This window comes from Methylophaga lonarensis MPL (assembly GCF_000349205.1).
Classification (GTDB): domain Bacteria; phylum Pseudomonadota; class Gammaproteobacteria; order Nitrosococcales; family Methylophagaceae; genus Methylophaga; species Methylophaga lonarensis.
This window is the reverse complement of the sequence record NZ_APHR01000039.1, coordinates 1-51,638: the sequence shown is the minus strand read 5'-3', so window position 1 is coordinate 51,638 and position 51,638 is coordinate 1. Positions and strand designations below refer to the sequence as shown.

The 51,638-nt window shown below is 47.4% G+C and carries 40 protein-coding genes, 1 other RNA gene and 1 pseudogene; 17 read left to right on the top strand and 25 right to left on the bottom strand.

The features are described from left to right. From MPL1_RS13470 to MPL1_RS07840, 4 genes are all read left to right on the top strand, one after another. A partial coding sequence (locus MPL1_RS13470; RefSeq protein WP_200858793.1) for a 7TM diverse intracellular signaling domain-containing protein occupies window positions 1–496 on the top strand: 496 nt, incomplete at its 5' end. 17 nt (window positions 497–513) lie between these two features. Continuing rightward, a complete protein-coding gene (locus tag MPL1_RS14300) occupies window positions 514–639 on the top strand; it encodes a hypothetical protein (RefSeq protein WP_268743760.1) in 126 nt (41 codons plus the stop codon). Between the two features lie 17 nt (window positions 640–656). Continuing rightward, window positions 657–1,340, top strand: coding sequence for a GGDEF domain-containing protein (locus tag MPL1_RS13275; RefSeq protein WP_327036643.1), 684 nt, complete (start codon window positions 657–659; stop codon window positions 1,338–1,340). Between the two features lie 107 nt (window positions 1,341–1,447). After that, window positions 1,448–1,762 (top strand): HPF/RaiA family ribosome-associated protein, encoded by a 315-nt coding sequence (locus MPL1_RS07840; RefSeq protein ID WP_009726593.1) that lies wholly within the window; start codon window positions 1,448–1,450, stop codon window positions 1,760–1,762. A gap of 55 nt (window positions 1,763–1,817) precedes the next feature. On the opposite strand, the gene MPL1_RS07835 is transcribed toward MPL1_RS07840, so the two are convergent. The 12 genes from MPL1_RS07835 to MPL1_RS07780 form a co-directional block, all read right to left on the bottom strand. Next, window positions 1,818–2,345 (bottom strand): hypothetical protein, encoded by a 528-nt coding sequence (locus MPL1_RS07835; RefSeq protein WP_009726592.1) that lies wholly within the window; start codon window positions 2,343–2,345, stop codon window positions 1,818–1,820. A 68-nt stretch (window positions 2,346–2,413) separates the two neighbouring features. Then, window positions 2,414–3,616 carry an OprO/OprP family phosphate-selective porin gene (locus MPL1_RS07830; RefSeq protein WP_040576998.1) on the bottom strand — a complete coding sequence of 401 codons (1,203 nt, stop codon included), beginning with the start codon at window positions 3,614–3,616 and terminating at the stop codon, window positions 2,414–2,416. A 303-nt stretch (window positions 3,617–3,919) separates the two neighbouring features. Beyond that, the gene (locus MPL1_RS07825; RefSeq protein WP_009726590.1) at window positions 3,920–5,644 is read right to left on the bottom strand and encodes an RNA-directed DNA polymerase; all 1,725 of its coding nucleotides are present in this window, start codon (window positions 5,642–5,644) and stop codon (window positions 3,920–3,922) included. Window positions 5,645–5,647: 3 nt separating this feature from the next. Further along, window positions 5,648–6,592, bottom strand: coding sequence for a hypothetical protein (locus MPL1_RS07820; protein WP_009726589.1), 945 nt, complete (start codon window positions 6,590–6,592; stop codon window positions 5,648–5,650). A 2-nt stretch (window positions 6,593–6,594) separates the two neighbouring features. After that, window positions 6,595–9,657: a type I restriction endonuclease subunit R gene (locus MPL1_RS07815; protein ID WP_009726588.1), complete on the bottom strand. Its 3,063-nt coding sequence runs from the start codon at window positions 9,655–9,657 to the stop codon at window positions 6,595–6,597. A gap of 10 nt (window positions 9,658–9,667) precedes the next feature. Beyond that, window positions 9,668–10,825, bottom strand: a complete 1,158-nt coding sequence (locus tag MPL1_RS13705; protein ID WP_009726587.1) for a restriction endonuclease subunit S — start codon at window positions 10,823–10,825, stop codon at window positions 9,668–9,670. A 3-nt stretch (window positions 10,826–10,828) separates the two neighbouring features. Next, window positions 10,829–12,376, bottom strand: coding sequence for a type I restriction-modification system subunit M (locus MPL1_RS07805; RefSeq protein ID WP_009726586.1), 1,548 nt, complete (start codon window positions 12,374–12,376; stop codon window positions 10,829–10,831). Continuing rightward, window positions 12,363–12,662: a hypothetical protein gene (locus tag MPL1_RS07800; RefSeq protein ID WP_009726585.1), complete on the bottom strand. Its 300-nt coding sequence runs from the start codon at window positions 12,660–12,662 to the stop codon at window positions 12,363–12,365. The genes MPL1_RS07805 and MPL1_RS07800 overlap by 14 nt, the downstream gene beginning before the upstream one ends. 22 nt (window positions 12,663–12,684) lie before the next feature. Further along, on the bottom strand, window positions 12,685–13,443 hold the full coding sequence (locus tag MPL1_RS13265; RefSeq protein WP_009726584.1) for a hypothetical protein: 759 nt from the start codon (window positions 13,441–13,443) through the stop codon (window positions 12,685–12,687). Next, the gene (locus MPL1_RS07790) at window positions 13,440–14,942 is read right to left on the bottom strand and encodes a type I restriction-modification system subunit M (protein ID WP_009726583.1); all 1,503 of its coding nucleotides are present in this window, start codon (window positions 14,940–14,942) and stop codon (window positions 13,440–13,442) included. Before MPL1_RS07790 ends, MPL1_RS13265 begins: the two co-directional genes overlap by 4 nt. Beyond that, on the bottom strand, window positions 14,914–16,110 hold the full coding sequence (locus MPL1_RS07785) for a Fic family protein (protein ID WP_009726582.1): 1,197 nt from the start codon (window positions 16,108–16,110) through the stop codon (window positions 14,914–14,916). Before MPL1_RS07785 ends, MPL1_RS07790 begins: the two co-directional genes overlap by 29 nt. Before the next feature lie 87 nt (window positions 16,111–16,197). After that, window positions 16,198–17,097: an AraC family transcriptional regulator gene (locus MPL1_RS07780; protein ID WP_009726581.1), complete on the bottom strand. Its 900-nt coding sequence runs from the start codon at window positions 17,095–17,097 to the stop codon at window positions 16,198–16,200. 176 nt (window positions 17,098–17,273) lie between these two features. Here MPL1_RS07780 and MPL1_RS07775 point away from each other — a divergent pair, with 176 nt between their 5' ends. The 4 genes from MPL1_RS07775 (at window position 17,274) to msrA (ending at window position 19,608) form a co-directional block, all read left to right on the top strand. Then, on the top strand, window positions 17,274–18,017 hold the full coding sequence (locus MPL1_RS07775; protein ID WP_009726580.1) for an SDR family oxidoreductase: 744 nt from the start codon (window positions 17,274–17,276) through the stop codon (window positions 18,015–18,017). Window positions 18,018–18,029: 12 nt separating this feature from the next. Further along, complete coding sequence (locus MPL1_RS07770) at window positions 18,030–18,500, top strand: nuclear transport factor 2 family protein (RefSeq protein ID WP_009726579.1); 471 nt, start codon at window positions 18,030–18,032, stop codon at window positions 18,498–18,500. Between the two features lie 145 nt (window positions 18,501–18,645). Continuing rightward, window positions 18,646–19,089, top strand: a complete 444-nt coding sequence (gene msrB / locus MPL1_RS13855; RefSeq protein WP_009726578.1) for a peptide-methionine (R)-S-oxide reductase MsrB — start codon at window positions 18,646–18,648, stop codon at window positions 19,087–19,089. Window positions 19,090–19,104: 15 nt separating this feature from the next. Continuing rightward, complete coding sequence (msrA, locus tag MPL1_RS13850; protein WP_009726577.1) at window positions 19,105–19,608, top strand: peptide-methionine (S)-S-oxide reductase MsrA; 504 nt, start codon at window positions 19,105–19,107, stop codon at window positions 19,606–19,608. A 13-nt stretch (window positions 19,609–19,621) separates the two neighbouring features. On the opposite strand, the gene MPL1_RS07755 is transcribed toward msrA, so the two are convergent. Next, window positions 19,622–20,353, bottom strand: a complete 732-nt coding sequence (locus tag MPL1_RS07755; protein ID WP_009726576.1) for a response regulator transcription factor — start codon at window positions 20,351–20,353, stop codon at window positions 19,622–19,624. After that, window positions 20,346–22,433 (bottom strand): ABC transporter substrate-binding protein, encoded by a 2,088-nt coding sequence (locus MPL1_RS13260; protein WP_161604014.1) that lies wholly within the window; start codon window positions 22,431–22,433, stop codon window positions 20,346–20,348. The genes MPL1_RS07755 and MPL1_RS13260 overlap by 8 nt, the downstream gene beginning before the upstream one ends. A gap of 572 nt (window positions 22,434–23,005) precedes the next feature. On the opposite strand from MPL1_RS13260, the gene MPL1_RS07745 reads away from it, so the two are divergent. After that, entirely contained in the window at window positions 23,006–28,735 is a 5,730-nt protein-coding gene (locus tag MPL1_RS07745) for a hypothetical protein (protein WP_235045554.1), read from the top strand. Further along, the gene (locus tag MPL1_RS07740; protein ID WP_009726573.1) at window positions 28,732–32,823 is read left to right on the top strand and encodes an OmpA family protein; all 4,092 of its coding nucleotides are present in this window, start codon (window positions 28,732–28,734) and stop codon (window positions 32,821–32,823) included. Before MPL1_RS07745 ends, MPL1_RS07740 begins: the two co-directional genes overlap by 4 nt. Before the next feature lie 43 nt (window positions 32,824–32,866). Here the strand turns inward: MPL1_RS07740 and MPL1_RS07735 are convergent, their stop codons facing one another. Continuing rightward, window positions 32,867–34,732, bottom strand: coding sequence for a 3'-5' exonuclease (locus MPL1_RS07735; protein ID WP_040576996.1), 1,866 nt, complete (start codon window positions 34,730–34,732; stop codon window positions 32,867–32,869). A 205-nt stretch (window positions 34,733–34,937) separates the two neighbouring features. Between MPL1_RS07735 and MPL1_RS07730 the strand changes: the two genes are divergently transcribed. Together MPL1_RS07730 and MPL1_RS07725 are read left to right on the top strand one after the other, a co-directional pair. Further along, on the top strand, window positions 34,938–35,444 hold the full coding sequence (locus MPL1_RS07730) for a hypothetical protein (protein WP_009726571.1): 507 nt from the start codon (window positions 34,938–34,940) through the stop codon (window positions 35,442–35,444). A 96-nt stretch (window positions 35,445–35,540) separates the two neighbouring features. Further along, complete coding sequence (locus MPL1_RS07725) at window positions 35,541–35,771, top strand: DUF2798 domain-containing protein (protein ID WP_009726570.1); 231 nt, start codon at window positions 35,541–35,543, stop codon at window positions 35,769–35,771. Between the two features lie 140 nt (window positions 35,772–35,911). On the opposite strand, the gene MPL1_RS07720 is transcribed toward MPL1_RS07725, so the two are convergent. The 7 genes from MPL1_RS07720 to MPL1_RS07690 form a co-directional block, all read right to left on the bottom strand. After that, the gene (locus tag MPL1_RS07720; protein ID WP_009726569.1) at window positions 35,912–37,984 is read right to left on the bottom strand and encodes an AIPR family protein; all 2,073 of its coding nucleotides are present in this window, start codon (window positions 37,982–37,984) and stop codon (window positions 35,912–35,914) included. Continuing rightward, window positions 37,985–38,965, bottom strand: coding sequence for a PD-(D/E)XK motif protein (locus MPL1_RS07715; protein WP_235045553.1), 981 nt, complete (start codon window positions 38,963–38,965; stop codon window positions 37,985–37,987). Next, a complete protein-coding gene (locus tag MPL1_RS07710) occupies window positions 38,949–41,615 on the bottom strand; it encodes a Z1 domain-containing protein (RefSeq protein ID WP_009726567.1) in 2,667 nt (888 codons plus the stop codon). Before MPL1_RS07710 ends, MPL1_RS07715 begins: the two co-directional genes overlap by 17 nt. Next, entirely contained in the window at window positions 41,612–43,087 is a 1,476-nt protein-coding gene (locus MPL1_RS07705; protein ID WP_009726566.1) for an ATP-binding protein, read from the bottom strand. Before MPL1_RS07705 ends, MPL1_RS07710 begins: the two co-directional genes overlap by 4 nt. Then, window positions 43,087–43,506: a very short patch repair endonuclease gene (locus tag MPL1_RS07700; RefSeq protein ID WP_009726565.1), complete on the bottom strand. Its 420-nt coding sequence runs from the start codon at window positions 43,504–43,506 to the stop codon at window positions 43,087–43,089. The genes MPL1_RS07705 and MPL1_RS07700 overlap by 1 nt, the downstream gene beginning before the upstream one ends. After that, a complete protein-coding gene (locus MPL1_RS07695) occupies window positions 43,506–45,041 on the bottom strand; it encodes a DNA cytosine methyltransferase (protein ID WP_009726564.1) in 1,536 nt (511 codons plus the stop codon). The genes MPL1_RS07700 and MPL1_RS07695 overlap by 1 nt, the downstream gene beginning before the upstream one ends. A gap of 95 nt (window positions 45,042–45,136) precedes the next feature. Then, window positions 45,137–45,550: a winged helix-turn-helix transcriptional regulator gene (locus MPL1_RS07690; protein WP_009726563.1), complete on the bottom strand. Its 414-nt coding sequence runs from the start codon at window positions 45,548–45,550 to the stop codon at window positions 45,137–45,139. Window positions 45,551–45,640: 90 nt separating this feature from the next. On the opposite strand from MPL1_RS07690, the gene MPL1_RS07685 reads away from it, so the two are divergent. Then, window positions 45,641–46,501, top strand: coding sequence for an SDR family oxidoreductase (locus MPL1_RS07685; protein ID WP_009726562.1), 861 nt, complete (start codon window positions 45,641–45,643; stop codon window positions 46,499–46,501). 924 nt (window positions 46,502–47,425) lie between these two features. On the opposite strand, the gene ssrA is transcribed toward MPL1_RS07685, so the two are convergent. Together ssrA and smpB are read right to left on the bottom strand one after the other, a co-directional pair. Beyond that, window positions 47,426–47,763, bottom strand: a transfer-messenger RNA (tmRNA) gene (ssrA, locus tag MPL1_RS13450). A gap of 76 nt (window positions 47,764–47,839) precedes the next feature. Then, a pseudogene (gene smpB / locus MPL1_RS07675) lies at window positions 47,840–48,315 on the bottom strand (SsrA-binding protein SmpB). Here smpB and MPL1_RS13775 point away from each other — a divergent pair. Genes MPL1_RS13775 through MPL1_RS07660 form a run of 4 tightly spaced genes read left to right on the top strand, consistent with a single transcriptional unit; the run spans window position 48,250 to window position 50,538 of the window. Beyond that, complete coding sequence (locus tag MPL1_RS13775; protein ID WP_162471145.1) at window positions 48,250–48,408, top strand: hypothetical protein; 159 nt, start codon at window positions 48,250–48,252, stop codon at window positions 48,406–48,408. The pseudogene smpB and the gene MPL1_RS13775 overlap by 66 nt on opposite strands. Further along, window positions 48,408–49,775: a sodium-dependent transporter gene (locus tag MPL1_RS07670; RefSeq protein ID WP_040576999.1), complete on the top strand. Its 1,368-nt coding sequence runs from the start codon at window positions 48,408–48,410 to the stop codon at window positions 49,773–49,775. Before MPL1_RS13775 ends, MPL1_RS07670 begins: the two co-directional genes overlap by 1 nt. 24 nt (window positions 49,776–49,799) lie before the next feature. Further along, complete coding sequence (locus MPL1_RS07665) at window positions 49,800–50,234, top strand: type II toxin-antitoxin system RatA family toxin (RefSeq protein WP_040576995.1); 435 nt, start codon at window positions 49,800–49,802, stop codon at window positions 50,232–50,234. Further along, window positions 50,227–50,538, top strand: coding sequence for an RnfH family protein (locus MPL1_RS07660; protein WP_009726557.1), 312 nt, complete (start codon window positions 50,227–50,229; stop codon window positions 50,536–50,538). Before MPL1_RS07665 ends, MPL1_RS07660 begins: the two co-directional genes overlap by 8 nt. On the opposite strand, the gene MPL1_RS07655 is transcribed toward MPL1_RS07660, so the two are convergent. Beyond that, complete coding sequence (locus MPL1_RS07655; protein ID WP_009726556.1) at window positions 50,535–51,326, bottom strand: ferritin-like domain-containing protein; 792 nt, start codon at window positions 51,324–51,326, stop codon at window positions 50,535–50,537. The genes MPL1_RS07660 and MPL1_RS07655 overlap by 4 nt on opposite strands. Window positions 51,327–51,638 lie beyond the last annotated feature (312 nt).

Below are 51,638 nucleotides of genomic sequence, written 5' to 3'. Positions count from 1 at the left end.
TCAGACCATCATTCTGGATGATCACAAACCCTTTTCAGAGCGACCCATCGCCTACAGAAAACCTGCCTTTAGTTTCACCACAGAGCCTCATGACCAGACAATCGTCTACATCCGAACCGGAATGTGGGTAGCCGATTCCAATACCTTGCGCTTCCTGTTGTCCTCAAAACAGCAGTTTGAAGAGCAGCGAATAGATGAACAATTTGCCTTTGGCTTGTATTACGGCGCCAGTATCGCCCTGATTGTGCTTAGCCTGTTACTTTGGCTGTCACTCAAAACCCCGTTATTTCTTGTCTATGGCTTGTATCTGGTCAGTAATACAATGCTGTGGTTCAGTCTCAACGGCTTTGCTTTTCAGCATTTCTGGCCTAACTCCCCGCAGTGCACAACAACAGCTTTCATATCATCTTCATGCTGTTTGTCCTGTTTGCTATCGAGTTCAGCAAACATTTCTTTGATATTCGCAAAGAGACACCCAGGCTGTGGCGCTATCTGACTGCGTTTCAGTTGATCATGCTGATAGGCATTGGCGCCAGATTGGCTGGCCACTACCCTGCTGTCCTGTATTTAGCCTTTGCCTCCATCGCCGCGACAGCAGCCTTACCCATATTGGCTGGTATTTTTATCGCCGAGGTTTAATTTATGCTCGTTGGTATGTGCTGGCCTGGAGCGTATTTGTGGCAGGTCTGTTGCTGAGTTTGCTGTCGGCCAGTACCAGTGTATTTAACTGGGGCATGAACCCGCTGTTACTGACGCAAATGGCCAGCCTGTTGGAGTCATTTACATTGCTGCTGGCACTGTCGGAAAAAGTCAGGATTTTGCAGTATCGCTACGAACAGGCAGAACGAGAGTCACAACATGATGCACTCACCGGCATTGGCAATCGCCGCTTGCTGGAACGCTGGTTCAAGCGTTGGTCAAACTCCGATGATTCACGTCAAAGACTCTGGGTTATTTTGATTGATATCGACAACTTCAAGGAGGTCAATGATATCCACGGACATCGGGCTGGCGATCAGGTGTTGCAACAACTTGCCGATATGATGACCCAACTCAGCCGACCTCAAGATATTTTGGTGCGTTACGGCGGTGAGGAATTTCTGTTACTGGCAGAGTCACCTGAACCAAAATATGTTGTGGCCTTGGCCGAAAGACTAAGACAACGCTTTGCCCGAACGCCACACACTCTCAATGACATTCAAATACCTCACACCATCAGTTTGGGCATCAGTGAGCTGCAACCCGACGAAGACAAGCCTCTGGAACAAGCCTTGATGCGTGCTGATAAAGCACTGTACCAGGCAAAAGACGCGGGTAAGAACCGGGTGGTTATGAATTGAAAACAGGCTATTTTGTGGACTTAACTTGAAACGCAGCATTTGCACCCTCATAGATAATATCGAGGGTAAAAACCGTCATAACGACAACAACGACACGAGGAGAATTCATGCAAATCCAAACCAACACTGACAGTCATATCGAAGGCCATGACGCACTGGCACACCACGTTGAAACCACTGTCAAAGAGGGTCTGCGCCACTTCGCATCACATGTGACCCGTGTAGAGGTTCACCTGAGCGACGAAAACGGTGCCAAGAAAAGTGATGATGATAAACGCTGCCTGATGGAAGCGCGGCTGGAAGGCTTGCAACCAGTGGCCGTCAGCCATAATGCCAATACCATTCACGAAGCCATTGCCGGCGCCAGCAAGAAATTACAGGCAAAACTGAGCAGCACGCTCGGCAAACTCAACAACCGATAATCCACCTAATCCGGCCATATTGCCAATTGAGAACAGCCACGCAAACGGGCTGTTCTCATGCCGGGGCAAAATCAACCGCTGAATAATAATTCTGAAAAACAATCTCGATTCGTAAACGATCACCGCTGTTTAACAGCGCTTCTGGATGCTGTAATTGCTGAATCCAGGCTTCAGACTTCTCAGTATCTGTTCGGCAACAGACATCGCCTACCGGCCAGTGAAAGTAGAGTTCTTTAGCCTTTTTCTCTGCCAGTATTGCTGCTTCAGATGATTCCGGTATCGGCAACCACGAACTGAATAATTCCAGTCCACCTTGTTGCTCGGGATCATTAGCCATGTATTCAAGCGAGACATCCCAGCCACGCACCAGACCCGATTGTTCATCTCCGGATTCGATAGAAAAGCCATACATGGCAAGTGTACCGTCCGATAATTCGGGCAAGCCACGAAGTTTTTGCTGCACTGCACGAATCGCTGCAATATCAGATTCTGTCAGTTTTGGCAGATCCTGCATCCAGTCGCCGAGTGCGATGGCTGCATCAAGTAAGCCCTGTTGCGCGGGTTCAAGAAGAATATGTGTCATGCAGGGCCCTCCGAAAGAGCTTTATCCAGCACTTATTCTACGTTGTCCCGCCGTGCTCTGCTGAGAAGCTAGAAAGAAAGTTGCAAACGCGCCTGATAGACATAGGGCGAAGCGTTTTTATGCGTGCCAGTGAGTTTGATTACCCGAACATATTCGCCCAGTAAGGTAATGTGATCGTTAACATACCAGGTCACACTGGCACCGAGGTTTTGCTGTGAACCGCCACGAACAAACTCATCATTCAAATTCAGGCTGCTCCAACGTACAGCCGCTCGGACAGCGCCAAAGCCACCTTGACCATTAGCCACACCATTACGGGGATTGATCCGACCAAAAGTGCCTTTTTCCAGATGATATGGCTGATCTTCACCCGTCAAAATCCACGACAGGTCAATATGCCAGCCATTAAAGTTCACCGATTCGCCACTGTCGGCCCGTGTGGCACGAGCATTGCGCACCATGGCATGAATATATTCAGACTGAACCGCAAACGGTCCACGGGCATAAGCCGCTTCAGCACCAAAATAAGTAAAGTTACCGGCCAGGAAACTGCCAGTATCTACCAGCCGCACATCCGAGTTCCGGGTTTCCATGCGCTGCCTGAAACGCACCTCATCACTGCTGTCGGTTTTGCGATAGGCGACAGAACCCCCAAAATGCAGGATATCGCCATCTTTGCTGCGTGGCGCAAAGGTTTTTCTGGCCGATACGCCATAACGCGTATTCAACGTACTATCTTCAAAGCCACCGGTAAACACGCCTATTGCCGCTGTGCCACGCTCATCGTGATAATGAACTTCAGCACCTTTAGCACGCGGCGGCGCCAGTGTGCTGGCCAGTGACCGCTCCATAAAAGTCAGATCACGCACACTGGTTAACCGTTCCATGCTGAACGGCTCCTTGAAATGGCCAATGGTGTAACGCATGCCCTGCCCGTCCCGGTACTGCAACACCGTATCGCGAATACCTTCCAGGCCATCACGAGCAAAGTCGTAAGTATGGGAAAATGACCAATGATCACCATAACGTACACGAAAGCCCAATCGCGCCCGACGGACATTATCTCCATGGTCAAACTCAGTGCCTTTATCGTTGTAAAAATAGCCACGGTCCAACTGCAAACGACCCGCCACGCGGAAATCCCACGCAGGTTTTGCCACATTCGTTTCGACAGATTCTTCCGCTACTGCACTGCTGCTAAACATCGATAAGACCAGCATGGATGCCGTCGCCAATGCCGCTTTGCCCCCTGCAGACCGGGAAATTTTCATATAGGAAAAATTCATAGTTCGCAGGATAGCTAAACATACTTAAACAAAACTTAACAAGCGGGAACTTCTGAGCAGATGCACAAACATCAATGCCTGGCTGGATTCCTGAGAGTTGGTTGCTGAAGTGAAATAATATTCACCACCTTTCCGAAGCAGCGCTAGGGATACTCGCATCGTCGAAGGGCAGTAAACATGTTTTGTCAGATCTTTATTCTATTGCTTTTCACACAAAACCAACTTTTTATCAAAAACCAAACCTCATTTGAGGGTTAGTTCGGATTTCAGCGGAAAAATCAGCCAGATTTAACAATGACTTGAGTTTTGTAATTGATTAATAACATCTAGAGCCAAGTCTTCATCCACATCAAAAGCTTGTTTTAACATCGATTCATGTCTCGGAGCAGTATTTCCATGCAGACAGCTAATTTCTTTTATAAACGTGTCATCATCAGTCATTAAGCCACTTAATTCTTGGCCAAGGGCAAACTGTCTTAACTTAGACGATGTGTTCGGTACCTCAAAATCAATACCATTCAGTGCTAACACGGCAAGTGATAACTCAACAATCTCATCGTAATGCTCAATGTTAAAGCTCACTGGTTCTGGTGATGAATTTAAGACTTGGCAGGCAGCCTGCGTCGCGTTCGCGCCCATTTTTAGAACTTCCGAAACATCCCTTGAAGCAACGCAATCCATTATCGTGCACAAAAAGCTCAGCTCTGGAAATGTTCTCAATCTATCAGAAACTTCCGACAATTCGACCCTAGATGCAAGAAGCACTAACCTTCCTGCAATAAATCTCAATTTAGGGATGAGCCTCTTGTTAGCATAGACATCAGATCTGTTATGCATATGAAGCAATTTATCTATCTGATTCATTAACTCAGTTCGGGTATTGTAGGCAAGGATCGCTAAATGTTCGGGCGTAATCCTCTTGATATTTTTGTAAGACCATGTCCTGTATCTTTTCAACCAACGACTAAAGCTCAATAAAGTCGTTACCTCCTTAGCTGCTATGGAATAGTCAATTAGAGGAATTCGAATATCTTTTTGTCGGAAATGTTGCTGAAGAACCTGGAAAGCGTGTTCTGAGGGGTTTTTAATCAAGTATCTTTTTGTATCAGCAATAAGTGAAATCCATTGGTTACTGATATCAGTCTCAAAGTCTTTTTCACCATCTAGCCAGGCCTCGGAATCAACTTTGAAGTCTTTCGCTCCGTCATGAAGTAGTAATTCATATTTATTTAACTTCTGCTGGAGCGACTCTCGCCATTGATCAACATCGGCTTCTGCACCAACCAAAACAATATCGTCTACATACCTCCAATAATGTCCTTCTGTTAAGTCGTGCATGAAAGAATCAACTTCATCAAGTAATAAGTTTGCGATGATATGACTAAAGACAGGCCCAGTCAGCAGCCCTTTGCCTGAGCCATCTTTCAAGCATTTATCATGATGTTTTCTTAGAAATGCCTCACCAAGCTCTACATGCTCCCTTCTCAACCCTGCATGAGCAGCCGCTCTACTCCACACGGATTGGGCATCATGACTATTGATGCTGGGATAGAAACGTTTGATATCGGTGTAAAGAACGACACCATCAGTTTTTACTCTACATGCCTCAGCAATATCTCTCTGCCGATCTTTCAGCCCGTTGAAATACGGAATAAAAACACCCGAAGTATCATTATGATCCGATAATCTGTAACTATATACATAAGGCTTGGGCTGGAAATTCGTATGTTTTGATAGCTCAGTTATCAAAACAATTTCTGCCAGTGCTTCATTTGGCGAAGGCAAATATACATCACGATGCGTATATTCTCCGCTCGGCTCCCGCTCCTTAAAGTGAAACGTTCTGATGTATGGAGAATTTATATTATCGGTAGCAAGTTTTGTGGCGACTTCCTCAAACCATCTTTGGCTTCTTGCAGATTTGTTATCCAGATAGTAACGTAATCCTAAGTAGGGAAGCACATCCCGCTTTCGATATTGATTCAGCGCTTTTAAAGCGATTGTGCTATCCATGAATCAATCCTTCACCGGCAACTGCAGACGCTTTACACTCAAACCGATCTTAAATTTATGATTTTTTAGAGGATGCTTACACTCTGCATCCGTAATCGCATAATCTGTACTAAGCTTTACATCGTCACTTTTAAAAAGTTTTATTAACTTGGTATTGAACCAGCCCACAAGTCTTGCAAAAAAATTCGCTACATTATTTTTTTGGGGTTCTATCCATATTGCAGTGCTGAACTTCCCTCGGCTATGGATAAAAAGTTGTTCGAATTGTGGCTCTGCTAATTTCCACTTATTCTCTTTTTCTAGAAAGTCTGTGAAATTTGTTAGCAATAGCAATCTAGAATCACAACCTTGATTAAGGATATTTAAACGCTCTATCAAGTCAGCAGTACTGATCTTATCCGTCACATCCCAATGATGAGTTTCATATTCAATTTCAATCGCCTGTTCGTTAGCGAGGGAAACTAGCTGCTTTAACTGTGTTGAACAATATCCCAGTGCATACTCGGAAATATCAGCAGCAACAATATTCAGCTTTAAGGGAAGTCGTGGAAGAACACCATGCTTTCTCAACTCGATAAGTATTGTAATAATGCTAACCGCCCCTGCGCCAGAACCACACGGGATATCAACGAGCAAGACCCTGTTACCAGCAAAGGTTTTAGCATAAGCATCTGATACTTCACTCAGATGGTTTTTGGGATCCAAACAGGTCATCACAACACGGCCACATGAGCCGGTATACCGCCAAGCAAGATGTTTATCAGTGTCTTCTTTATTCATGCCCCCTGTGAAACCTTCAGGAGACTTTTCAATAGCCAAATCCTCTAGTCCTTCAGAGGCTAATAGCTTTTTCCATGAGTCAGTTAAAGATTTTGATAAAAATAGAGTTTTCTCAGGCTCAGACCAGAGTGATGAAGGTATATCCTTTACCTGAATGAGTCTGTCCATTATCAATAATGCTCTTCAACATATGCATAGGCTTTATCAAACAATTCTTTGTCTTTGCCAAGCCCAAATTGAACAAGCGTAACAACCAAGGCTCTCTGAATTTCTCGTGGGCCACTGTTGGAGGTTTGCCATCCATCAAACCGTGTGGCCTTAACAATCTTGTCGATTTGTTCGACTACATTCTGAATAACTATTGGTGTACTGCTGGGCCTTGTTTCCAAAAACAACTTGGTGAGCGCTTGAACGTTATCTTCTTCGGTCACCGGGTGATCACCGGTTTCACGCTCAACCTTAACGCTATCTTTGGCAACATCCAACAAACCTTTCAACCAATCAATGGCTTTGATTACACCCGCTTCATATTCTTCACGGAGCTTTTCCAATCGCTCCCCTAATGCAACAAATCGAGGGTCATCATGCCCTCTTAAACGCCCCATCAAATCAACTTCGAGTCTACGGGCACGTTGCGCTTGTTCTTTATCCGTGAGCGTAAAGATGGCGTTTTCATCCATAACCAACTCATCAATATCATCACGAATACGATTTATATCCGTATGTTCATGAATCATCTTGATGGTCTCAGGCCCTAAGGCTGCCCATACTAAGGCGCCAGTCTGGCCAACAGGCCGAACAGACTCATAGATTTGAGCCAACCATCGATAGTCGACTCTGAATGGTGTTAAAAATTGATCAGGGTTAATCGCCGTCCAAAGTTTTGCTAAAACACCAAAAGCAGCAGCAAACTCATCGCGTTTTTTGTTATCCGGTAGGCATTCTTGAGCAGCCAATACACCATCAAGACCCTCTAACGAACGATCCACACCAGGGAAAAAGTCCAGACACTTCTGCAACTGCAAAGGCAAAAGCTCTTTAAATGCCTCAATACCTTCGACCACTCCTTCAATCTCATCTGGGTTATAAGCAAGTGCAGTGCGTAAATTCTCAAACACACCAAGATAATCAATAATCAACCCCATCTCTTTTTGCTGGCCATTGTGCTCATACAATCGATTAGTTCGGCACATGGCTTGAAGCAGTGTGTGATCTCGCAGGGGTTTGTCTAAATACATGCAATAACAGATAGGCGCATCAAAGCCCGTGAGCAACTTGGCAGTGACAATCAGCAATTGCAGTGGCTGACTAGGATCTTTATAGCCTTCGATCAGATCTTTTTGTTTGTGTGCATCACCATCAATCAACTGCCATCGCTCAAAATCAGCTTGTTCAATATGCAGCTCTAATTCATTTTTCCACTTACGCCAGTCTTTGTTGACCTTGTCTTTTTTATTTCCATCCGTCACTTTGATAGGCGCCTGGTCAACATTCATGACCACTTCAACAGCATCTTTTCCTAATTTTCCAGCCAACAAGTAATACATCTGTACGCAGGCATCTCGGTCGTATACTACGACCATGCCTTTCATACCTTTTGGCTTCACATGACTAATGAAATGTTCAGCAATATCATTACTAATCGCGGCCATGCGCTTAGGCGCTTTTAGCATTACGGCCAGTTTACCCGCTCGTTTTGATAAAGCGGCTTTCTCCTCTTCATCAAGATTGTTCTCACGAACAAGCCGTTCAAACTCTTCATCTATTGCAGCCCTATCAACCCGAAGTTCTGCTAGGCGTGGTTCAAACTTAACTGGGTTAGTAGCGCCATCACGAATCGATTGTTTGTAGTTATATCGATTCATGTAACGGCCGGGGTCGTCTTCGGCACCGAACAATTTGAAAGTGTTGCGTTCTAGTCCTGATACAGGTGTTCCGGTCAAACCAAAAAAGAAAGCATTCGGTAATGCCCAACGCATTTTGTCGCCTAACGAACCCTCCTGAGTACGATGCGCTTCATCAACCAGCACAATGATATTGTCTCGGTCATTGAGTCCTTTAGAATTACTATCATCAATCTCAAGGTCTCTGAACTTAAATACTGTCGTAATCAAAATGCCGCGGCTATCTTGCTCGATGTATTGCCCCAGCTTTTTACAGCTTTGTACTTTTATCAGATTTTTAACATCTGCCCCACCAAAGGTTTCGTTGATTTGCGTATCAAGATCTTTACGATCAACCACCACCAATACTGTTGGGTTTTTAAGTGTGTTATCCGTGCGCAGCATTCTGGCAGCATAAAGCATCAATAAGGATTTACCCGACCCTTGGAAATGCCATATCAGACCTTTCCGTGGATAGCCTTTTTTGACGCGCTCAACGATTTGTTTAGCTGCTTCAAACTGTGGATAACGTGGGAGAATTTTAGTGCGTTTTGGTGGGGTGTTTTTGCCGGTTTTTACGGTGGAAAATAATGCGAAAGCTTCCAGAAGTTGCAATAAAGTTTGTGGATTTAACAAGCCTTCACAACTATTCAAAACCGATGCCAAACCCGGTAAGACTTCCTCGCGCTGCTCAGTATGATGCCATGGGCCCCAGTCTTTTACCTGGGCATTGATGGCACCATAGGCAAAGGTTTTTCCTTCGCTGGAAAAACACAGCAGATTCGGCACGAAAAAGGGTTCAACATTTTTCCAGTAGTGCTTTTTACCGCCCATAAAATCGGCCGCACCATCTTGCCAGGTCACACTCGGGCGAGTCGCGGTTTTCACTTCGCCCACCACCAGTGGAATACCGTTCACATAGAGCACAATATCAAAATAGACTTCGGTGGCCGCGATGTAGTGCACCTGTTGTGACACCACAAAGTGGTTGTTGTCGATATTGTCGAAATCAATCAGGTTGATGGTGATATGGTCGCCATTCTCACCAAAGGGTAAGGTTTTTTCGGCCATTAACCATTCATGGAAGTTCTCATTGGCTTTTACCAAGCCGGTATGACGCGCTTCCAGCACCACACCACGCAGCTTATAAATCACTTCATCAGCGTAATCCGGCTGCTTAGCAATATCGGGGTTTAACGAACACAACGCATCTTTAAGCCATTCATCAACGAAGATATCCTGCGCTTGCTTGGGCAGGTTCTCACCGTGGCAGTAGGTCCACTTTACGCCGCTTAAACCCTTTAAGCGGTCAATCATTCCATTCTCTGTGACGGTTTGTTCGTTAAACATTATCTATATCTCATCGTTCTGCTTCGGCTGCCAAAATCGATCTGTTTAATTGACGCAGCTGCTCGATCTTATGGTTAAATGTTTCAACTGATGCATGACTTCTTGCTAGCAAGTCACCTACCTGCCTTTGCTGATTGAGTTCAAGGCGTGGAATTTTCATAGACTTTATTTTTTTTAAAGTAAGTCGAGTTATCGCATTGCCGGCCATTTGCGATGAAATATCTCTTTGTGTAATTTTTGACATAAGCCAGTAGTAAATGTAGTTACGGTCAGCTTTATCCGGGTCAACTCTCAAAAATGCGACACTAGATAGCAAGCTAATTTCACAATCGAGTTCATTGAGGCACACGTTTCCGGTATTAGCCCCATCTTTTGTAAGTAAGATATCGTCTTTTTTTACATCACACCTGGCGTATATTTTTTTGTGCTCTTCTGTGGAAATGTATTCTCTTTCCAAAAACTCCATTTTTCCCATACGTATATTTTTTGATGTTACATATTGGTAGTCACCAGACGATCCGATGCCTTTAGGCGAGAAATGTGTTCCATCTTGAATCTTTAAGCACAAGCTATCCAGGGTCTCAAACCTTTCAGCGACGCTATAACTCTGTATGCCTAGCACATCATGTAATAAATTCGCGCTCTCCAAAGCCTCTTCTGATAGCTGAATCGTCGATGCTATCTTCTTCAGAATGGATACATAAGATTTTTGCTTAGCTGGTGGCGGGATAAGGAACTCTTGCTGAGCAAGGATTTTCCATTTGATAGTGGGTGACAATGACCCCTCAGAAATTGCCACGGCTCTGTTCATAAATGCATCAGACTGCATAAAAAACGGCAAGAATTCAGGCAATACCTTTTTGGGGTTCGCCTCAAGCACCATGGCATGCGCCGAACAAATACAATCCCAGTCTGCCACGGCCACTTTACGCTGATAGGCTCGGCGTTTACCAAAAATGATTTGCCCTTTCTTCACCAACAGTTTTTGGCCTGCCACATCACCGGGAACACCATGACGTTTGATTTTCAAGCTGTCTGGGTCCAAATGTTCCAGCCCGACATAAATTTCAAGGTCGGTTTCACTGGGCTCGACACGCTTGGAAATATGTTTGGCGATATCGCCAAACTTCACCATTTGCCAGCCTTCGGGTAATTGTTGTTCTGTCATTTACTACTCCACCTTGCTTTCAACTTCGGTCGCTCCCTGCGTCCTGCCTTCCGCGACACTAATACTTCCTTGTATGTCGTATCCCAGCTCAGCAAGGCTTTTGAATAATTTATTGGTCTGCTTTTTCAATTGCACCCGGCTAACCTTCCATGCTTCGATGGCATGTTCGATGTCGTGCACTTCGCCATTGTTTTGGGCCTGCACATAGAGCGGAATCGACAGGTTGTAGAGGTTCTCTTTGATGGTGTCGATATCCACCAAAGCGGTAATGTCGCTTTGCTGCTCTGGTGCAAAGTAAGCTTCACAAAGCACTGCCAAATCCTCATCCGACAAGCGGCTGTGGGCGCGTTCTCGAGTAACGTGCTCCACACCATTAATAAACAACACCTTGTTTTTGCGCTCAGCAGGTTTATTGCAATTCAACACCACCACGCAGGATTCCATCGGTGAGTTGTAAAACAGGTTTGGCCCCAGGCCAATCACCGCTTCAATAATGTCCGACTCAATCACTTGCTTACGAATGCTTTGCTCGGAATCACGGAACAACACGCCGTGTGGCCAGAGCATAGCGGCGCGGCCGGTGTCAGGTTTCAGGCTTTTGATGATATGGGTATAAAACGCATAGTCGGCACAGCCTTGCGGTGGCACACCGTAAAGATTGCGGCCGTAAGGGTCGGCAGCAAACTTATCGCGGTTCCACTTTTTGATGGAATAAGGCGGGTTGGCAAAAATCACATCAAACTGCTTGAGCTGGTCTTTTTCAATAAACTTGGGTTCAGCCAGGGTATCACCGCGTAGCACATCAAATTCTTCAATGTCGTGCAGAAACATATTCATACGGGCGATGGCTGAGGTGAGTAGGTTGACCTCTTGCCCATACAGATGAACGCTACGCCATTCCTCTCCTCGTGAACGCAAATCCATGACCGCGTTGAGCAACATACCGCCGGTGCCGCAGGTTGGGTCATAGGCGGTTTCGCCCGGTTTTAAACCCATGATACGGGTCATTAAATGCACCACAGTACGGTTGGTATAAAACTCAGCAGCGGTATGACCTGAGTCGTCAGCAAATTTTTTGATCAGGTACTCGTAGGCTTCACCCAGGTCATCTTGAGCGACTGATTGAATGCCCAGTGGGATTTTACTGAAGTGTTCAATCAAGTCTGCCAGCAGGTGATCTGGCAAACGCTCTTTGTTGGTCCACTGGGCATCACCAAACACGCCATGTAAACGCGGGTTGTTGGCTTCGATGAGGCGCAGCGCATTTTGAATGGCTTCACCGATGTTTTTGCTGGTGTGGCGCACCTTTTCCCAATGTGCCTTTTGTGGGATATCAAAACGGTGGAACATGGGCATGGCGGCGTATTCAGCATCACCCTCATGGATTTCGAGTGCCTCAACATATTCTTCCAGATACACATCTGACAAACGCTTGTAAAACAGCAAGGGAAAGATGAACTGCTTATAGTCCGAGGCATCGATTTGCCCACGAAGAAGTTCAGCCGCGCCCCAGAGTAAGTCTTCTAATTTCTTTTTATTAAGCGTGCTCATCGGGTCTCATTTCTTGGGGATTTTCTGATTCAGTCAACACAAATTCGATAACGCTTATGCCATCACCTTCAAACTCATTATCGTTTGTTTCTATTTCATTGTTGTTTGGAGGTAAATCATCTGATCCTTCCACATTCATGAAATGCCTAAATGTCGAGTCAGAAGTCATTAACGCAGTTATCTCAGTAACATTAACACCTCTAGCAGCTTTTCCAGTTGAACCTTTCGCTGTTGCCATTAATCTAGTCGTTTTTTCTGCTGTCACTCTAAGCAAATCATTAATCATCAACGACCAACCCTTAACATCATCAATAAAAAGAAAAAAAAGCTTTTGCAACTGTAGGTGAGCACTCTATAGCTGTCTCATGTAATTCGTTCAAATAGGTATATTCAGAATTTTCAAGCAACTCGAAAGATTTGCCTTTTTCTGACAGTACAAAATCATGAAGCTCTTTCACAAAACATTCGTAAGAACTCAGCTTATCTGTAGGGTAAGCAGTTAGTGCATTCGCATGAACCACGCGTGAGTGAATCCAATGAGGCCAACCACCAGAGGGATTTAATGGTTTTGAGAAAAGTAGATATTTTGCAGCGGGGTAGAGATCGAAGCCAGTGATGCAACGCGTCTTACCGTTGAGAGAGGGGCTTGAACGAACGTATTCAAATACTGGCCAGTCTCGATACAACTCATGTTGGTCATCGTTACCGGTATCTATGACTGGAAGCTTCGTGATAATTTTTGCCTGGAGTAACAAGGCTTTCCTCGTGATCTCTCCAGATAGTTTTTTTACGGTACTTATGAGTAACAAATCTCCAAGTTCGATACTGTTTTTTTTCATTCCGTCAAAATGTACTTTGGGAGTTTGATGGATAAAAACGCCTCCGACAGACACGTCATAAGAACCTATTTTCTTAACGAGCTTGCACTGACTTGGTATATTTTCAGTTAGTCTTGCAACAATATCAGGCTCATCCTTTCCAGAGGCAATTGCGTCATTTACTGCTTTGATGAGCGCCATTGTTAATTGATTTGATTCTGCGTCGCTAATACTGCACATCAAACTCATGTCTCAAATCCTTCCTTGATTAATAACTCTTCGAGCTCTTGTTCAGCTTTTTCCAAAGCCACTAATTTCTCTTGAAAATCTTTTAATGCTGCTTCGACAGTGATGGTTTCTTCTTCAAGTGGCTTCTGCACATATCGAGCAATATTGAGATTGAAGTCGTTTTCTTTTATCTCATTGATGCCAACCCATCGAGCAACACCTTCAATTTCATGCGATTGCTGGGGCCCATGTTCAAGTTGGTCGTGATAGATTTTGTAGATGTCATCGGCTTGGGATTCAGAAAGCGTATTTTGGGCACGGCCTTTGGTGAATATCTCTTCAGCATTAATGATCAATACATGATCTTTATGGTCTATCGGCCGCTGCTTTTTGAGTATTAAAATACAAGCAGGAATACCTGTTCCATAGAATAGATTTGGTGCAACACCGATGATCGCGTCGATATGGTTGCCTTCAAGCAGTTTAGTGCGGATTTTTCCTTCAGCACCACCTCTGAACAACACTCCATGAGGTAAAACTACAGCCATGCGTCCCTCTTCATTCAAAGAGGCATACATATGCTGAACCCAGGCAAAATCACCGTTAGTTTTTGGTGGCATTCCAAATTGATTTCGGCTGTATGGTGCAGCCTGCCAAACACCATATCCCCACTCTTTTAGGCTAAAAGGTGGGTTAGCGATTACACAGTCGAATGTTTCTAGTTGATCATTTTTTAGGAATTTGGGCTGGCGAAGTGTATCACCACGGACGATATCGAAATCTTCCTGACCATGCAGGAACAGGTTCATTCGGGCAATTGCTTCTGTCGTTAAGTTTCGCTCTTGCCCTTTAAGCTTTAGCAATCGGGGATCACCACCATTTTCCCTAACGTGGTGAACAGTTTCCAACAACATGCCGCCAGTTCCACATGCTGGGTCATAGACACTCTCACCCGCTTTCGGGTCAAGAATGTTCACCATCAAATGAACAATTGTACGAGGGGTATAGAACTCTCCCGCTTTTTTATTCGCTTTATCTGCAAAGCGCTTGATCAAATATTCGTATGCTCGGCCCATGTCATCAGTACGTACATTTGCCACACCTAAATTCACTTTATTGAAGTGATTTAATAGCGTTGATAACAATTCATCTGACAGCCTTTCTTTATTGGTCCATGATGCATCACCGAAGATGCCAAGTAAGTGAGAATTTGAAAGCTCAATGCAACGAAACGCATCTTTTAAGGCCTGACCAATATCCTTTGTTTGTCCAAATACATGGCTCCAATGGCAGCCCTTTGGAATCTGGATTCGGTGAAACATCGGTCCATGGGCCAGCTCCTTATCGTTTACCTGCTTTAAGGCCTGCTGATATTCGTCGTCATAAACATCACAGATTCGCTTATAGAAAAGTATTGGGAAAATATAGGTTTTGTAATCAGCCGCATCTATCGGCCCAGTAATAATGTGGGCTGCCTGCCACAAATGTGCTTCAAGGTCTTTTAAGTTGATTAATGTCATTATTATTTTTTAACCACTGGTTATTTTGCTTACACATGCCCTGGTTGCTGTCACTTTTATCCAAAGCAACCGTGTATCGGGTGCTGCGGCCACCGCCAGGCAGTTTGATTAAACAGCCATTTTCGACTAGTTCCGTTAAATCTCTTGTTGCAGTCGCTTTACTGACTTTGGCAAGTGATTGATATTTCGCAGCATTGATACCGTGTTCGAATGCTTCGCCAGATGTGTCCAGCAAACGATTCAAAACTTTTATCTGACGCTCATTGAGCACCTTAGCCGCATGATGTTGCCAGAAACGTGACTTGGTTAAGACCCGGTCAACACGCTGTAATGCTTGTTCCAAGGCTGCTTGCAAACTATTCAGAAACCAGGCGAGCCACAAGGTAATATCCAGCCCACCCTTTTGCGTTTGTTCCAGGTGTTTATAGTAGGCATCACGCTCAGTCATGATGGCGGCACTTAAGGAGTAAAAACGAACAGATTGTCGTTCTGCTTGTGCCAAGGCTCGATCAGTCACTGCCCGAGCCACACGGCCGTTACCATCATCAAATGGGTGTAGCGTTATCAGCCATAGATGTGCAATGCCCGCTCTAATTAAGGTGTCAAGCGTGGTAGGAGGCTCATTGAACCAAGTGATAAAACGTTCCAATTCAGCTTCCAGCTGCTCACGTGGTGGGGCTTCAAAGTGCACTTTGGGTCGATCCAGACGACCCGAGATAACCTGCATTGGCTGTTCACCTCGTAGCGTGCCAATGTTGATTGCAGATAGTACGCCAGGCCCGACAGGAAAAAGCATGGCTTGCCATTGGCAGAGTTGTGCCTGAGACATTGGTGCATCGGGATGATGTGTCGCTTCAACCAATAATGCAACGATTGATTCGGATTCTGGCGTTGTTCTATTCGGAAAGCCTGCATTCTCCAGACCAAGCTGGCGAGCGACAGAGGAACGCACGGATCCCACATCCAAATGTTCGCCTTCAATCTCGCTGGTACGAATGGCGTTCTGGATAAGCGCATCCATTTCAACTTGCAAATCGGCCTGAGCCGGTGCAGTTTCTGTCTGGCCGATCAGTCGTCCCTGCAACAGACGCACTTTGTCTAGTTTGGGTTTGAGTGCTACCTCATCCCAGGAAAACTGAGGCCAATCGAGTTGTTCCCAGATATACATGAGCCGAATAGGACACCTTATCAAATCATAATATGAGCCGATTATGCGTTATATTCGGCTCAAAGACCAGTTTTAAGGATTCAGTGTTCAGGCAATAGCCGGATTACTCAGTATCAGGCTAACGTCTCGTTTGGGCGGAAGTCCAAACATACGTGCATATTCACGACTGAATTGAGAGGGGCTTTCATAACCGACACGGTAGGCCGTGGCGGCGGCATCCTGTGTTTCGGCCAACATGATTTTTCGCGCTTCCATCAGTCTGAGTCGTTTTTGATATTGCAGCGGACTCATGGCGGTGACGGCTTTGAAGTGACTATGAAATGAAGAAACACTCATGCCTACCTGGTTTGCCAGATCTTCAATTTTGATGGGTTTGTTGTAGTCGGCTTTTAATATTTGAATCGCCGCTGAGATGCGTTGCATATGGCTGCCTGATTGCGTCATTTGGGCAATGACCTGTCCATATTGTCCATTGAGTAATCGATAATAAATTTCCCGTTTAATCATCGGCGCCAACAGCGGGATATCTTTCGGTGCTTCCAATAAGCGGACAAGCCTTAATACCCCGTCATTCAGTGCAGCATCCATATTGCCGACAAAAATACCGCGTTGACTGGTCAGGTTGTTGTTAACGGAAAACCCGGTCTGGACGATTAATTCAGCCAGTTGATGTAAATCCAGTTCAATTTGCAGACAAAGGTATGGCTTGTCCTGGCTGGCTTCGATGACTTGCCCTATCACCGGTAAATCGACGGATGCCAGCAGATATTCTGAAGGTTGGTATTGATAGATTTCATCGTGCAGCAATGCCCGCTTTTTGCCCTGAACGATAACGCACAATGAAGGCGTATAAACACTAGGCAGGCGATCATTTATTTCGCCCAGCTTTATACAATTCAGACCATCAATCGCTGTGCTGTGAATGCCATTCCCCAAAGAGAATTTATCAACTAAACCGGCAAGTTCTTGAAGTTGATTCTGACTCATTTTCTATTTATCCCAATAGCTTAACTGTCATCAATTATAGGCGGAGAGCAAACTGAAAACACAGCGGATTGTAGAAAAAGGCAATTTTCTTGTAGCTCTATGTATCCAAGCTTCGAAGCTTCGCCTCTACCATTTGAATCGCCACTTTAGACAGCAAATTTGAATGGAGAAAATTTATGATGAACGTAGCAAACAAGGTGATCTTGATCACAGGTGCCAGTAGCGGCATCGGCGAAGCCACTGCCAGAGTGCTGGCCAAAAATGGCGCCATCGTTATGCTCGGCGCACGTAGAACAGAACGACTGGCAGCGATTGTCAGTAATATCAAAGATAGCGGCGGCCAAGCGGCTTATCGGCAACTGGATGTCACCGATGCGCAGCAGATGAAAGAGTTTGTCAGTTTTGCCAAACATAACTTTGGCCGAATAGATGTGATGTTTAATAACGCCGGCATTATGCCGTTGTCGCCGATGCGCGCTTTAAAAACAGATGAATGGAACAACATCGTTGATATCAATATTAAAGGCGTCTTGAATGGCATCGCTGCGGTACTGCCAATCATGGAACAACAAGGCAGCGGCCATATTATCAATACGGCTTCCACTGGCGCACAGGCTATTGCGCCCTTATGTACCGTTTACTGTGCCAGTAAATATGCGGTGCGAGCAATCAGCGAAGGCTTGCGTCAGGAAACCGACAAGCTTCGGGTAACGGTGCTGTCTCCCGGCGTCACCACCACTGAATTAGGTCACGATATCACTGACGAAACGGCCGCAGGATTATTGATGCAATTCCGTGATACGTCTCTGAATGTCGAGGCGGTTGCCAATGCGGTTTTATACGCGATTTCACAGCCGGACAATGTCGATGTCAACGAACTGGTGATCCGCACTGTGGCCAGTCATGGCCATTCATTTTAACGAGAGCTTATGATGAAAACCTTGTCATATTTAATGCTCTGCGGCTGCATGTTTGTCACCGATGATCTTGTGATTGCAGAAACACTTGATGATAAACAACGGATCGAAAATGCCTTTAGCGGCTGGGCGCAAGGCACAGCTTCCCCGTTTGAATTGCTTGCTGACACTACGCAATGGACTGTCATGGGGCCAAGCCCATCGGCAGGAACCTACAGTCTTGCCATATTGCAGCAGGCAATTATCAAACCTTTCAATCAAAGACTGGCAACGCCATTAACACCGCTTTGGCACGAGGTCTATCAGGCAGGTGACGAAATTATCATTCTGTTTGAGGCCGAAGCAATGTTGATTAACGGTGAACGCTATCAAAACAGCTACGCCTGGTTTTTTACCATGCAACACGGAAAAGTCAGTCGCGTCAGAGCGGTGCTTGATTTACATGCGTTTGATCGGGTGATGGCTATTGAGCTTGAGGATAAATAATTCATATTGCGTTGTTTATAAACTGAACGATAATCAAGTCTTGTTTGGGAACGACTTTGTCGCTGACGAGTCAGTATTCAACCGATAACGCGCTGCCAGGTGTGTACTGGCAGCAACTTGAAGCACCTACAAGGCCCTGATTGTCATGACAAGTTACAAAAAATCATCCAAAGCCATTGAACAACTGACCCAGCAGCAACATTACGTCACCCAGCAATGCGGTACCGAGCCACCGTTTGATAATGCCTACTGGGATAATCATGAGGCGGGTTTGTATGTCGACATTGTCTCCGGTGAGCCCTTGTTTGCATCAATAGATAAATTTGACAGTGGCACCGGCTGGCCCAGCTTTACCCGCCCCGTTCAAGCTGAAAACATCACGGAAAAATTTGATGACAGTCTTGGCATGCGCCGAGTTGAAGTACGATCGGTACATGGCGACAGTCACCTTGGGCATGTATTCCCTGATGGCCCGGCGGAACATGGCGGCATGCGTTATTGCATCAACTCGGCATCACTGAGATTTATCGCTGTGGATGATCTTGAAAATCAAGGTTACGGCGACTATAAAAAGCTGTTTTCTAAATGATGGGCACACCAGAACATGACTGAACAATCAACTGAACGCGCGGTATTGGCAGGCGGCTGTTTTTGGGGAATGCAGGAGCTGATTCGCTTTTTACCCGGCGTTATCTCAACACGGGTAGGCTACACCGGCGGTGATGTGCCCAATGCAACTTATCGCAATCATGGCAGCCACGCCGAAGCCATAGAAGTCATCTTCAACCCGACACAACTCAGTTATCGCAAGCTACTGGAGTTTTTCTTTCAGATTCACGATCCAACCACACCGAATCAGCAAGGTAATGATCGTGGTCCGAGTTATCGTTCTGCGATTTATTACGCCTCTGAACAACAAGCCGAGATTGCCAGGCAAACCATTGATGATGTGAACCAATCAGGCCTGTGGCCGGGCAAAGTTGTCACTGAAGTGGAACCAGTCGGTGATTTTTGGCAAGCAGAACCAGAACATCAGGATTATTTGCAACTGCATCCAACTGGCTATACCTGTCACTACATTCGGCCAAATTGGAAGCTGTCAAAATGACTTTGGCTTATGGCTAAAGCAACAAAATCTTGCCATGAAATTCCAGCCTGGAACCAGGTAACAGACTGATGGGTATACTCATTTGACAGCTATTGTTAACCTTGCTGCGTAAACGGCTGAGGTGAACATCAATACGATTCATCTGAAAGCTCTTGGGATTAGCACCCAGCGCAATGATGATGTCATGCCGTGACAATGGCCCTTGGGCTCGTGCCAGGGCAGTCATAATTGCCAACTCACTTGGCGTCAATTTCACCGCAATGTCATTGGGACTGATAAGTTGACGCTGTGATCCCATTAATCGCCAGACTTCATCCGTATCCTGACTCTGTTCATCCATACTTTTAGATTGCGTCGTCACGCCGGTAGAAGACTGAATACGTCGCCACAGGCTTTCAATGCAGGAGACAAGTTCTTCAGGAATGACCGGTTTAACAAGAAAGATATCTGCACCACACTGAATCGCCTGAACGCGATCATAGGCACGGCTTCTCGCACTGACCACGATAATGCCAACATCAGAATATTTTCGAAGATGTTCAATGGTAGCCGTGCCGTCTTCACCTGGAAGCCCAAGGTCGATGATTAGAATATCAACCGGATCAACAGCCGCCATCTTGTAAAACGACTCTGCACTGCCAACACTCCAGACAGAGTAGTCGTTCAACTCCAACCAGGCCTGTAGCGTCTCGCGTTGTTCAGGATCATCCTCCACAACGGCAAGTCGTGGGGTCTGTTTATTCATTCCTGTTTGCCTCCGATGGTTCCACAGAAGGAAATATCACGCGAAACATTGTGCCTTCCTCATCAGAAGAAGTGACTTGAATTGAAGCGTTGTATGAAATTGCAATTCGCTTGACCAGATACAAGCCCAAGCCTGTTCCACTGGCTTGCTCAAGCTCTGCCCGATAATATTTATGAAAGATCTCTTCATGCAGTTTTTCTGGAATTGCAGGACCGAAGTTATGCACTTCCAGACAAAGCGAATTATCAACGGCAGATTCAATAGAGATCGATACCGCTGTGTTCGGTACAGAATATTTCATAGCATTATCAAGCAAGTTGGTAATGACCACATCCAGCAACACCGAGTCCGGCCCAATAATCTCCCGTGGCCCTGTCATATTGATGTTGATATATCGATGCGGGTACTGATCTTGTGAAGCAGTAACGCTTTTATGGACAATTCGCTGCACATCAATGTTGGCACGCTGACTGGAAAATTTGACCGTGCTAAGTCTGTCATCGGCCATCAGGTTATCCAAAAAGCGGCGCAAGCGCTGAATCGCAGAGTTAATCCGAGTATTCATCAAAGCGGTATTTTTGAAGTCACCCTGACCAATCGCAGCCTTGATGACAGCATTAGCAGAAGCAATTGTCGCCAATGGTGAACGAAGCTCATGAGATAACATGGAAATCAGTTGCTTATGCTCGCTCAGAGCTTCCTGCGCCTGATCTCTGGCCTGTTTTAATGCTTTCTCAATCGCCGCTCTTTCCGTGACATCAGAGGCGATGGACAAAATCCAGACTTCATCATCGTTGCTATTATCATTAAAGGTCGTATTGACCCACTCACACGTGATTTCCTTGCCATCACGCGTTAGATTGCTATTCATGAAAGTCACTGGGCTATGCTCATTGACCGTGCGCTCAAACACCTGTTTTACAGCAGCACTGTCATCGGCGTTAACAATCGTATCAAAGGTATTTCGACCAATGATTTCGTCTCTGGGCCAGTTGAAAATTCTGCTGGCAGCATTATTCCACTCTTTAATATAGCCTCGCTGATCAAGCACGATATAGGCCAGTGGCGCTGTGTCAAACAAGACCCTGAGTTTCTGCTCACTTTTTCGAAGTCGCTTGTTGAAGTGCACCAAGGTGCTCGTCAAAAAAGCAAAAATAGCTGCCAGGGCACTGGCAATAAACAATTTGACATAGATCGCCTGAAGATCAATCTGCTCCGGCTCACTCTGATACAGAAATCCTTCCAGAGAGAACGCTTCCGGCAACATGCCAATCTCGCTGTAAACATTGGCCATATGTTGCCAACGTCCTGTAATCATGTGGCCGGGTTCTATCAGATCTGTACGCATCAGCTGATGCATTTTCTCAGCTTCATAATGCAATGCTTCTCGTGAACGGCTGGTGGGATACTTCTCCAGAATCAACTCGATAATTTCTTCCGGGTGATCCATCGCATAAAACCACCCCCGCAGGCTCGCCTTGCGAAAGTTTTCTACCAAATCCGGTTCTTCATCCAGCATTGTTTGCGTGGTGAAGAGATTATCACCATAAAAATCAATACCGACCGAGCGAGGTGAATAAATCTGATAGCCAATTCTACGACTCTCGAGTTCAAATGTTTCAGTCGTGCTGTAGGCTGATTGTGCCGCCAGTTCACCATCAATTAGCGGCTGAAGATGATAAGCGTGTTGCACCACATCGAACTGCGTTGGATTGACACCTTCTCGTTTCAGATAAGCGAATAATTCTGCTGTACCCGGTTCGATGGCAACCCGCTGACCATCGAGGTCATGTAAGGTCTGCAGTGGATTCTCGGTTCTCGACAGCAATATCAAAGGGGAGTGTTGAAAAATAACCGCCAGCACGACCACCGGATCGCCCTGATAAAAGTGCAATAACAGCTCTGAGTTACCCACCCCGAATTCAGCACGCCCCTGCAACACCTCTGTAACCGGCTCCCGTTCGGGTGAAGCGGGTATCAGCTCTACCTGAATGCCTGCCTCATCATAATAGCCTTGTTCAATGGCTGCGTAATACCCGGCAAACTGAAATTGATGTTCCCATTTCAGCTGCAACCTCACGACAGAATTTACCTCAGCCTCCACCGGAAAAATTGCCATAACCATGGCAATCAATACCCCCGTAAGCATTATTTTTTTTGTTTTAGATCGCTTAGCTGATGATAAGGAAAACACAAACATCCAATGTTTCATATAAATGGCAATTAGTTATTTCATTAACGGTATTTTTAGAGGAAATCGGCCAACAAGGAAATAGCTTGAAAGGTTTTGCAACAAATCGTAATAAATCGTGTGGTGACCCCTAATCTTATGACTGATTGAATAAATTAAGGTGTGCCTGCTGATTTCAGGAAGTATTTATCAAATACTCAGAACCGCATTGGTCTTTGATTCAGCACGCAAAAATAGATTTTCTCAGCATCATTCAAGACGGGGTGAAAAGGATTATGCCACAGTGCTTTGTCGTTATGGCGAGTTGGATAGTCGGCCAGTGTCGACAACTGATTTCAAAACATCAAACATCTAATAATTCTGTCAAAACCTATCACTCGACTCATCAAGTGATATCCCAAAATACCTCAGGGCAAAGAAATCGCTTCACCACCGCCTTGCTGAGCATATTGCTTATGGGTATGGCTGGAACAGTCTCTGCAAATGCTGATCTGGTACTTAACCACACCGTCGACAAACCCTCAGCCAATGCCACTGATGAAGTTGTTTTTACCTTGCGGATCACCAACAACGGACCGGATGTTTCCGAGGGTATTGAGCTAATCAACAGCCTGCCAGCTACGACCAGCTATGTAGACCACACCACTGATCAGGGTAGCTGCGTGCACTCTGGCGAGCCTACCGGCGGCACACTCACCTGCGATGTCGGCACACTCGCCAACAATGCCGAAGCGACGATTACCCTGACGGCTATCATTACTTCCTCCAGCCCGACAACCATTGCCAATACCGCCACAGTAACTGCTGACACCCTCGACCCTGATCTAGATAACAACACCGTACTGCGTAATGTCACGGTTATCAGTGGTACCGATCTTGAAATGATCCTCATCGGCAGTGCCGACCCAGTCGACTCCGGCGGTGTACTGACATATACCCCAAGCGTTAACAATCTCGGCCCGGATAGTGCCGTCAATCTAAGTACCACGATTAATCTTGCACCGGGCTTTAGCCGAACAAGTGCGCTGCCAGCCGGTTGTAATCAGGTTGGTCAGGTAGTGACCTGTACGACAGGGTCGCTGACGGTTGGTAACACTTGGAACATAGGCACAATCACTGGCGTGGTATCAGCCGCCGGACCCAGTCAGATTTCTACGTCTGCATCAGTAGGTTCAGATACTTTTGATGGTATCTCTGACAACAACACAGCTATCGTTGATACCGATATCAATGCGGCCACTGATGTCAGCGTCACCATGAGCCGGTCACCTGCCAGTCCTCTGGTGCAACTTGATGAGTTTGTCATCAACCTGAATCCAAGCTACAGCGGTGGTCAACCACAAGATTTGACCATGACTGCGACGCTTGATCCGGCATTCCAGATTTTGACTGCAGGGCCATTTGTGCAAAATGGCTGGAGTTGCGATATCGCAGGTCAAGACATCACTTGTACCCGTGCTGATGGCGGCGGCAGTGTCGATGGCGAGTTCAATCACAACATCGGTCAAGTCAGCATTGCTGTCAGGGCTATTGGCTATGGCAACAACTTGCCTAATACGGTCTCCATCAGTGCCAACAGCCCTACAGACACAGATCCCACCAATAACGATTTTTCTCTGTCGATTACTGTTCAGGAACCGGCTTTTGATCTGGAAGCACTTAAATCCGGCCCGGCACAAACCCTGCGCGTAGTCGACGGCGAAGCCTTCCCCTTTACGATTCGGGTGCGTAACAACAGCAATGTCGCCTTTGTCGGCGAGTTGACCATGACCGACACGCTGCCTGCAGGCCTCCGAGTAGACAGCTACACGCTCAACGGCTGGATCTGTAGTTCAACCGAGGATCCATTACCCATCGATGGTCCAGCCACGATTACCTGTACCCGAACCTACACCGCCGGTTCACCACTTGCAGCAGGTGCCACCAGCCCTTCGGTAATTCTGAATACCGTGGCGACCGCAGTGGGCACACACAGCAATCAAATGTGTGTTACCAATACACCAGAAGCAGGATTTAACTACCCCGCTGATAATAACCCCGGCAATGACTGCGTTAGTAGTGGCATTGAAGGCCAAATTGGCGATGACAGTGCAGATCTCCGACTGATCAAAACCGGCGATGCCACCGTTGTTGCCGGTGAGGTATTGACCTACCAACTGGAAATCGTCAACGACGGCCCGAATACCGCCACATCAGTCACCTTGAATGACAGCTTTACCAATTTGTTCAATGGCGGCCCCGACAATGGTTTTGAAGGTGCAACCGTCGCTGCCGGCATTGCAACACTTGGCAGTTGTACCAACGATAGTGCCGCCAATGTCACCAGTCGTGATCTGTCCTGTACGTTTGACTCAATCCCGGTCTGTATCGAGGGCAGCAACTGCCCGGTTGTCACAGTACAAGTGCGTCCAATGGGCAACACCACCTCAGGCATTGATCGAACACAGAATAATGAAGCAAGTGCCTATTCCTCCGTGACTTCCGACCCGGCCTATGGCAATAACGAAGATGATCACGACACAACGGTCACACCACGCGCCGATATTTCTGCCATCAAAACCGCTAACTGGTCTGGTAGCCCTACTCCGATAGCGGCCGGTACCGAGCTTACTTACACCATCACTGTTCGCAATGAAACCACAGGTGCCTCTGGCGCCAGCGATGTTTCGATCACCGACACTCTGCCGCTGAATGTCACTTTTGTTTCGGCGAGTGCCAGCGGTGGTGGTAGCTGCACCACAACACCTGCTGCCAACTCAACCACAACACTGGCTAACCGGGAAGTGATATGCGACTGGACAAACATTCAGCGCAATGCTCAGCGTACAGTGACAATTGTTGTCCGCCCCAATCATGGCACTGAGGGTGAGACACTGCTCAATGAAGTGGTGTCCACAACGGCAACGCCTGAAGTCACACTGGACAACAATGACAGCAATGTCAGCGTAACTGTCGCTGATGCTGAAGTTGATTTGGCAACCACCCAGGTAGACAGCCCGGATCCGCTCCAGGTTGGCGACATAGTCACCTACACACTGACTGTGACTAACTTCGGTCCCTCCGTTGCCAGTCAAGTCCGCTTATACAATTCCCTGCCAACCGCTGGCCTGTCCTTCCAGGGCTTCGAGCAAATGGACGGTACACCGGGTTTGCCTGCGGGGGTGTCATGTTCAGCACCAGCCATTGATGCCTTTGGTGCAGGCAATGTATCGCCAGCAACCTACACCGGCCTGAATGGTGGTTGGGATCCAGCACTGGAATCGGCAGACATCGTCTGTGATGTAGCCGATGTGCTGCTGAGCAGTGAAAGCATCAGTTTCCGAATGCTGCTTCAGGCTGAAACGCGAGGCGTTTACACCAACTATGTCATTGCACGTTCCCAAGAGCATCGCGATGGCAAAGATGATCCAAACCCGGTCAATGATTTTGAGCCGGAAAATACCACAGTGCGTATTCAGGCAGATATGGAAGTTGTTGAGAAAGTTGCCTCAGCACCTGCCGTCGCCGTATTACAACCATTCGACTACAGCGTAGTCGTCCGTAACAATGGTCCAAATGAGGCGCTGGGAGTTCAGCTAGTCGATGATCTGCCTGCTGGGATGGAGCTGACCGGCCCACCAGTTGTCACCGTCAACAATGGCAGTTTTGAAACCACCACCTGTTCAGGTGTAGCCGGAGAATCCTCAGTGCTGTGCTCCTTTGGCACCGTCAGCATTGGCGCTGAAGCAACCGTGGTCATTCCGGTACGCATCACCGAATGGACTACGCCCACCCTGTCCAACACGGCGACTGTTTCTTCCAATGAACTGACATTTGATACCGACCTCACCAACAACGAGCAAACGACAGATATCACCGTCGAACGCTTGACTCTGGCTGGTCGCGTATTCCAAAAGGCGGATCCTACACAGCCCAACGATCCGTTTAATGCCGTGACTGATACCCCTATTGGTGGCATCGCAATCACTGTCAGCGGTGAAGATTTCAACGGAAATCCCATCAACATCACTGGCTTAACCAACGCCGACGGCACCTATAGTTTTGATTTGCCACCCAGCAGTCCTGCTGGATATACCGTTCATCGCGGTAATGTCCCCATGACAGCTCAGGATCAAGGTGCTCAATTAGGCACGGGAACAGACTCACCCGGCACCGTTACAACAGCAGAACAAATGGAAGGCATTGTCCTGACCGCTGTTAATGGCACCGGCGTTGACTACGACTTCTGGGTAGCGTCAAACGAAATCACCCTGATTCCGCCATCGGTAAGTGGTTATGTCTATTTTGACCGTAACCGTAATCGTGAACGTCCAGTCTATCCGCAACAGGATCCTCAGGTTCAGGGCTGGGAAGTCATCTTGTGGGCAGAATTAAGCGGCGGCGGTCGTGAAGAAATTTGTCGCCTGCAAACCGATCAATATGGTTTCTACCAGTTTGACAACCTTCGCTGTAATGCAGCCGGTTATGACCAATGGCGCTTCACCGGCTTACCGGTCACCGGAGACACTTCGGTTGCCAATCCGATGCAAACCTATGATTCATTTAGCATCGAATTTGCCAACAATGATGGGCTAGCTGGCATTCCCCAGTCCGGTGGTGATGCCGGCACACCGGGGCCACGTGTTATCAATGGCATTGAGCTGAATCCCGGGCAAAATATTACCGAACAAAACTTGCCTATTGACCCGGCCGGTGTGATCTACGACGCCTTGACGCGTCAACCAGTGCCTGGTGCCCAGGTGTTTTTTGAAGATCAAAACGGAATTCCGGTCAATCCTGCCTGTCTGGTGGGCGGCATCAATCCTGTCGTCACCAATGCCACTGGTATTTATCAATTCCTGCTCGACACCACTGATCCGGCCTGTGCCGCTTATGAACATGCGGCCCCCCAGGAGTACTCGATTCGTGTGGTTTCACCCGGCGGTTATGCACCGGGCCCCTCCGAGCTGATACCCGCATGTAGCAATTCGCTTGATGTAAACAGTGGCGGCCCTTGGGATGTGCAGAACAGTGATAACCCACCACCAGATGCTGCCGAGCAACACAACCCGGATACCTGTCCGCTGAGCGCTGCTGGACTCAACCCGGTCAATCAGGCAACCACGCAATATTACTTCCGCTTTAATCTGATAACGTCTGGTGCCGGTGCGTCGGGTGATGTGCTCAGAAATCATATTCCGCTGGATCCAATTCTCGGTGGCGCAGTTCGAGTGGTCAAAACCTCGCCCAAAGTCAATGTGACCCGTGGTGAGTTAGTCCCCTATCAAATTAGAGCCACCAACACCCTGTCATCGGTGATAACCAATGTGCGGATTGAAGATCTGATTCCACCGGGTTTCCAATATGTATCCGGCTCTGCCCGTGTCGATGGGGTTGATTCAGAACCTCAAGTCAATGGCCGCACACTGCGCTGGCCTGAAACAACCATGGAGCCGGGACAGGAAATCACCATACAACTGTTGCTGGTCGTCGGTTCCGGTGTCGGTTTCAATGAATATGTGAACCGTGCCTGGGTGATGAATAGTCTCTCCAACACCCGGATTTCCAATACCGCCACGGCCACTGTTCGCGTGGTGCCAGATCCGATTTTTGACTGTACCGACATCATCGGTCAGGTGTTTGATGACAAAAATCGTGATGGCTACCAAAACCAGGGTGAGCCAGGTATTCCCGGCGTGCGCCTCGTCTCGCCGAGAGGCTGGTTAATCACCACCGATGATCACGGACGCTTTCATGTCGCCTGTGCCGATGTTCCAAGTGAGCTGCGTGGCGGCAACTTTATTCTGAAGCTGGATGAACGCAGTTTGCCCAGTGGCTACCGTGTCACCACTGAAAATCCTCGTGTTGTCAGAGTGACCCAGGGCCGAATGGTGAAACTGAACTTTGGCGCTGCCATTCATCGTGTAGTGCGCCTGGATCTGACCTCAGAAGCTTTCGACAGCAACCACGATCTGTTGCCAGAGTTTAGCGAGCAGATGCATCAGTTACTGCCACTGCTGCATCAAGAACCATCAATATTACGCATCGCCTATCAGTTGGATTTAAAGGAGGAGCTCAAGTCTGCTCAATCACGCATTGATCGTGTTCGGCAATGGATAAAACACCGCTGGGAAGACCAGGACTGCTGTTATGACCTGCTCATAGAAGAAGAAATCATTCCCGGTACGGAAATCACGGAGGTGACACGATGAAACTGCGTAACTCAATACTGTTCTTTGCCATTGCAGCTTCATCTTCCACCCCTGCATTTGCAGAAAGATGCGATATAGACAAAGGCTGTGGCTTGTCAGGTGCACGTGGTGCGATGGAAGACCAATCACTGCTGCAACGACGTCCAGGAAATCTGGGCAATCTGCCTCCCCTGCCTCAACAAGGTGAACGAGAGTTGCCAAGAGAACGACTGGTGCTCTGGCACATGCCGGATCAGTCTGATTTGACGGCAGGTGTGCTGATATTGCGTGATGATCACACCGAAACCTTGCAGCAAGTTATGCCAGAGGTACGTTTTGAGTCAGGCAGCTCAATTCTGCCCGACAATTATGCAGAACAATTGAGCGATGTGATTCGCCGTTTGCAGGATAAATCCAACCTGCGTATCCGGGTGATTGGTCATACCGACCCACAAAGATTGTCAGCACGCACAGCCATGATCTATGGCGACAATTATGGATTAGGTCTGGATCGGGCCAAACAGGTTGCAGAATTATTGGCTGCAAATCTGTCACTCGACAGTAGTCAAATCGAACTGGACAGTCGTGGCCCTGATGAACCAATCGCCACCAATGCCACGCCCGAAGGCATGGCACTGAATCGACGCGTTGAGGTTGAAATCTGGTATGACGAAATCATCTCAAACTCTGAATTCCGTTGTACCGCTGGTCAGGTAACTTCTGAAGCGGTTGCGCCTTTCCGTATCAGTGTTGATGGCCAACCAATGGGCGAACATGCCGCAGGCACCGCAGATCAGCAACGCTGTGTGGATGTCGCTCTGGCAGAAGCACATCTGCAGGTTCGCTATGACAATCTGTCGGCACAACCCCGATTGAATGTTGCGTCAGCACCGCGAATGGCCGTGCCCGGACAAACGCATTATTTCCGTGGTTACAGCAACTATATGTCCTGGGTGGAATCCGGTGAAGTTCGTATCTACGGCAAACCATCACGCTGGTCACAAGCCGAGTTGCTGGAAACCGTGGCACTGGATCCCCTGCTCAATGGTGAATGGGTTCCAACAGATAATCTGCCGTCACAACTCTATTATCAATTGCGGGTATATGATGCTAATGGTCGTTATGACGAGACCGAAATGCTGCCTTTGCAACTGACGCAGGGTGAATATGAAGCAAATCCTGAGGAAATCAGAGCCGATCTGTTAGCTGTCACCGGCGGTAACCGTTTGCAATACCATCGTATTCCCGTCGCTGGTGGCTCAGTCACCGTCAATGGTAAAGGTGTGCAACCAGGTTATGCAGTCTTTGTGATGGGCGATCCGGTGCCGGTGGATCGTCAAGGTAATTTTGCCACTACACAGATCATTGCCCGTGGTGAACATAGTGTCGAAGTCGCCGTGATTGATCCAGATGGCCAGGGTCGTCTCTACCGACGCGACTTGCGTTTGCCTGAACGTGACTGGTTCACCGTCGCCATTGCCGACATTACCGTAGGTCAGCAAAACACCTCTGGCCCCGCCCGACTGGTCACCGGTGAAGATCGTTATTACGACGACAAATTATATGTCGATGGCCGCCTCGCCTTTTACACCAAAGGCAAAATTGACGGCAAATACACCGTCACAGCCAGTATCGATACCGGTGAAGAACCGGTTCGCAGCCTGTTTAGCAACTTTAATGACAAAAACCCGCGTGAATTTCTGCGCCGGATGGATGCCAATCGTCATTGGGCAACCTTTGGTGATGACTCAACACTAGTCGAAGATGCGCCTACTCAAGGCAAAGGTTATGTGCGGATCGAAGATGGCAAATCGCACGCCATGTGGGGTAATTTTCAACAAGAAAATCGTGACAACGAGCTGACTCAGATTGACCGACGCCTGTATGGTGCTCAAGCACGCTATCGTGCGGATGGCTTTACCGCATTTGGCGAACGTCGCGTTGTAGTCGAAGGTTTTGCAGCAGAACCCGGCACTACATCCGCCCGTGAGGAATTCCTGGGAACTGGCGGCTCACTGTACTTTTTACGCAATCAGGATATCGCCTCAGGCAGTGAATCTGTGAGGGTGGAAATTCGTGATAAAAACTCGGGGCTGGTCATTCATTCTGAATATCTGACCTATGGTATCGACTACGAAATAGATGCTATTCAAGGTCGCATCATGTTGAATCGTCCGTTGTCGGCCATCGCTGATGACAACTCGATTGTCAGAACTGGTGGTGGCCTGTCTGGCAACCCGTCTTATCTGGTGGTGACTTATGAATACACACCCGGATTCCGCAGGCTGAACGACCTGGCAATGGGCGGACGAGCCACGGGTTGGGTCAATGACTCGGTACAACTGGGCATTACCAAAAGCCGTCAGGAACATCTGGGGCAACAACAAGACCTCGAAGGCGTTGATATGACGCTGCGTCATACTGAACGCACCTGGCTCAAAGTCGAAGTCGCTCGCACCAAAGGCGAAGCTGTTAACGAGCAACTGTCATTCGATGGCGGTTTTGGTTTTACCGAGAACGCTTTATCTGGTGGCCGGGCCAATGCCGAGCGTGTTGAAGGCTCACTGGGCCTCAGTGACGTGGGCTTTGAAGGTCGCGGTCAACTGACCTTTTATCATGAAAATCGTGATAGCGGTTTTAATGCGCCAGGAAGACTGACTCAAGCTGATACACGTCAATCGGGCGTCACACTGATCACGCCGCTGACTGACAATACCGATATTATCCTGCGTGCCGATGAAACCAAACAATCATCGGTATTCAAGGATCAGAGTGCTGAGCTGGGTATCGCGCATCAACTTAATGATGAATGGGCAGTCGCAGGCGGTTATCGTTCTGAAGACAGAAAAACCCTGTCATCCGACCACAGCGGTCGTCGGGATGATTTGGCATTACAGCTTGAATATGCTCCCGATGATGAACCTTGGACCACTCATGGTTTTGTTCAGGGCACCGTCAAAAAAGATGGTAATCGTCGCAACAACAACCGTGTCGGTTTGGGCGGTAGCTACCGAATCAGTGACAGAACACGCATGCTCGGTGAAGTTTCCGATGGCGATCTGGGATTTGGTGCCAAAGCCGGTTTGGATTATGCCGCTTCAGATCGAACCAATATGTACCTGAATTATCAGCGAGACAATGACCGCACAGATCATGGCATCGGCTCGCGTATGGGTCAGGCCGTGACCGGTGTTCGCTCGCGCTGGAACGATACAACCAGTGTGCATGCAGAACAACGTTATCAGCATGGTTCTCAACAAACGGGCCTGATTCAGGGCTACGGGCTGGATTTCGCGCCAAATGACTACTGGAGTTATGGCTTGAATGCGGATTTTGGTCGACTCAACAGTGAAACCGACAATGAAATTCGTCGCCAGGCCATCTCCGGCAAAATTGGCTACAGCAAAGAAGCCATTCGCTATGCAGGTTCACTGGAATATCGTCGAGATCGTTTCTCGGGTGAGAACAGAACGGTATGGCTGACACGAAATAACCTCAGTTATCAGATTGATCCCGACTGGCGCATGATTGGTCAATTGAATATGGCGTTGGGCGACTCCAGCAACGGTTCATTCTTTGACGGCAACTTTGTTGAAGCATCGCTGGGCTATGCCTATCGACCAGTACTGAATGATCGCTGGAACACGCTGGTTAAATATACCTTCCTGTCAGATCTTGCCCCACCTGAACAACGTTCAGTCACCGGCAATCTGGTTGATTATTCACAGCGCAGCCATGTATTTGCCATCGACACCATCTATGACCTGACAGAACGCTGGAGCATTGGTGGACGCTATGCCTATCGTCTGAGCGAGCTGCGTATGAGCCGCGATAGTTCAGCAGACTGGTTCGACAGCAAAGGCCAGTTAATCGCAGTAAGAGCCGACTGGCACGTAGTGCACAAATGGGACGTCATGGTTGAAATGCGCCGCCGCGATGAGTTTGCAGCCAAAGATTCACGTACCGGTGCACTGGTTGGCGTCTACCGGCACTTTGCCACCAACTTCAAAGCAGGTGTGGGCTATAACTTTTCTGACTTCAGCGATGATCTGACCGATATGGATTTCCGTAGTCAGGGCTGGTTTTTCAACCTGATTGGCAAATATTAAGTTCGACGTGAGTTCTATTGTTGTCTGCTGAAACCAGCGGCGCTTAGCTGGCTATTTCCAGAATTCGCTCTGTCAGCTGATTCTTTTGTGAAACGGTCAGATGCAGGTGTTTTTGGGCGCGGGTCATGCCCACATAGAGCAAACGGGCTTCGGCGTTGATGTCATCTTGTTTGAGCTGGCTGATGCCAACCATGATAACGGCGGGAAACTCCAGACCTTTGCTACTGTGAATACTCAGCACAGACACCCTGTCATAGGCCGGGTTATAGGCTTTTTTGGTTTCTTTGCTGCCAAGCCAGGCGTGGGGAATGCCGTGTTGTTTAAGCGCTTCGGCAATGGCTTTGCCTTGATAATTGGCCGCATATAAAACAGCCATTTCGCGCCACTGGCCGCCTCTTTGATGCCATCTTTTCAAACAACTGATGGCATCATCAATTTCATCCTGCCATTTTTTCAGAAAATGCACGCTCGGCCTTTCACCATGAATGCCCGCCGCTTCTGGCTGAATCAGCGGTATTTCGGCATCCGCCTTGTCTGTGCCGAAATATTCTTTGGCGAAATCATAGGCAAACGCCAGTATTTCCTGAGTATTCCGGTAGTTTAATTTTAAAATGGTTGTCCGGCCCTGCGCCTGAATTCCAGTGCTCGACAGGCTAAAACTCAAGCCAGATTTTTTCTGATAAATTGATTGAGCATCGTCATACAACAGCAGTAATGAGTTTGTTTCCGGATCCAGCATCTGCACAATCAGCCGCAGCCAATCGGCCTCAAAATCATGCCCTTCATCAATCAACACGGCACTGTATTGAGCACGCGGAATCTGCTCGGAATTCACGCCCTGAATCACCGACATCACCAGCCTTTCCCAGTATGGTTCTTCGCCAGGCACCACGTCAACATGATAGGTTTTGAGCTGCTGATTACACCAATCGTGAAAGTGATAAACATTCACTTTGTCTACGATTCCCTTGCCTTCCATCCAACTGCGTAATTTGGCGGCCAGGGTGATGTTAAAACACAGCACCAGCACTGGCTTGCTGGTTATTTTTGCCAGTAACTCGGCGCGATAACCCAATATCAATGTTTTGCCAGAACCGGCGACACCATGAATCACCCGGTGCCCCTCCCCCAAACTGCGGGCAAGCTGTTCCTGCTGAATATCCATGATGCGAATGATGTCCGGAATCTGCCTGCTGGCAGTCAACAGCTCCTCAGATGAACTCGCCTGATTCGGCGAATCATCAAACAGGTTTTCCTGACTGGGTTGAGCAATACGAACTTCTGGAAACAAATGCCAGCGAATGCGATCAATCTGCGGCAAGGTAAGTTTGGTGTGGAAGGTATATGGAAACATATCCCAGAGTTGTTTTTGAAATGCTTCGGGATCAACCGACTCGGTCATTTCATCTTTATAAATCACCAGATGATCCGGTAACAGTTTTTCCCGATACTCCGGAGCAATGGCGGCTTCTATTTGATTACGCGTGATGTTGGTAAACACCACACCATGGGCAAACGGCGTGACCAGATTGCCTTTGTAACGTGAATCTTGTTGTCTCAGCGCCTCATCAGCTTCTAACAAGCGGAGTCCCTGATAGGCATACTGACGCACCTGCACAAAGGGATTGGCAACCGTTTTTAAACCATTGTTGGTTAATAACTCTACCGTTTCCTTACTGATCTTTTTAATGCTACTGGCTTTCCAGTCTTTAACTTCTAAAAACAGCAATCCACGGCTTGGGTGCAGAATTATAAAATCCGGATAACGCCGATGACGTCCCAGCGGAATGTCATACCAACACAGGTAATCATCTTCCAGAAAACTACGCAGACGCGAGGCAAAGCGCTTTTCCCCCGAAGTCATCCGGGATAACACTTCTCGACTCAAACTGGGGATAATCTCTGCCAAGGCAAAATCCTTCTATCCACGGGTGCCAGCTTGTGTACACAAACCGCTTGCACCATCCTGAGGCTGAGTATAGCCCGAGTCAACGTAATAAGCCTACAAACTGCCGGTTATATCTGTGATCCCGCTCATGTCCTGCTGCTGCAATGTTAAAAATTATTGATTACCGCTACACTCCATTCAAACAACAACGACAAGGAAGCACGTCATGATGGATCCGGTCAGCATGCTGTTCTCTACTTTCCTCACCACCGTCTCAACCTCAGTACAAAATCACGTTTCAGATGTGATGGGCGTAGAGCTACAAGCACACATTGTTGAATATCAAGGCGAGCAAATCGACTTCCAGCACCAACTCTGGAAAATCAAACCAGAAACCGTTTGCAGCAATAAAAAGAATGAAATAGTCAGCGAATACGCATCATGCACAAATGCCGCAAAAGCCATGTTCAATGAAACCTGTCAGCACCTAAATAAAAACCCAAGAAATCACTGGAAATATAAAAAGCTGAATAATATGTACTGCACAGCAGCAGTGACATACACCCCAATGACCGCAGAAATCAGCCGAGTCAGTCACGATGAAGCCGAAGTGCTGGAAGCAAGACAAAACTGCTCATTGCTGACCCTTCAAGCCAGACAAACCCCAAACGCCGACATTGAGAAAAGAAGAAAAGCTGCCTGCGAGCATGCTCAGGCTTTGAGACAGGAATAGTGGTGGAATCAGGCTATTGTCGCACTGATGTTGTATCGAAGTGATTGCTGAAATACATCACCAACGGGATAGAATCCACGAGCAACGAGAGAGTAAATGAAGATTATTCCACGCCGATATGAATTTATCTGTTTCGCCCTGTTAATGTCATTCATTACCAGCTTGATCGTATCTGGCGTCATTACAGCGATTCACAACCCTGTTAACTTCATGCTGATAGCAAAGTGGCTTTCAGGTGCGATACTGGCATGGCCGATTGTATTTGTATCAATTTTTCTGATAGCACCCAAATTACAGAGTTATGTTAAAAGCTTACTGAAAGATTAATGCTCATTAGCATAGAACTTTTTTGGTGGTTAATTTTTTGGTGGTTAAAAGGTTTGGTTCAAGAGTGAAGATTAATCCTCGATAATTAAGTTTGCTGACCCCTTGATTCTTGGTCACGCAGAATGCTTCAAGATATTTATTTACTGTCCATTCAGAGAAATGCCTTCCATTTTAGCTTTTTGCAACACTTCAATAAGAACAGCACTTTGTTTTTCTGTGGGTATTTTGTGAGGAATACGTGAGGCCAGCTTCATTATTCCAGCCTCTTTTTCAGTTAGAATTCCTTTCTGATCGCATTTTTGCATAATGATGTGCCACTGAGGACCAGAAATCTCAAGAACTTTTCGCTGGGCCTCAATTCCGTCATCAATTTTCTGAACTTTCTTTGCTTCCTTTTTCTCATTTCTGACAACATCATTTGATACAAGGTTATCCTTGAATTTCTGAGGGAGAGCTTCGTCCAACTCTATAGATCTGCCTTTAAGTCTTTGCCAGCACCCGTCCTTCTTACACCACTCAGTCACATTAGAAATACCTTGTTGCGGCTGAATGATGTCGTCATGCACCAGTTCTGAGGTGATTTCCAACGCTCTTTCCAGGTCTGGTGAAACTGACTGAGAGTTCCAAACTCGTAAAAAGTCTATCGACTTATTTTTTTGCGATGCATAGTATCCAAGCAGTGCAAGCGTATATGCGACAACATTAGCTCTGTAACCACCGTTGTACCATGGTTGAGCAGAAACCAGCTTTTCAGTCTTGCGAAATATTATCGCCCTTGCTATTGCTCTCTTATAGTAAAACTCACTGAATGCTTCTGAGGATTTCTCCCATTCGCCGCCTATGCGCTTTGCATATTGAGCGAAGTTCTTTTGTGCCCCAAGGTTGACAAACCTTGGATTTTCATCCCATACATTTTCAAACTTCGCGAGGTCAGTTTTTGTAAACATTTGAGGCTTGGGATTTTCAGCTTGAAACCTTTTCTTTTCACTTGGCGTCAGCTTGCTTTGAGCATCGGCATACTGCCCCCGCGCACGCTCATAGAACCACTTTGTTTCCCGCTGAGCGCCTTGTTGAGCAGGCGCCCAAATACGCCTCGAAAATTCTTCCATCCTAATGTGGAATGGATGGTTCGAGAAGAAATCTGCCGCGTTCACCCTGTTTTGCGTGTTGGCATACTCCGATATTCGCGGTACAACCTCCTCACTTTTCTCGCTGTCTATCACCGACAGCTTCATCTGCACAAAGATACCTTCCAAGGAAGCTTTATCTTTTCGGTTAGTATGAAAAAGGGACGCCGTCGTCTGGCCACCGTTAACGATCTGAAAATCCTTTATACGAACAATCTCAAGACCTTGCTCACCTTTACGAACCTCGACCTCCTGAGCAGTGGCAGTAATACCATTGTTATAGGCGAAGAACATTCGTGGCTCATTCATAATCGTCGCTCGAATGCCCTTGTTCACATTTCCCCTTGCCTGCAAAAAGCAGCGAACATTCTGCTCCAAAAGTCGTGCACCATATCGTTCGTATAACGAGGACAGGATTACCGCAGGAATGACTATCAAATAGGATTGATATGCATCAGAGCCCAAATGGGCAGGAAGACAAGAAATTCCGCTTCCGTACAGATCCGGAAAGTTGATATCCAGTATCTCTTTGTGGCCTCTTGAGCTTCTCTGCCGCTGAAGCCTTGAGATATCCCAGATGTGGTATGACGCCTTCGTATCACCGACAACATCATCCTCAAGAGAACTAATCCTGCCACTCAAAGCTCTCTCTGAAATCAGGAAAAAATTGACCTTGCTGATTGAGCGACCCCGATCATAAACTTGGCGAGATAATCCGTATTCAGGAGCAGTCTCTTCAAGGTCTCGGAACAACTCTTTCTTCTTACTCGCCTCAAAAAAATTACTTAGCCTTTTAAAGGCGCCGTCAACTTCGGTTTTAGTAAGTGATTCCAAATTGTCCCGACAATCAAAATCAGCAATAAACAGATCTAGCGCGCCTTCGTCATTAAACCAGTAGCCGTCTACACGCATCCCTCGCTGTGCTCTGTAATGACATAACTCAAACCCCTCCAGAAATCCGGTTTCAATCAATTCATTTGCGATGGTTTCAACAAACTCTGAAAGCTGAAAGCTACTGCTGGCTTCGGCCCCAGCCAAAAGTTCTTGGCGGAAGTCGTGAAAAAACTCTGCAGTTGTGGTTTCCAATTAGAATCTCCCGAATATTTCATTATCTTCACAAACAAATGGAGCAATAGCCTCCAGTTGAATGTCATAAGACACATGGAACAATCCTTGAGCTACCTGAGATCGGATAATTTTGGGAAACCCTGCTGTGACCCTGTACAGATTGACATTTCCGACTGTAAAACTCGGTTTATCATAGTCCGCCAAAGCCAGATACCCACAACCGGCAATCTTTTCGGAGAACTTTTCAATAGCCTCCGCAGTGACAAGCTCCTGCTCAATCAATGCAACCATGTCGTTCAACGAACTTGCCGTTTCCGCGTCCGGCATATCTATCAGTCGCACCGTCATCAGAAACAGATTGTCCACCAGGGCTTCGAGTTGATCCTCAGAAGATATGCGAACACTGCTCCTCTCGCGACCGGAGAGGGACTTCACTTCTACGGCAACGTTACCGAAAATGAAATCCTGATGTGAGTCGTCAGCTCCACACCACGCATCTACAGCCTCGTCCTGCGTCAGTCTGCGCAGGTAAAGCTGACGAAGAACATAGAGTTCGGCAAACAGACCACGAATCTCTTCGTTCGTCAGCATTCTCGCCTTCTTTCCCGCGAGAAAGGCCTTCCATCTCTTCAAATGTTGAAGGGTAACGGACAGTGCGACCGCAGAATCCATCACAGTCGCCAGAGTGGTGATCAATGTTTCACACAATCCCAGGAAAAGGTCGCTATCGACATTACGTTCAAGCGTCAGAACCAGGCGCTGCTGGCTTTTATTGTCTCCATTACGAAGATCGACACTGATTCCATTCAGCCGGGTTACATCACGACGATATTGGGAAGTGTGGTCCCCTTCCAGCTCAATGATGAAAAGACACTGGCCCGCTGTATCCTTGCCCCAGTAGAACGGTATTTCCGTTGTGTCCGCAACCCGTCTAACATTGTAGTCTGTCCGAGGTTCGGCGATCTGCTCCCATGGTGTGCTCCTACTCATCATAGTCATCCTCCGCATCCGGATCATCCTCAAACGATCCATACATTTGCTGCAACCAAACACTGTTGGCGACAACTCTAATCTCATTCTCCGGACCAAAAAGACCATTTGGAAAACTGACACCAAACGCTGGGACACGCTGTCCCTCCAGTTCAACAAGCTCTGTTTCTGTAGGTTCAAGTACATGTATCATCAGAAGTGGCTTATTTCGAACAGTGCGATAGTGAATGTCCGATGGATTGTTGACCTTGCTGTTCGGATCGTTCTTCGCTTTCTCTGCAGCTTGCAGAAGTTGCCACTCTGACAAGCCAAGCTTTTCATCACCACGACTGGCTAGACGATGCTTGGACAACTGCCAACCCTTTGGTGTAGCACTTTTAGCAGAACGCTGCTGGGCTCCAAGTCTGAATTCTTCGGTTCGCCCGGGACCTTTGGAAATCAAGAGAACATCGCCATGCGGAAACCGTTCGGATATAGCGTAAAGATAATCTAATACGGCCTTTTTATTTGCCTGCATGCCAGAGTGAACCTGGAACCTTAAAACGAAGGCCGTTATCTGTTCTACGCTCACATCAGGCACAAACCATCCTTTCTTTGTCTCTTTCACTTCACTGCCGAAACCAAATCGCCAGAACTCCTGTATTAGAGCTTCGTTCTGAGCATTAACATTCAAATCCACTGGTAAAAGAGTACACTCCTGGATACTGCCTGTGAGATTCTGGTTGAAGACAACTTCTTCTCCCATTCGCATCTTGTTGGCAGCCGTGATAAGCAGTCTGTCAGGGTGCGACTGGACATAAAGTCCGAATTGCTTCGGGCTCATACCATCACGACGCATACGTTTGATCTGCTCTCTCAATTCCTCGGATGCCTCCGCGATATGTGAGTACCAATTGATCGAGTCCTCGGAAAGGTGGACGCGACATAGGTCCTCAAAACCGGGACGATAGCCGAACCAGCGCCCCATCTGCATGAGCGTGTCATACATTCTGGTGTTACGATACATATAGCTGACGGTCAGCCCTTCTATTGTTAATCCCCGAGAAAGACTGAGTCCGCCAATAGCAATAGCGGTGAGGCCGATACCGTCTTTGTCGTATTTTTTGAAATCGAGTACCTCATCACTCTTGCTGTTCACGACAAATATCCGAAGATTATCGAACACCCCCATAAGAGCAGATTTGACTTCGCCCCACTTGAATCCACAACGCAAATACTCGCGATCGTAGGCAGCCCGAAGGTCTGCCATATATTGATTTTTGGTGGAAACCTCCTCGGGCATCTTGTAGTTTGCCTTAACAGCCTCCCGAACTTTTCTCTCCCGGATACTGATAAAGTTTCTGACTTCCTGCTGTATAGAGACAAAACGAGAGACGTTTATCATCATCGAACAATGCTTTCCGGAATGTCCACGCAGGTTACGGATTGCACGTGCGACAATGAATTGGTCCATCGCCCTGTATAGACTTGGGGGAAGTTCGACTACAGAGTCATCCTTCTTATGAGAGAAGGGTAGATAATCTTCACAGTCGGTTATGCTCTCCAGCGCAACTTGGCTGGTGTCCTCGTCGAGAAACACCTTTTCCGGCCCAAAGTAGGTATTTGGTGCATCCAGTGAGTATATAAAATCCCTCGGAAACAGCTCATCCCGCGCTTCATCGTCATAGGCGTCTGGATTTATGAAGATATTTGCGAAGGGTGTAGCCGTATAGCCAACATAGCAGGATTTCGCAAACAGCCCAAGAATCCGGCGAATCATCGTATTGGTGCGGGTAGGACTGATATCCTCCTTGTTAGTGTTGATCGATGCATTGTCGGCCTCATCATCAATCAACAGCATCGGTACATCAGATATGCGTCCGTCTCCCTGAGCATTGAGCTCCTTCAGCCATTTGTGCAGCGCATCAAGTGTGCGAACATTCTTCTTGATAACGAGGATGATGGGCTTGCCGAAGTCATTGATTTTCCAACCACTCTTGGCTGCAGTATTCTTGCTGAAATCCTCATTGATATTGGTCAGAGTGGCTGGATGGGGATAATCATGGTTTCGTCCAACACCAATGGCGACTCGGCTTTCCGGATCACTGGATCGCCCGATGAAACCTTCATCGATCCGTTCCTGCGTCTGCTTGCGCAGGTTGTTGTGAATTCCCGCGATAACAATGATGAACTTGTAACCGGCATCGGCAGCCTTCGCAATGACACCCATGTAGTTCGCGGTTTTACCGGACTGGACGTGACCAATAACCAGTCCTCGACGGTTCCATGATCCTTCGCTGACTGGATCCTGCAACTGCCCCAAAATCTTACTTCCAACGTCGCTAAGTTTCTGTACAAGGCTGGGCTGCCATTTCTCGCTCTTCAGATAACCTTCATATGCTTCAGAATAGGTCCATTTGATTTCACGCTTGTAAACCCATTCTTCATCATGATGTGCCTCGTTATTGACTAGGGAGACTCCGGCCCCCATCCATGTATCGATCGCAATCATGGCTTCTTCGACAGCAAGGCGCAGGTCACCGTCATAACCAAGAAGAGGTGCAAGCTGGCTTGCCCTTGCTTCGATATCAGCCTTTTTCGGTACCTCCTCTTGCCCCTCAAAAGCGGTGATGAGAGCCCTGATTAGTCCCTTTTCCTTTTCATTGCGAATGGCAGTCATGCAAACTCCTTGTCGATATATTGGTCAACGATTTCCATGTGTCGCTCAAATAACCTTGTCGATCTGACTACATCACGGAAGGCATCAGCATCCCCTGTTGCATCCCCCCACACCGCCGCGCGCAGCTCACAAAGTCTCTGAACGACATCATGGTTCGCAGGAATTTGACTCACTTCCTGAGGATGAGATGAATAATCGGAATAGATCATCTCGACAGGCAATGATGCGGATATCGAGGCCAGCAGAACTTTCAAACTATTCTCCCCATCCCGATCAAGTAGCTCCAACAGTCGCTGAATCAGTGGATGAGAACCATTGATCGAATAGTGGATTCCGCCATGGTCGGCGTACCTTTCCCATACCGGAGCTGCAACATCTTGGAAGAGGCGCTGACCTCTGCCACGATGAATTCTCGTACTCGTCCCGGTAACTTTGGGAATGATCTGTCTCAGCCTTTCCCTGACTTCGTGTGGAGGTCTAGCTCGTGATTTTTTAATATCAATCGTCCAGCTTTCATCAAGAGCATTAGGAAAGTCGATTTGCACCCGCGCCAGCTTGGTAGCCTCCCCTTTTGGAACCAACCTGAACCAGTCTCCCCAGGCCATGAGTCTGCCATTTCTATAGATGTAAGCTCCTTGATTCGAAATGAAGCTGCTGCGGTCTTCATAATAATCATATTCTTCAACGCTAAGCTTACTGTGATGCGGCAGAATATAGGGCTGAATATTGACCTCTTTTCCATCTACTCTGACCTTCTCTGCAGGCAATACCTGAGTGGCTTTATTCTTTCGACAAAATGGATCAAAGGGTTTAATTTCATGACCGTTTATACGAATTGAGAGCTTAGAGTGCTGTTTTACCTCTCCAGCAAGAAATCTGTGAAAAACCAAAGAGAGATGGCGATCTACAAGATCCAGCTTCTCGAAAACTATTTCGTCCCGTTTACTGCCGTCCTGATCTTCAAACAGTCTGTCCAGCTTCCGCCAGACAACTGCAGTGCCGGATTCGCCCAAGCGATCCACATAGGGAATTTCTGCGATGTCCTCATCGTCCAATATGGATAAACACCATTCATCTTTCTTACTGATGTAATCCAGATCCCATTCCGCGCCGCTCAGAGATGCTCTGCAAGCGCTTACGACTGTAAGTTTTCGACATTGCGAGAACGATGCGGTTTTAAGACCCAGCCCAAATCTACCAAGATCATTTGGCTCTCTAACCTGCTTGGGGTTTGCAGAACCATGTTTCATGGCTTTAAGAAGATCATCTTCGGACATCCCTGATCCATTATCCAAGATAACTAAAGTCGGACTGTCACCAGTGAGGTTACAAAACACCTCTACTTCCGTAGAGCCAGCTGTAATACTGTTATCTATAATGTCTGCAATCGCTGTCGCAAGTGAATATCCCAGATCACGCATTGATTCAGATAACGATGATGCACTTGGCGGCAGCGTATATTCTCTCGCCATCAATTAAGCTCCTTTAAAAAGATTAAAAGCCGCTCCAGCAATTCATCAGGGGCATTCTTTATTTCACACTCCCATGCGGTAAAAACATGCCAACCCAGCTCCATAAGCTCCCTGCTTTTTTCAGCATCTCTCTGAACAGTTCGGGAAAACTTGGATTCCCAGAACTCTATTCTTGATTTTGGCATGTATGCATACTTGCAGCCTTCATGACGGTGCCAAAAACAACCATTGACAAAAATTGCCGTTTTATAACGAGGTAAAACGATATCAGGCTTACCTGGAAGTTTGTTATCATGAAGCCTGAAGCGCACGCCAGACCGGTGAATAACCGAGCGAAGCAGGATTTCAGGTCTAGTGTCCCGACCCCTGATCTGCGACATATTCCAGCTTCGTTTTTCCTTCGTTAAAATATCAGCCATTAGTCACCAGGCATTTGATCCAGAACGTCTTTAACAATCGCCGCAATTTGTACTGCCAGATACGGCGGAACGGCGTTACCTACCTGATGATATTGCGCCGTTCTAGGCCCCTCAAAGTGGTAGTTATCGGGAAAAGTCTGAAGCCTTGCGGCCTCACGTACGCTCAGGCTCCGGCATTGTGCTGGGTCATAGTGAATAAAATAATGACCATCTTTTGAAATGTGTGACGTGATTGTTGTACTGACTCGTGACCTAATTTGAACTCTGAAACGATCAGAAAACATCTTCCCCTCACACCCCTCTTTCACGTTCTTGTGTGCGGGAAGAAGCTCTTCTGGGAAATCATTGAGCTTTGGGGAGATATCCAATGCTGTTGCATGCGATGATGCATACAAATAGCGATGCAAATCACTGACCATATGCGATCTCGCTGCATGCCCAGTGGTTACCCTGAGCCGCTCATCGTAATACCATGAACGTAAAACTCGCGGTGCCTTGTAGACATTCGACTGATTTTCTAATGCCGAGCTCTTTATTTCGTTCAAAGCATTTTTAATTTCTGTCTTTATAAGGTGAGACTCTTTTCTGTTAGACGGCATCCATGAGTCACTGTCTATAGTAAGTAGGGCCGACTTCCATTCATCCAAGGAATCCTTGCGCCTTGAAATACCGCTTCTTATCTTTGGCATACTGCTGATCACTTGTTCAACGGAAGGTGCTTTGGATTTTTCAAGCGTTCCTGGTACAACATCAATATCAGCGCGAACGCCTAAAATGAACATGCGATGCCGAGCTTGAGGCACTCCATATTCCTCAGCTTTTACGATAAATGATTTAGGCTCAATTTCTTCAATTACCTCACCAGCCTGAGATAGTGAATAAAGCTTATATCTCAAACCATTTCTGTTTTTTTCTATTGCTCTGATTGGATTTCTTAGATCCTGAACGATTTTATCTACAACAAATTCACCGTTAACCTTGGCTGACAAAAGACCTTTTACATTCTCCATCACGAATACTGGCGGTCGATGATCAATAATTATTTTCAGGTATTCCTTATATAAGAAATGCCTTTCATCCTCCTGGAATTCCGGGCTCCCCATCATTCTGGATCGACCAACCAGCGAATATGCTTGACATGGAGGCCCGCCTATGAGGGCCCATTTTTTTGAAGATTTGAGCCCTTCTTTAATAATGTTCTGGACTTCATTGTGAGTTTTCTCACCCAGTGAAATTTTTAGGGCCGTTTTTTTTGCATGTTCCCAGTTATCTTTATTTCGTGCTATTAAATCTGTTTTCTCTATTCTACCCTCGAGATATGCATAGTAATCTTCTGTGACTCTATGCCTTGGAAACGATTTAAAGAAGTGCCTCAAAAGTAATGTTTGATGTGCAAAATCGTCACGCTCTATGGATACGACAGATTCGAATGCACGAGCATTATCGGAATTATAGAGTTCCGAAAATCCTTCACCCAGCCCTCCAGGCCCCGCAAAAAGATCGATAATTGGGTACGAAACATCCTTCTTGCTCATTTTTTCTTGCTTCACTCTTTTTTGATTTATCCGACTTTCAACAACTCCATGCTGCCAATGTTAACAGCTAGTTATCGATTTTCATTTACTCTGACTCATGCAGAATCCTCCTGCTCAGCCTGAACTTGCAACACCCGATGTAGATTGATTTCTACCCAATCTGCCAGCGCCTGAACCTTGTCAGCTACCTCCTGCCCCATCGGAGTCAGACTATATTCCACATGTGGCGGCACCACTGGGTAGGCTGTGCGTAATACAAACCCGTCCGCCTCAAGTGATTGCAGCGTTTGTGCCAGCATGCGTTCACTGACTCCGGTAATCTTGCGGCGCAGCTCACTGAAACGATGGGTGCGTTCCAATAAGGCAATCAAAACCAATACACCCCAGCGACTGGTGACATGATTTAAGACCTGACGTGAAGGACAGCGATCTGAGAACAATTGCCCTCGTTGCATTTGCTCTGACAGTGTCAGCCCGGACGTTGCCGGATTCAATATTTGTTTTTTCATTCACACTTACCTTTTTGTGCGTACTTACGATAAGTTAGCATGAGTGATACTGTGGTCGCCAGTTAATCATCACCGCAAAGGAGTAATCACATGATTCTTGTCACTGGCGCATCCGGACAACTGGGCCGTCTGGTCTTAGAAGAACTACTACAACACCTGCCCGCCAGCCAACTGGCTGCAGGCGCACGTTCGCCCGAACGTATTGCAGATCTACAAGCGCGCGGTGTCGATATACGCCCGCTCGACTATGGCCAGCCAGAGACTCTGGAACAGGCTTTTCAGGGTATAGACACATTGTTACTGATCTCTTCCAGCGAGATCGGTCAGCGTACTACACAGCATGAGAACGTGATTGCAGCCGCTGAAAAAGCCGGTGTTACACGGCTCGTCTACACCAGTTTGCTGCATACGGATACTTCTCCGTTAGCCTTGGCTGAAGAACACAAACAAACCGAAGCTCGGCTCAAAGCATCCAGCCTTGAGTGGGTGATTTTGCGTAATGGCTGGTACACCGAAAACTACCTCGCCAGCCTGCCAGCAGCACTGGAACATCATGTACTGATTGGCTGTGCCGGAAATGGTCGGATATCCTCCGCCACACGTCAGGATTACGCCAGCGCAGCTGCCACCGTGCTGCTGGAAGGTGCAATCCATCAAGGAAAAATCTATGAACTGGCAGGTGATACCAGCTATTCACTGGCAGAGTATGCCGCTGAAATCACAAAGTTGAGCGGACAGGAAGTGCGTTACCAGAACCTGTCTGAAACCGAGTTCCGTGATGCCCTGATTCAAGTCGGAATGCCCGAAGGATTCGCCGCCATACTGGCTGACTCTGACATCGGTGCCAGCCAAGGTGCTCTGTATGATGACAGTCGGCAACTCAGTCAGTTAATTAAACGTCCGACCACGCCGCTTGCTGAGCCTCTGCAACAGGCGCTGGATAGTCTGTAAAACCCGTTCGGCGATGTGGATTCCGGATAAACGCCAACTCATCTCTGCTGAGACGACGAATGTTTGGTTGGGCGTTTTCCGGAATGACGGGGATGCGAGTAAAGCCTGTCAGCAGTTCTGTTCGGCATTGTGGATTCCGGATAAACGCCAACTGATCTCTGCTGAGATGACAAATGTTTGGTTGGGCGTTTTCCGGAATGACGGGGAAAAGTTAAACAACCAGAAAGCAATACCTGTGTTGCTTTTCTTGTGTGTGGCCCAGTAAACCACTTAAAAGCAACAGATATGTTTACATATGATTAACTCGATACTCGATCAAATAAAGCAGCGGCGACTGACACTTGGCCTCAAACAAAATGATATATGTTGCATGTGGACATATCTCGTCAGCAATATCAGCAATTAGAGTCCGAAGGAAACCCACGGCCAGACACGATTGATAGTAATAAAGCCAATTATCAAGAATGCTAACTACTAGCTCTGATTTATGAGATATCTGGTTGCATCGGCTGAATATTTAACAATTCGGCTTCAAATGCTTGTTTAGCTGATTTTTGTTCTTCACTGTATTTAATCGGCATTCATTCAAGGTCGAACCATCCAGAAACAAAAAAACCACCCGAAGGTGGTTGTTTTGTATTTGGTGGAGGCGGCGGGACAGTGATTCCTGAATTTTCATTCAGGCCTGGACTATTCCTTCATCTGATATTGCTATCAGATGGAGAGCGTTTGTGAGTATCGGTTGTACTGCTACCCACCCTAGTATTCCATTGAGAAATTCTCTTTAGGAACCTATGAGTCTCTAGCCGGCTTACTGGTTTCCCATTCACCGGACGGCGTTGGCATAGAACCCTTGTTCCTTAGCGTTCACCGTATGAGCTCTCTTTTTCCAACGGGGATCACTCCCCGTGGCGACCATTTTACTAATCGAACCCGCGTCCGCAGATCCTCCGCCTTTGGATCTACATGCTTATTTCATCTATTAATTTAACTCCAAGCTACCCGATGAACAGGGAAAACAGGAAGCGATCTTGTAAGGTTTTAATCAATCAGTACCAAGCATACGTCATGACGATCTTGTGAGAGTCGACGCCCGATACCAGACGCACAAGCACGGATCTGGTCGAACGGCATTCACTGGTTATTAAGCAGCTAGTGCGTAGTTGTTATCGTTAGCAACTATTTTTTTCCAGTCTGTTTTACGAGAAGAACTGAAGTACTCGGCATGCACCTAAGGTTTTGTAACCCACGTCGAAGCCAGGTCGCCCCCTTGGTTGGTACATCTGACATTGTATCTTTCCGGCAGTTCCTTTGCCAGCAAAATAGCGTAATGTCGGTTTAGTGGTTTTTGAAAATACGGGCTTTTTCGCGTTGCCAGTCGCGATCTTTTTCGGTGGCACGTTTGTCGTGCATCTGTTTACCTTTGGCAAGGGCAATCTGGATTTTGGCCCGACCGTTTTTCCAGTACATATCGAGCGGGATCAGGGTGTAACCCTTGCGATCCACCGCGCCAATCAGGGTGCTTAGTTCTTTGCGATTGAGCAGCAGTTTTCGATCTCGTTGCGCTTGAGGAACGATGTGCGTGGATGCAGTTTTTAAAGCGGTAATCAGACAATTGGCCAGCCAGGCTTCACCATTGCGAATCAATACATAGCTGTCATTGAGCTGAACCTTGCCCTCGCGCAGGCTTTTGACTTCCCAGCCTTCCAGCACCAGTCCTGCTTCGAACTTTTGTTCAATGAAAACTCGTGACGGGCTTTACGGTTCTGAGCGATGGTGTTGTCGTTACTTTTTTTGTTTTTCTTGGTAGCCATCCGATCATTATACATCGCGAGATCGGCGCTTTGCTTGAGCATTTTGTTGATTTACCCCAAAATCAGGCGATTGTCGAAAAAACGAGTGCATGATGAGCAGACCTGCAAAATCGATACACGGTGAATGGACAACCCGCTGGGCATTTATTCTGGCAGCCACTGGGGCAGCGGTCGGGTTGGGCAATATCTGGAAGTTCCCCTACATCACAGGTGAATATGGCGGCGGTGCATTTGTATTGGTGTATCTCGCTTGTATTGTTGTGATTGGTGTTCCGGTGATGATGGCTGAGGTGTTGATTGGCCGCCGTGGCCGACAAAACCCGATGAACAGTCTGGAAGATCTGTCCACAGAGGCCGGTGTTAATCCTGTCTGGCGTTATCTCGGGGCCATGGGGGTACTGGCCGGCTTTCTGATTCTGTCTTATTACAGTGTTGTTGCCGGTCAGGCAATGGCGTATGTGTTTCGAACCTTTGGCGGCACTTTTGAGGGTGTAACCGCCGATGGTGCGGCCAACATTTACCGAAGCCTTATTCATGATCCGGAAAAACTACTCGCCTGGCATACCCTGTTTATGGTGATCACCATGATTATTGTCAGTCGCGGTGTTCAGCGTGGTCTGGAAAAATCGGTACGCTTTATGATGCCCGCCCTGTTTGTCATTCTGGTGATGCTGGTCGGTTATGCGTCAAACACTGGAACGCATTTCACCGATGGGCTGAAGTTCTTGTTTCGCCCTGATTTTTCAGAGATGACCCGACTGGGCTTTTTGACCGCGATGGGGCATGCCTTTTTTACGCTGAGTCTGGGCATGGGCGCCATTATGGTCTATGGCTCTTATCTACCCAAGAAAACGTCCATCATCAAAGTATCGCTGACTATCTCGGCGCTGGATACATCGGTAGCATTGCTGGCAGCGATTGCTATTTTTCCGATTGTATTTGCCAATGGCATGTCGCCAGGCGCAGGGCCGGGCCTGATTTTTGAAACCTTGCCTATCGCATTTGGCCATATGGCAGGCGGTACTTTCTTTGGCGGCATGTTTTTTCTGTTGCTGGTATTTGCCGCCTGGAGTTCAGCCATTGCCCTGATTGAGCCTACCGTGACCTGGATGGTGGAAAATCATGGTCTGAGCAGACTGACCGCTTGTTTATATGCGGGCATTATTACTTGGGCATTGGGCCTGTTGACGGTGTTTTCTTTCAACATCGGTTCCGGCTGGACGCTGTGGGACAAAACGGCATTCCAGTTGCTGGATTATCTGACAGCCAATATCATGTTGCCCTTGGGCGGATTGCTGATTGCGATTTTTGCGGGTTGGATGATGCGCGAGACGCACACGCAGGAAGAACTGGCGATTGAGTCCCCACTGCTGTTCAAGCTATGGCGCTTTTTGGTGCGGTATGTCACCCCTGCAGCGATAGTGATAATTTTTGCAAATCTGCTTGGCCTGATTGGCTAAGAGAACAACAACCAAACTGGATACATGACAACAATAACCCGCAGTTCTCTGGTGATGTACACCCCGGAACAGATGTTTGATCTGGTCAATGATGTCGAGGCCTATCCCAAATTTCTGCCCTGGTGTCGTGGTAGTGAAATCATCAGCAAAAATGAAGATGTGATCTGTGCATCACTCGATATCGCCAAAGGCGGTATTCATCATGTGTTTTCAACGCGCAACAGTCTTGATCACGGCCGCTCTATCCGCATTGAATTAATCGACGGTCCATTTCGTCATCTGGAAGGCTTCTGGCAATTTAGCCCGATTGGTGATGGTCAGGGTTGCCGGGTTCAGTTGGATATGGATTTTGAGTTTTCCACCCGGCTGCTGGATCTGGCGCTAGGTCCGGTCTTCACACAAATTTCCGGTTCGCTGGTGGATGCTTTTTGTAAACGTGCACGAGAGATTTATGGATAAGGATGATTTGATCACGGTTGAAGTGGCCTACGCTACACCAGAGGAACAGGTTATTCTGTCTCTGGACGTGCCACCAGACACTTTGGTGGAAGATGTTGTCAAGCGCAGTGGCATTCTCGCCCGCTTCCCACAAATCGACCTTGCAAGCGATAAGGTCGGTATTTTTGGCAAAATCTGTAAGCTCAACAGCACGCTGAACCACAAAGATCGAATTGAAATCTATCGGCCGCTGATTGCTGATCCAAAAGAGTCACGCCGTCAAAAAGCCGAGATGGAAAAAAAGCAGCAGCAACAGGATAGTTAACGACTATTGAGCATTGCCATTTCTGCATCGGTAAATCCGGCTTGTTTTCTGGCCTCATCATGAAACGGACCACGTAACTCACCGGCAAAGTAAATATTCAGCAACTCACTGAAGGTGGACAAAGGCTCCAACTGCCGCTGATCGCATAAATAGTTGAACCAGCGCGTTCCAACAGCAACGTGGCCGATTTCTTCACGCAGTATCAACTCCAGAATTTCCACCGCTTTAAGATCGCCACTGGCGCGAAGCTTGTCCATCATCTTGGGCGTAACATCCAGCCCTCTGGCTTCCAGCACACGTGGCACCAGTGCCATGCGAATCAGCGGATCGTGATGCGTTTTTCGGGCCATTTCCCACATTCCATCATGCGCAGGAAAATCACCATAAGTTTTGCCTGATTCGGCTAAATGGGCGTTAAGCATGGTGAAATGCGTTGCTTCTTCTGCCGCTACTCGCAACCAGTCACGATAAAAATCTTCTGGTAAGTCAGCGAATCGAGCAATAGCATCCAGCGCCAGATTGATGGCGTTAAACTCGATATGCGTAATGGCATGAATCAAGGCCGCATGGCCTAATTCGGCATTATTGCGTCGCCTTGGCAAATCTCTGGGTGCAACCAGATCCGGCTTGGCAGGTCGGCCGGGTAACTCAGGCACATCCAGTGCTTGTCGGCTTATTTCGATGGGGTTTGTAGCTGCCTGTTCAAATAAGGCTGCGACACCTTGCACCTTGTCTTCAGGTGCGGTTATCAACAGCAAATCAAGCGCACGTTGTCGAATATCAATCATGGGGTTTGTCTGGAAATGTTTAAAACTTGAGTCATCGCGTTATTGTCGCACAGATATTGTCAGCCGCTTTAGACTTGCATTCTCAGTCTGAACAGGTACGATATATTAGAGTTTACTTATTTTGAGGGGTACAACAATGAAATCTCGGTTTTTGTGGATGTTTGGCATCATCGCCATGTTAGCTTCACCCGTATATGCCGACGAGACTCAAGTCATGGTGCGTGTGCTGGCCGGCGATTCAAAATTCATCGGCACTGGCGTTGGCGGCATGCGGGTCGTTGTTGAAGATGTGGAAACTGGAGAGATACTGGA

Bases quoted from the DNA above. Each gene is read 5' to 3' on its own strand.
- MPL1_RS14300 (WP_268743760.1), top strand. From the start codon at position 514: ATGCTGATAGGCATTGGCGCCAGATTGGCTGGCCACTACCCTGCTGTC.
- MPL1_RS07840 (WP_009726593.1), top strand. From the start codon at position 1,448: ATGCAAATCCAAACCAACACTGACAGTCATATCGAAGGCCATGACGCA.
- MPL1_RS07835 (WP_009726592.1), bottom strand. From the start codon at position 2,345: ATGACACATATTCTTCTTGAACCCGCGCAACAGGGCTTACTTGATGCA.
- MPL1_RS07830 (WP_040576998.1), bottom strand. From the start codon at position 3,616: ATGAAAATTTCCCGGTCTGCAGGGGGCAAAGCGGCATTGGCGACGGCA.
- MPL1_RS07825 (WP_009726590.1), bottom strand. From the start codon at position 5,644: ATGGATAGCACAATCGCTTTAAAAGCGCTGAATCAATATCGAAAGCGG.
- MPL1_RS07820 (WP_009726589.1), bottom strand. From the start codon at position 6,592: ATGGACAGACTCATTCAGGTAAAGGATATACCTTCATCACTCTGGTCT.
- MPL1_RS07815 (WP_009726588.1), bottom strand. From the start codon at position 9,657: ATGTTTAACGAACAAACCGTCACAGAGAATGGAATGATTGACCGCTTA.
- MPL1_RS13705 (WP_009726587.1), bottom strand. From the start codon at position 10,825: ATGACAGAACAACAATTACCCGAAGGCTGGCAAATGGTGAAGTTTGGC.
- MPL1_RS07805 (WP_009726586.1), bottom strand. From the start codon at position 12,376: ATGAGCACGCTTAATAAAAAGAAATTAGAAGACTTACTCTGGGGCGCG.
- MPL1_RS07800 (WP_009726585.1), bottom strand. From the start codon at position 12,662: ATGATTAATGATTTGCTTAGAGTGACAGCAGAAAAAACGACTAGATTA.
- MPL1_RS13265 (WP_009726584.1), bottom strand. From the start codon at position 13,443: ATGAGTTTGATGTGCAGTATTAGCGACGCAGAATCAAATCAATTAACA.
- MPL1_RS07790 (WP_009726583.1), bottom strand. From the start codon at position 14,942: ATGACATTAATCAACTTAAAAGACCTTGAAGCACATTTGTGGCAGGCA.
- MPL1_RS07785 (WP_009726582.1), bottom strand. From the start codon at position 16,110: ATGTATATCTGGGAACAACTCGATTGGCCTCAGTTTTCCTGGGATGAG.
- MPL1_RS07780 (WP_009726581.1), bottom strand. From the start codon at position 17,097: ATGAGTCAGAATCAACTTCAAGAACTTGCCGGTTTAGTTGATAAATTC.
- MPL1_RS07775 (WP_009726580.1), top strand. From the start codon at position 17,274: ATGATGAACGTAGCAAACAAGGTGATCTTGATCACAGGTGCCAGTAGC.
- MPL1_RS07770 (WP_009726579.1), top strand. From the start codon at position 18,030: ATGAAAACCTTGTCATATTTAATGCTCTGCGGCTGCATGTTTGTCACC.
- msrB (WP_009726578.1), top strand. From the start codon at position 18,646: ATGACAAGTTACAAAAAATCATCCAAAGCCATTGAACAACTGACCCAG.
- msrA (WP_009726577.1), top strand. From the start codon at position 19,105: ATGACTGAACAATCAACTGAACGCGCGGTATTGGCAGGCGGCTGTTTT.
- MPL1_RS07755 (WP_009726576.1), bottom strand. From the start codon at position 20,353: ATGAATAAACAGACCCCACGACTTGCCGTTGTGGAGGATGATCCTGAA.
- MPL1_RS07745 (WP_235045554.1), top strand. From the start codon at position 23,006: ATGGCTGGAACAGTCTCTGCAAATGCTGATCTGGTACTTAACCACACC.
- MPL1_RS07740 (WP_009726573.1), top strand. From the start codon at position 28,732: ATGAAACTGCGTAACTCAATACTGTTCTTTGCCATTGCAGCTTCATCT.
- MPL1_RS07730 (WP_009726571.1), top strand. From the start codon at position 34,938: ATGATGGATCCGGTCAGCATGCTGTTCTCTACTTTCCTCACCACCGTC.
- MPL1_RS07725 (WP_009726570.1), top strand. From the start codon at position 35,541: ATGAAGATTATTCCACGCCGATATGAATTTATCTGTTTCGCCCTGTTA.
- MPL1_RS07715 (WP_235045553.1), bottom strand. From the start codon at position 38,965: ATGACTATGATGAGTAGGAGCACACCATGGGAGCAGATCGCCGAACCT.
- MPL1_RS07710 (WP_009726567.1), bottom strand. From the start codon at position 41,615: ATGACTGCCATTCGCAATGAAAAGGAAAAGGGACTAATCAGGGCTCTC.
- MPL1_RS07705 (WP_009726566.1), bottom strand. From the start codon at position 43,087: ATGGCGAGAGAATATACGCTGCCGCCAAGTGCATCATCGTTATCTGAA.
- MPL1_RS07700 (WP_009726565.1), bottom strand. From the start codon at position 43,506: ATGGCTGATATTTTAACGAAGGAAAAACGAAGCTGGAATATGTCGCAG.
- MPL1_RS07695 (WP_009726564.1), bottom strand. From the start codon at position 45,041: ATGAGCAAGAAGGATGTTTCGTACCCAATTATCGATCTTTTTGCGGGG.
- MPL1_RS07690 (WP_009726563.1), bottom strand. From the start codon at position 45,550: ATGAAAAAACAAATATTGAATCCGGCAACGTCCGGGCTGACACTGTCA.
- MPL1_RS07685 (WP_009726562.1), top strand. From the start codon at position 45,641: ATGATTCTTGTCACTGGCGCATCCGGACAACTGGGCCGTCTGGTCTTA.
- MPL1_RS07670 (WP_040576999.1), top strand. From the start codon at position 48,408: ATGAGCAGACCTGCAAAATCGATACACGGTGAATGGACAACCCGCTGG.
- MPL1_RS07665 (WP_040576995.1), top strand. From the start codon at position 49,800: ATGACAACAATAACCCGCAGTTCTCTGGTGATGTACACCCCGGAACAG.
- MPL1_RS07660 (WP_009726557.1), top strand. From the start codon at position 50,227: ATGGATAAGGATGATTTGATCACGGTTGAAGTGGCCTACGCTACACCA.
- MPL1_RS07655 (WP_009726556.1), bottom strand. From the start codon at position 51,326: ATGATTGATATTCGACAACGTGCGCTTGATTTGCTGTTGATAACCGCA.